Here is a 57,671-nt window from a genome sequence, read left to right as displayed (position 1 = left end):
GCGCAGCCAGACCGAGATACCACCGACCACAGCCTGCACCGGAATACCCCAGAGCAGCAGCAGGGTGAGGTTAAAGAGATCGGAGTAACGAGACCGAGGGGCTACGAGACAGCGGGCTTCGAACCAGGCGCCCAGGCCGCCAGCTTTGTAGGCCTCTGGGCGGGCACCAACGAGAAGTCCCCACAGGAAAGAGATGGGGGAAAGGCGCTTAGGGAATACCACTCCCAGCACCGCCAGGAAGGCGATGACGGTAACGGCGACCAGCACGAAGGTTAGTAGGCGGTTGCCGAATTCGACCATGCCGTGGATGCCCATTTCGGGGGTGGTGGTCCAGGAGCCGTCTGAGGTGCAGCGGGGCCAGGCATCGCAGCCCAGGCCGGAGCCGGTCAGGCGGACGACACCGCCGGAGATAATGAGCACGATGTTGGCGATGGCTACGGCCCAGGCGGTCTGTCTGATCCAGCGGGTGTAGCTGCGGGGGATAAGTTTTTCACCCAGGCTGGCTTGCTGGTTGGCGCCGGGGGTGGGTGTGTGCGTGGTCGGCATGGAGCTTTCCTTCACGAGGGTTGCGGACGGTGTGGGTCAGGTCAGGCTGACCATTTGAAGAATCGGGTGGCCAGGGTAGCAAACACGACGGTTGCTATTACCAGGATGAGGTGGGGGAGCAGCAAGAAGCTGTGGTAGATGTAGTCCCCGCGCAGGGCGTTGCCTAAGGCGGCTGAGGGCAGCAGGTCGATGATGGAGCCCAGCCAGCTGGGGTAGCGGTCGGTGGGAATCAGGATTCCCCCGGCTGCGGCCAGCAGCACCCAGGCCATGTTGACGATAGCCAGGGTTGCTTCGGCACGCACGGTCCCGGCGATGAGTAGCCCCAGGGAGGTGAAGCAGGCTGCCCCCAGTAAGAGGGTCGGCAGGGACATGAGGACGCCGGGCACGGTGGCCGTCCAGCCCAGTAGCTGGCCGAGTGCCCCCACCAGCAGGTACTGAATTAGGAGGACCGCGAGCACCGCCAGCACCTTGCCCGCGATCAGGCCGCCCTTGCCGAGCGGGGTGGTGGAGATAAAGCGCAGCACCCCGTAGCGGCGGTCGAAGCCGGTGGCAATACCCTGACCTGAGAGCGCGGTGGAGAGCACGCACAGGGCTAGCACGCCGGGCACAGCAATGTCGACGCGGCTTACCCCGTAGCGGTTCGCCCAGGGGTCGAGAAAGCCGGTGTAGGCAAGTGCCAGTAGGCCCATGATGGGGAAGGCGATGTTCAGCATGAGCTGCTCACCGTTTTTGAGCATGGCGATGGTTTCGAACTTGCCCTGGGCTAGCACACGGGTGAGGGCTGGTGCTGCTGTTGAGGTGGTGCTCATCGGATATCACTGCCTGATAGTTCGAGGAAGACGTCTTCTAGTGTTCGGCTGGCCAGGGAGAATTCGCCGGGCATGTAGCCCTGGGCTGCCCAGTAGGCGGTGAGGTCGGCTAGGTACTGGGCCGTGAGCGGGCCGGTGAGCTGGTAGTGACCCTGGGGTTCTTCGACCAGGTGCAGGGGGGAGTCACCTGCGGGCCAGATGGCTGAAAGGGTGATGCCGGGCGGGGCGGTGAAGGTGAGGCAGCGGGCGTCGTCCTGCCCGCTGGCTAGCACCTGGGCCATGGTTCCGGCCAGTACGACCCTGCCGTGCTCAATCATGTAGACGTAGTCGGCGATGCGCTGGGCGTCATCGAGCAGGTGGGTGGTGAGTACAACGGCTACGCCTGCGTCGCGCTGTTCGCGGATGATGTTGAAAACGACGCTGCGCGATTGGGGGTCGAGGCCGGCGGTGGGCTCGTCGAGAAAGAGAATGTCGGGCCGACCGATAATGGCAGCTGCCAGGGCGACCCGCTGCTTTTGCCCGCCTGAGAGTCTGCGGATGGTGGTGCCGTTAAAGGCATCGATACCGAGCCGGGCTGCTAGGGCATCAACGTCGAGGGGGTTGGTGTACATGCGGGCGATGTGCCGCAGCAGGGGAAGCGGACGGACGGACGGGGGTAGGCCGCCGTCCTGCAGCATGATGCCCACGCGGGCACGCAATTCAGGGGAGGCTCCCCAGGGGGTGTGACCGAGCAGGGAGATGCTACCGCCGGTGGGTTTGAGCAGGCCCTGGGCACAGGATAGGGTGGTGGTTTTCCCGGCCCCGTTAGCTCCCAGCAGAACCGTTACCTGGCCCGGTTCAATGGTGAGGGAGAGACGGTCTACCGCTCGTTTGAGCCCCTCGCTGGTGAGGGCGTCGGGGTGCTTGCGCGCGAAGTCCTTGGAGGGGGTGAAGTCCTTGACTAGGTTGTCAATGATGAGAGCGGCGGACGCGGGTGCGTCAGATGCGCTCTCACGTGGGCTAAGGCTGGGGGGCAGGTGGTGTGTCGTCACCCGTCTATTCTAGCCCTTTCGTTTCGGCTCTGGGCGGACGCCTGCCGCCGTACTGCCTTAAATAGGTAGTCCTTACTAGCTTAAAGGGACCCAATTACGACATACTTTACTTGTGTATTCCGCAGAGAAAGGCAGAACTGTGTCCACTAAACCTGCCCGCCCTGCAGAAACAGAGGAACGCACGCGCGACCGCGTGCTCCAGGGAGTTCTCACTCACGGCCCTGTTTCTGCGGCCAAACTGGGTGAACTGCTCAGCCTCACCCCGGCAGCCGTCCGCCGCCACCTCGACGCGCTTGAGAAGAACGGCCTTATCGAGGTTGCCTCCCACCGCCAGCACGGTGCCGGAGCAGGCCGTCCCGCCCGCCGCTACGTCATCGCCCCGCAGGGGCACAGCGAACTGGGCAACGACTACCTCGACATCGCCCGCGACGCCCTCACCATGCTGAAGGACGCCGTCGGTGAAGACGCTCTGCGCCAGTTCGCCTCAGCCCGCGCCCACGACATGGCAGAGCGCTACCGCCCCATCGTCGAAGCGGCAGGCGATGACGTCTCAGCCCGCGCCGAAGCGCTCGCAGAGGCAATGACCCACGACGGCTTCGTCGCTACCGCCAACGAAATGGCCCCGGCTGTTGGCATGCGGTCTAAGCTGCCCGATAACCTGCTGGCCTCCATCCAGCTCTGCCAGGGCCACTGTCCCGTGCGAGACCTCGCCGAAGACTTCTCCGTCTTTTGTGACCAGGAAACCGAGATTATCTCCGAACTTCTCGGGGTCGATGTGCGCAGGCTCTCCACCATGGCAGGTGGCGCCCACGTCTGCACCACCCACATCCCGCTCGGCCGCCCACCGGCGTCCGCCCCACCAAACCCCGAAGAAACCCAAGGCGACACCGCCCCCTAAAACTTTCCACCGGCAGGGCATGCCCAGCAGGCCCTGCCACTGAGAAGAAGATTTCACCGACTTACCTCGGTGAAAACCAACCCACCAAGAAAGGCCGTAATGACTGAACAGGTTGAGCGCACCGCCAACAACACCGTCATTTCAGAAATTCTGGAGGCAAACCCCGAACTCGAAGGTATCGGTACCTACGAGTACGGCTGGGCTGACTCCGATGAAGCAGGCCAGGCTGCAAAGCGTGGTCTTGACGAAGATGTCGTGCGCGACATTTCAGCCAAGAAGAACGAACCCGAATGGATGCTGGACCTTCGCCTGAAGGCCCTCAAGTTCTTCGACCGCAAGCCCATGCCCACCTGGGGTGCAGACCTCTCGGACATCGACTTCGACAACATCAAGTACTTCGTCCGCTCCACCGAGCGCCAGGCTGAAACCTGGGAAGAACTGCCCGAAGACATCCGCAACACCTACGAAAAGCTCGGCATCCCCGAAGCAGAACGTAACCGCCTGGTCGCCGGCGTAGCCGCCCAGTACGAATCAGAGGTTGTCTACCACCAGATCCGCGAGGACCTCGAAGCCCAGGGTGTTATCTTCCTGGACACCGACACCGCCCTCAAGGAACACCCCGAGTTCTTCGAAGAATACTTCGGCTCTGTCATCCCCGCCGGTGACAACAAGTTCGCAGCCCTGAACACCGCCGTATGGTCAGGTGGCTCCTTCGTCTACGTGCCCCCGGGAGTTCACGTAGAGATCCCCCTGCAGGCCTACTTCCGCATTAACACCGAGAACATGGGCCAGTTCGAGCGTACCCTCATCATCGCTGACGAGGGCTCCTACGTTCACTACATCGAAGGCTGCACCGCCCCCATCTACAAGACCGACTCACTGCACTCAGCGGTCGTTGAGATCATCGTGAAGAAGAACGCCCGCGTTCGCTACACCACCATTCAGAACTGGTCGAACAACGTCTACAACCTGGTGACCAAGCGCGCCATCGCCCACGAGGGTGCCACCATGGAATGGATCGATGGCAACATCGGCTCCAAGGTCACCCAGAAGTACCCCGCTGTCTACATGGTCGGTGAGCACGCCAAGGGCGAGACCCTCTCCATCGCTTTCGCAGGCGAGGGCCAGCACCAGGACACCGGTTCCAAGATGGTCCACATCGCCCCCAACACCTCATCCACCATCGTGTCCAAGTCTGTGGCTCGTAACGGTGGTCGTGCCGCCTACCGCGGCCTGGTACAGGTGCGCGAAGGTGCCTCCCACGCTAAGAGCTCGGTAGTCTGTGACGCCCTGCTGGTCGACACCATCTCCCGCTCAGATACCTACCCCTACGTAGATATCCGCGAGGACGACGTCACTATGGGGCACGAGGCAACCGTCTCCCGCGTCTCAGAAGAACAGCTCTTCTACCTGCAGCAGCGCGGCCTGCCCGAAGACGAAGCCATGGCCATGATCGTGCGCGGCTTCGTGGAGCCCATCGCCCGCGAGCTGCCCATGGAATACGCGCTTGAACTCAACCGCCTGATCGAACTCCAGATGGAAGGATCCGTAGGCTAAATTATGGCTAACGCAGAAAACCAGGGTCACAACAACCCCGCGATTCCCGGTATGGACCAGGAAGGTGAAAAGCTCGCTACCGAGCTAGCCACCGACGATACCATCCGCGTCTCCAAGCACAACACCGACAAGGTCGAGATTGACGGCTCCCGCGCCGAGCGCAAGACCTCCTGCAAGGTTGAAGACTTCGCAGCCCTCACCGGCCGCGAAGAAGACTGGCGTTTCACCCCGCTCAAGCGTCTGGGCGGCCTGCACACCGATGAACTCACCGGTGCTGCCCCCGCCGTAGAGGTCAACGCCCCCGCCGGCGTCCAGGTCGAGACTATCGCCCGCGACGACGCCCGCATCGGCTCAGCCGGTATTCCCGAGGACCGCGTAGCGGCCAACGCCTGGAGCACCTTCTCCGAGGCAACCGCCATTACCGTTCCCGCAGAGGCTGAACTGGAAGGCCAGATCGAGGTCGCTATCAACGGCATCCACAAGGACGCCGCAGCCCAGCACCTCTTCATCGAGACCAAGCCTTTCTCCAAGGCAGTTGTCGTGCTGCGCCACACCGGCTCAGCCGTGCTCTCCCAGAACGTTGAATTCAAGGTGGGCGACTCGTCCTCACTGACCGTCATCACCGTTCAGCAGTGGGAGGACGACGCGATTCACGCCTCAGCCCAGTACGCTGCTCTGGGTCGTGACGCCAAGTTCAAGCACGTCAACATCTCCCTCGGTGGCGACCTGGTGCGCGTCACCCCCTCCACCAAGTTCACCGCCCCCGGTGCTGAAACCGAGATGTACGGCCTCTACTTCGTCGATGCCGGCCAGCACATTGAGAACCGTCTCTTCGTGGCCCACACCGAGCCCAACTGCAAGTCCCGCGTCACCTACAAGGGTGCCCTGCAGGGCAAGGGTGCGCACTCGGTATGGGTAGGCGATGTGCTCATCGGTAAGGACGCAGAAGGCACCGACACCTACGAGCTCAACCGCAACCTGATTCTCGAAGACGGCCCCCGCGCTGACTCCGTACCCAACCTGGAAATCGAAACCGGCCTCATCGAAGGCGCCGGCCACGCATCCACCACCGGTCAGCTCGACGAGCAGCACCTCTGGTACCTGCAGGCCCGCGGTATTCCCGAGGCTGAAGCCCGCCGCCTGGTCGTCCGCGGCTTCCTCAACGAGATTATTCAGCAGATCCGCATCCCCGAGCTCGAAGAACAGCTCACCGATGCCCTCGAAGCTGAACTCGCGATTTCCAACAACTAAAGCTTTACCTTTTTACAGGAGAAACAAACTATGGCAACCCTTGAAATCAAGGACCTCCACGTCTCCGTTATTCTGGACGACGAAAACACCAAGCCCATCCTCAAGGGCGTCAACCTCACCATCAACTCCGGTGAAATCCACGCCATCATGGGCCCCAACGGCTCCGGTAAGTCAACCCTGGCTTCTACCATCGCTGGCCACCCCAAGTACCAGATCGATTCCGGCGAGATCCTTCTCGACGGCGAAGACGTCACCGAAATGTCCGTTGACGAGCGCGCCCGCGCCGGTCTCTTCCTGGCCATGCAGTACCCCGTTGAAATCCCCGGCGTCACCATGAGCAACTTCCTGCGCTCAGCCAAGACCGCTGTTGACGGTGAAGCACCCGCCCTGCGCACCTGGACCAAGGACGTCAAGGCAGCCATGGAGAACCTCTCCATCGACCCCGCCTTCATCTCACGTAACGTCAACGAAGGCTTCTCCGGCGGCGAGAAGAAGCGCCACGAGATCCTGCAGCTGGAACTGCTCAAGCCCAAGTTCGGTATTCTTGACGAGACCGACTCCGGTCTTGACGTTGATGCCCTCAAGGTTGTGTCTGAAGGCGTCAACCGCGCCCACCAGGCAAACGACATGGGCGTTATGCTGATTACCCACTACACCCGCATCCTGCGCTACATCAAGCCCCAGTTCGTTCACGTCTTCGTGGACGGCAAGATGGTAGACCAGGGCGGCCCCGAGCTCGCTGACCGTCTTGAAGAAGAAGGCTACGAGCGTTACCTGGCAGCCAAGTAAGGCTAGCTGTCTCAACCGAGAGGACGGACACGACCATGGCAGAAGCACCCGCTGGTGCCCCCAGCCAAGAGGCCATCGAAGAGGCCCTCATGAACGTGATTGACCCCGAACTGGGCGTCAATATCGTTGACCTGGGCCTGCTCTACGGTATGCGCTGGAACGACGAAGGCGCTCTCGTGCTCGACATGACCCTGACCACCGCCGCCTGCCCCCTGCAGGACGTCATCGAGGAACAGGTTCAGCAGAACCTGGAAAACATGATTGATGAGTGGCACGTGAACTGGGTTTGGATGCCCCCGTGGGGTCCCGAGCGCATTACCGAGGACGGCCGCGACCAGATGCGAGCCCTGGGCTTCAACATCTAAGGTAATTTAGACATAAATTATCAGGACGCCACCCCGCACCCTCCCTGCTAGTAGGCAGGGGAGTGTGGGGCGGCGTCCTTTGCTTTATTTGTGAGCGCTTGCTAAATGGTATGCATGCTTGCTAAGGTGAATATTGTTTCAGGTGAAACTAATGGAAGGTATATCAATGAAGAATAATTTCCGAATCATTTCAGCAGCTGCAAGTGCCGCACTTTTGGTGTCAATGCTCGCCCCAGCTCCCCAGGCAGTAGCTGCGTCTTCCGCTACCGGTGTTAACAGCCTCGCTGCGCCAACACTGATGACCGCTGCATCGGGTCGTGGTCATGGTCTGAGCACCGCAACCCGTTCAGCTCTAACTCGTCTTGAACAGTCCCTAACGTGGAAACAGAGTGCTGGGGCTACCTACAAGGCTGTTGTTCCCCGCGCTGAACAAGCGCTGAAAGCATTAGACCGGCAGATCCGTTTGGCGCCGGAGTCTGTGCCCAATCACGCTACCTACCGGGACGCTCTCAGCCGTCTAGTCATAGAATCCACCTACCTGGCAGAGCGTACCGGCGATGAGAATTTTGAATACGGTGTCTTGGACTCAGAAATGTTCCTCAAGGGAGCTGTTGCTGAGTGGCAGCACACGATTAGTAGGATGAACCTAGGTCTCAACGACCCTGCGCCAGTACCCGGTACCTATGTTGGTACGCTAGCTTCGGTCTCGCAGCAGACTGCTCCCGGCACTGTTTTTGCTGACCGGGTCGATGGGCCGGGTATGGTGGTGATTCCTGCAGGAAGTTACCTGGCAGGGTCAACAGACGCTGAGCACGAGGAATGGGATGTGCCCGAAGCCCGCCGTGATTTTGAGCTGCCTCAGCGCGAGGTGACCATCGACTACCGTTTCGCGATTTCTCAGACTGAGGTCACGGTTGATCAGTTCCAGGCTTTTGTTGAAGATACTGGCTACCGCGTTCGCGGCGGTGCACGCTGGTGGAACCCGGATAACCCCGAAGCTATGGTATTCAATTCCGAGCTGGATTATCTTAACCCCGGTTTCAAACAGACCGGTGACTCACCCGTGGTAGCAATTACCCGCGAAGATGCCCAAGCATATGTTGAATGGCTGAGTGAAACGACCGGTGAAAAATACAGGCTTCCCACTGAAGACGAATGGGAGTGGGCTGCAAGCGGTGGAGCAGATACTACCTTTTTCTGGGGAAATGAGTTGGAGCAGGTGAACCTCTATGCCAACTCCTACGATTTCACGTCGGCTGCTGCTAACGGTTTTGACTGGGATAACACCGGTGTAACTGACGGCTACGCCCATACTGCGCCGGTCGGTTCATTTGAGCCCAATGCCTTTGGCGTGTACGACGTTACGGGTAATGCTCGTGAATTTACAGCCGATAACTGGGTGCGTGACCTTTCAGGTGAGGCGGGTGATGGCTCTGCTGCCCACGAGGGCTCCGTTCCTTTCCCTGTCTTGAGAGGTGGTGCCTGGAACTACCAGCCGCAGAACCTGCGGATTGACTACCGTAGCGCTTACTTCTCATCAGAAACCGCCACCAATATGTTTGGTTTCCGCGTCGTTCGTGACCTGGGGTAGGTATAGAAAATTTTTGACTTATGAGGACGCCACCTCGCTCCCTCCCTCATAGAGAGGGGAGTGCGGGGTGGCGTCCTTTTATGTTCTGGGGTGAGCTCTTAACTACTTTTGACAGCGTGTTGTGATGGTAAAAATATTCAGAATGGCAGGTGACTTGCTGAGGCATAGAGAATAGTATGTACGGAACCATCTAGCTGTGATGAAAAGGATAGAACACATAGCTTGATAACCTGGCTCAGGAACAGTAGTATGGTTCGAGAAAACTCACAGCATCTTTAAGGAAATACTATGACTACCTCGATTTCACGCCGCACCCTGGTGCGCGGCGCCGCCTGGAGTGCGCCTGTTGTCGCCGCATCAGCTACTATTCCTGCTTTTGCCGCCTCCAACGACCTATGCCAATTAAGTGGAAGTCTTACGGCAACTAATGACTTCTACTATGGCAATGCAAAGCTCGATTCAGCTACCGGGCAGTGGGTATACTCCAACACCAACGCAAATGGTGATTAAGTTGAACCTTACATGCGCTGGTCACTGAGCAATCTGAACGTAACTGTTAACGGTCTGGCCGACGGTGAAACCATTACAAGTACTCAGGTTGTTCAATATATTCAGACTCTTACTTCCAATGATGATCTGACCCAGAATCCAGCCGGTTTCTACCCTTATGGTGAGGCCCAGTCTGAAACCGGAGGCACCACTAACGCCGGGTGGAATTTTTATGGTGGGTCATCGGCTGCTCCGGTAACTCTAACTTCGCAGGGGACTACCGTATCTGCTGATATGTGGTCAGTAGAGTACATGAACCGCACTGGATCAGGTACTTTGTCGGCAACTTCTGATGGTTGCTTTAGCCATGTAGGCAGTGTTCTTAGCCAACCGCTGGTTGTATCCTATGGGGCAAATGTGACTCCTCTGCAGTTTGATGCCGCTAACCGGTACTTCATTCCTAACTGGGGTGTCCGCGTACTGGTAGGCACTTCAGCTGGGCGACAGCTTGAAATTGTGGCTTTTATGTGGAACAACGGTGCACTCATCAAGAACGGTTCTACTGTTCTCTAAATCGTAGTTCTATACTTAGAGGCCGCCCCGTACTTTTCTTGCCTTTGGGCAGGGGAGTGCGGGGCGGCGCCCTTGTTTAACCGGGTATATTGAGCAGGTGTGGCTGGTTCCACAGCTTGGACTTTTTCGCACTGAAAACACCCCGTTGGAGACGCTTAGGTGTTCACTTGGGCGGATATTCCGACTGGTTTTTGTTTGTGGGCCGGTTGGTGGCGCTTAGCCCCAGCAACGACTACACCCCATAGCAGGCAGAGCAAGCCCAGCAAACCCTAAGCTATATATACGCACATTGATCCGCCAACTAACCGGCGGGCTACTCGCACACTAGGGAACACATGGAACACAAAGACACTTCGGCGCGCCCGTCGAAGCGCGCAACAGCGCGCGATTTTTGGGTAGCTACTCGCACCCAGTTTAAAGCCCCCTTTTCACTCAAAAAACCCAACCTGGCCACCAAAGCCGGGGTGGGCGTCCTCGCTCTTGCCACCGCAGTAACCGTGCTGCCGGGCGCAACTGCATCTGACACCTACACCCCCGACGGCAAAACCAGTGAAACCGCTGCGGCCAGCTGCTGGGAAGCTAAGCAGACCGACCCCGCTGCAACCAGCGGCACCTACTGGCTCTGGACCCCGGAGATGGCAGCCCCCGAACAGTTCTTCTGCGACCAGGAAACTGACGGTGGCGGCTGGGTCATGATCGGCCGCGGCCGCGACGGCTGGGAAGAAAACTACAACGGCAAGGGCAAAGCCTCAGAGCTTTACACCAACCCCGACGGCACCGACGCATTCACCCCCGTGCAGCTGCCCTCCACCATGGTCGATGCCCTGATCGGCAATAGCAAGGTGTCTGACCTCAAAGAAGGCTTCCGCATCCGCCGCGCTGCCAACGCCGAAGGCACCAAATGGCAGAATGTTACCGCCACCCGCGCCAACGCCACCGACTGGACCTGGGCCCTCTCAGGCACCCAGACCTGGCGTGACATCAAATTCCGCGGCGATTCACCGACCGTCACCAGCTCCAACCGAAACTTCTCATCGCTGACCGGCCAGATGATGAAGCCGGTACTCTCCATGTACCAGGTCAACTTCCTGGGCACCAGCGCACAGGGCTGGCGTATGGGCTTTGCCTACGGCCCAGTTGCTCGCGGCTCCGATAACGCCACCACCCACCTCTGGTCCAAGACCGGCGCCAGCCCCCTGCCCTTCTCCCAGGTCTTCCTTCGGCCCAAGCTGACCCAGGCAGACCTGAACCTGAGCGACTACGCTGACGCGGGCGCGTCCGCCTCCACCCGCCGTGCCCTGCCCAACTCCTACTCCGCTAAGGTCACCTGGCGCACCAGCGACACCACCGGCACAGGAACCCTGGGCGAGCTCAACACCTACGTGCAGGCCATCACCCAGGTGGGTAACACCGTCTTCACCGGCGGCGACTTCGCCTGGGTAGAAAACGCTGCCACCGGCGAAAAGGTACAGCAGAAGTTCCTGGCAGGCTACGACGTAACCACCGGTGAACTCGTGCGCACCTTCATGCCCACCTTCAACGGTCAGATTAAGGCCCTTGAAGCCCTGCCCAACGGCACTCTGGCTGTAGGCGGCGAGTTCACCGAGGTCAACGGCGAAAAGGTCGCCGGCCTGGTCATTCTTAACCCCGTCACCGGTGAAATCGACCGCACCTATAACTTCGGTATTGAAAACCGCGGTGCAGGCTCCATCACCAGCGCCCGCACCCTGGATGTGCAGGGCGACTACCTCTACGTGGGCGGTGCCTTCTCCCACGTGGTCAATACCGAAACCGGCGCTACCGGCTACTCCCGCAACGCCGGTCGCTTTAGCTTCAGCCAGAACGGGCCGGACGCCAGCTGGCGCCCCTACCTCAACGGCACCGTCAACGGTCTCTCAGCAGCAGATGACGGGGCAACCGTCGCCGCCGCAGGCTACTTCTCAGAGGTCAACGGCACCAAGACCTGGAAGCTAGCCCAGCTCAACACCACCGACGGCAACATTGCCAAGGCATGGACCTGGGAGCCGTCCTTCCCCACCATCCAGCGCCAGGGCTACCAGAACGACGTTGAGGACGCCGGCGCCACCGTCTGGGCTGCCGGTTCAGAGCACATCATCCACCAGTACGCCAAGAACACCATGAGCCGCCTCTACTCGGCTATCACCATCGAGGGCGGCGACTTCCAGGACCTCTACGAAGACCAGAACAACAAGGTCATCTACGGTGCCTGCCACTGCGGCAACTACATCTATGAGGGCTCTGGCACCTGGATGCAGCCTTGGACCAACAAGGGCTTCTTCAACCTGCAGTCCATCCGCCTGTCTGCCGCCTTTGACGCTGAAACCGGCCGTGTGATCGGCGAGTTCGCCCCCAACCTGCGCGGCCCTCGCGGCGACGGTGTCTGGGAGCAGTTCGTTGACTCCACGGGTACCCTCTGGCTGGGCGGCGACATTAACCGCTCCCAGGGCGCTAACGGCATGCAGCAGACCGTGGGCTTTGCTCGCTTCGCTCCGCGCGATGTGACCGCCCCCGCCGCCCCGCGTTCACTGGCTGTGAGCACCGACGGTGCCACCGACGTCCTGACCTGGCCCTCAGCCGGTCGCAACGTCACCTATCAGGTGCTGCGCGATAACCGCGTTATCGCAACCACCACCGACACCACCTACTCGGTAGCCCACACCGATGACGCCCGCTACTTCGTGCGATCGGCGGACGCCGCAGGCAACTTCTCTGCCTCAACCCCCGTTGCTGTGGCCCAGAAGACCGAGCAGCCTGTAGCTCCGGTGGAGCCCACCGCCGAACCCACTGTTCAGCCCACTGCTGAGCCTACCGCTGAGGTGCCTGCCGAGCCTACTCCGACCGCCGAAGCAACCACTGAGGCCCCTGCCCCGGTAGAGCCCCCGGTTGTGGAAGAGCCCGCTCCCGCTGAGCCCAAGCGCCTTGCTGAGGCTCCTGCCAACGGTACTGTCATCAACAACCCTGCTCCTATTGAGCCGTTTGCGGTTCCGGCAGAAAACTCTGAGCCGGTCCTGGCATCTGGCGATGAGTGGAAGATTGCCTTTGGCCTGAACGCCTGGCAGGGGCTGGACTCCACCTGGCGCGCCACCGACTACAAGTACGACACCGCCAAGTGGTACACCACCTACTCATCGGTTGGCTGGGGCGAACCGCGCGTAGCTACCATGTACCAGTTCTCATCCAGCGCCCAGCCGGTATCGATGATGCTGCGCAAGGAACTCAACCTGAACCTGGCTGCTGGTCAGAAACTCATTCTGACTACTTACGTGGATGACGGCATGATGATCTGGGTCAACGGTAAGGAATACACCCGCCAGAACCTCATCTGGGGCGCCCTGCCCACCTACACCGCCACCCGCGCTGTAGACTTTGGGGCCGCCCGCACCACCCCGCTGGTCATCGAGATTCCCGCTTCTGACCTCAAGCAGGGCAAGAACTCCATTGCGGTGATGGTCAACTCCAACACCAAGGGTGCAGCCACCACCTTCGACATGATTGGCGAGGTGCGATAGGCCTGGTTCTAAAACTGAGCTAGCCCCCAAAAACTCCCCGCTCCTAGACGTATAGCGTTGAGGGGCGGGGAGTTTTTTCTGCGCGAAAAAGCTGGGCAGGTGCCCGGGGCGGACGCCTGCCGGGAGTAAAGTAGGCAGGGTAAACCCCTAAGAAACACAGAGGAGTCATGATGGAACAACTCACCGTCGATGTACTGGTGATTGGTTTTGGCAAGGCCGGAAAGACCATTGCGATGAAGCGGGCTGCTGCCGGCGACAGGGTAGCGCTGGTGGAGCAAAACCCGGCCATGTATGGCGGTACCTGCATCAACATTGGTTGCGTGCCGACCAAGTTCTTACTGGAACAGGCCCACTCCCACCGGGAATTCACCCGGGCCCGCGACGCCCGCAATACTTTCATCGACCGCCTGAACGCCGCTAACCAGAAGATGGTGGAAGGCAAAGGCGTGCTGCTTCTAGACGGCGCTGCCCGGTTCCTTGATTCTTCTACTGTTCAGGTGGGGGAGCAGGTGCAGGTGAGCGCCTCGACCATCATTATTAACACCGGGGCCAGCTCGGGCGTGGAGGTGGGCGGACGCGTGCACGACTCCACCAGTATCCAGCAGCTAGAGCACACCCCGGCGTCACTGGCCATTATTGGCGGCGGGCCGATTGGCCTAGAGTTCGCTACCATGTTCTCGGGCTTCGGTAGCCGGGTGACCATTTACAAGGGCGAGGGGGACTTCCTGCCCGCCCTCGACCGGCACATTGCCCAGGCTGTGCGCGAGCACCTAGAAGCCCAGGGCGTAACTCTTGTTGATGAGCGCGTCTCGGTAGACCAGGCCACAGACCAGCTCGATGATGAGGTGATACTGGTAGCGACAGGACGCTGCCCGGCGGTTGCGGGGCTTGACCTTGAGGCTGCCGGGGTCAAGTACACCGAGAAGGGAATTGAGGTCGATGAACACTGCCGCACCAGCGTTGAGGGTATCTACGCGGTCGGGGACGTAACCGGCGCACCCCAGTTCACCTATGCGTCCTATGATGACCACCGCATTGTGCTCTCAGACCGCTGGGGCGATGGTTCCCGTACCCGCACCGGTCGTCTGCTGCCCACGACCACCTTTATTGACCCGCCGCTCTCAACTGTAGGGCTCACCGCTGAGGCTGCTGGGCGTGACTACAAGGTTGAGGTGCGCGAGTCAAAAATCGCTGACCTGGCGATTGTGCCCCGCCCCAAGATCATGGGTCAGCCAGAGGGTATTGCCCAGTTCGTTCTCGACCAGGAAACCAACCAGATCCTGGGTGCCACCCTCTGGTGCATTGACTCCCAGGAGCTCATCAACACGGTAGCCCTAGCCATGACCCAGAAGATCCCGGCCGGTGCGGTCGGTGAGGGCATCTACACCCACCCCTCGACCTCTGAGGTGTTCAACGCGCTGCTGGCTTAGGTGAGCGAGCGTGCACCAAATCGCTGAGCGTGCGCATGGCCAGTGCACGCTCAGCGATATGACGCACGCTCGGTTAGAGCGCAGCGGAGCCTACCGCCGCCACAGCCGCCCCCACCCGCGCGAGCGGGCTTCAGCGTCCTGAATCTGCCGAGTCAACAAAGCAACCCGCTCAGCCTCTAACTCCAACCTCAGCTCGGCCTTCTCCCGCTCAGACCTCTCCCGCTGCGCTTCGAGTAGGGCGAGGGTGTGCTCGCTCTTGGTCACCACATTGAGCGGGCTGCGCTCGCGGTAGCCGGCTAGCAGGGGCTCGCCCAGATAGGCGTCGGTGCGCTCGATGTTCAGCGTGATGGCCTTAGGGGTTGCTTCTAAAACGCAGTCGGCGGGCAGAATAGAGCGAAATTCAATCATCTCTTCTTTCTGGGTCTTGTTGAAGGTGCCGGTTGCCTCCCAGGCAGAGCGCAGGACGGACGCCACCTCGGGACTGTGCGCGCTGAAGGCTAGGGCGTCCTTGGCGTGGGCCTGGTGGATGGTGTCGGTGATGATGCCGCGGGCGATTTCGTCGCGGTAGCTGTAGGGGGTGAACATTTTGGCGGGAAAGGCCGTTTCTAGCCCAAAGCGGGCCAGGGTTTCTTGCAGAATCTCGGCGGTGAGCCAGACCCAGTTGCGTGAAAAACGCTGAATCTCGTGGGCGGTCAGGTGGTCGAGCCGCTGGCTGAGGGTGTAGACCACGTGGCGGTAGAGGTTGTTGTTGACCGACCCCGCCAGGGAGGTGAAGTTATAGACCTGCTGGTCAGTGGGCTTGTAGTCGCTGGTAATAGAGATGTACCAGACGCGTTTTTTGATGGCTTCTTGCAGCACAGCCCCGTCGGCGTTTGAGGTCAGAATGATGGTTCCCTGCGGGCCCTCAAACCCGTTGGAGCGCAGGTTGGCCCAGTGCTTGATTTTGCCCTGCACCGTTGCCCCGTTCAGGAACTGGGTGCCCACCTCGTCAATGATGAGGGGTGAGACTTCGCCCGATTCCATATAGCTGTTCATATAGTTGATGGACCCGGTTTTAGAGCCGTAGGTGGTTTTGAGCAGTTCTTCAGCCAGTAGGGGAGAATAGTCACCGATGAAGGGCTTGAGGTAGTCGTCAACCATGGTGGTTTTACCCGATGACCCAGACCCCAAGATAGCCAGGAGAACGGGGATTTTGTCGGGATTTTCGCCGGTTTCCATAACCAGGTGGCGGATGCGCCAGAGCACCGGGGCCGTCATGGCAAAGAGGAAGGCGCTCAGGGCCTGGTGGGATTCATCGCGCATCTTGTTGTCCCGGTAGGAGAGTACGATATCGACGAAGGTTGAGGCGTCGCGGGCTGTTACCTCTGCATCGGTGAGCGGGGTAAGTTCCTTCCCCTCGTGGTTGATGAGCAGGGTACCGTCGTCGGTGGCAACCCAGCGGGGTTGCGCACCCGTGATGGGGCTGGCGTCCGCCGGGGCGACCTGCCTTTGTCTGAGGTGCACGGTCTGCAGGGCCTTGGTCGCGGCGGCAGGGGTGCGCGTTTTACCGGCGGGGGTGTAAGTGGCTTTGAGAGTGTGCAGGACGACGGGGTCACCCAGCTGGTAAGTTGTGGTCACACTTTCGGGGGTGGCTGTGTCAGATTTTTCCTCGCGCAGGAGCTGGCCGATGGTTTCGCGGTGTTCGGTGGGTAGGAGTTTGGCGTCCTTGATGATGCGGGTATCGATGATGCTGGTGCGCTGCTCGGCGGTGCTGGCCTGACGGAATTCTTGCACGGTGCTGCGGTCGAGATAGTCGGTGGCTTCGACCTCGAAGTTTTGGGTGAAGAGTTCGGTGTATTCGCGCAGATAGGCGGCGTCGTCGGGGCTGTCGAAGCGACCCCGGTAGAGGGTGTTGTGCTCGTGATTCTGGGTCATGGCTGCCCGGGTGAGGTTCATGGACCCGGTGAGAATCGCAAACTCGTCGGCCGATGTGAGGATGAAGTACTTGGAGTGAAAGAGCTTATCGGCGTTGTATTTGAGGTGCACGCGGCCGCTTTCGAGGGCGTAGAGCAGGGGCTCGCTGGCGGTTTCTAGTTCGCGGACGCGCCGGGTTGGGTCGAAGATTTGCCGCAGCAGGCTGCCGGTTTTGGCTTCTTCAAGACCCAGAATCAGCTTGACCTGCTCGAACCTCTGGCTGAGCTGTTCAATCGTAGCGAAGGAGGAGACGAAGCTGACCCCGTGAAACTCTGTGTAACCTGCCGTGAGCTCCCAGAAGTCCGGCCCGTAAAGCATGGTGCGGGTGTTGAGGTCGAAGACGGTGAGCATGAGTATGCCTTTCAGCTAGTGGGTGGGGTGTGTGGTTTACCCAGTAGCATGACAGGCTATTGTGAACAGGGTGCAAATGGCGGCAAGATGGCGAGAAGATGTCTGGTAAATGAATAATGAAAACTTTTAGTCGCCGGTTTTCCGCACAATGCGGCGAAATCAAGCGAGCGTGCGTCATATCGCTGAGTGTGCGCATAGTCGGTGCACACTCAGCGATATGACGCACGCTCGGTTAGGGGCGCAGCGGAGCCAAAAATTTAGTGTTAGAGAAAAACGGTTTAATTAAACTGCGTTATACCCACCGTCTACTAGATAGTAGGAACCGGTGACAAAGCTGGCAGCATCTGAGAGCAAGAAAGCCACGACATTGGCTACTTCCTCAGGAGTGCCAAGCCGTCCCATGGGGTGTTTAGCAGTAATTGCTTTAAGGGCATCATCACTGACGTTCTTCAGCAGTGGAGTATTCACGTAACCAGGACCAACAGTATTTACCCGTAGACCCAACGGTGCATATTCTACAGCCGCAGCCTTAGTAATTCCGTCCACTGCATGCTTAGTTGCTGTATAAGCAGGGGATCCAATTGAGGACGTGCGGGAATGGATAGAACCAACATTTACAATTGCGGAATTCTCAGGATGCTTGAGCATTTCTTGAGCCTGGGCCTTGATGCCGTAGAAAACGCCATTGAGGTTGATATCGATAGCCTTGTCCCAATCAGCAATATCGATATCTTCAATCTTGCCAGTAGGGCCGGTAATGCCCGCGTTATTGACAGCTAAGTGCAGGGCTCCATACTCTTTGACGGCTGTATCAACTACCTTGACGTGATCATCGTAGATAGATGTGTCAGCCTGAAGGGCTGATGCTGTGCCACCGGCTTGAATAATGATTTCAGCAGTTTCTTGTGCAGCATCAAGATTGATATCAGTAACTAATACGCTCGCTCCTAACTCGGCAAGTTTGAGCGATATTGCGCGTCCTAGCCCGGAACCGGCCCCTGAGACTGTGGCTATCTTTCCAGTGAAATCTATCATGGTATTTCCCTTCAAGTGGTGTCATCTTTGACGATACCGGTCGATGTCGTGCTACATCGTCTGGTACTTGAAGCCTACACCCATTTAGTTCATTAGTAAACTAAAATTTATAGTTAAGACTTTGTAGACACTCTAAATGAGGCTAGCTTATCGCTTCTATAGTCACCCTAAACTGTGCAGATGAGCTGCGTCGTCCTCACCCTGCTGGGCCAATTTCAGGCTTCGGCATCCGGCTGCTGCCCATCATGGGGCTGCCAGGCACAGTCTGTTAGCTCGAAATTCGTGAAGACAGCGGTAAACGATGAGTCTTCGGGGGAGCAGGCGTAGACCCCAAAACTGATCTCTTCACCCGCTTCAGCCAGGTGGCAGATGCGCATCTGGTGCCAGGTGGTGCCATCGAGAGAGTTCTCAATGCGGAAGTCCTGGCCCCTGCGGCTGAGCCGGTACCACATGTAACCGGTTGATGCCGGTATCTCTGTGGTAGCCCAGTCGGAGTAGCCGCCGTTGGTGACGACCGAACCCAGGTGCTGGAAGTCCTCATTCTCGTATTCGATGGAACCTTTGATCCAGTTTTCACTGTCCAGGTAGACAGCTACGCCGCACTGGTCAAAACGATGCTGGGCGGTATCGAAACTGGCCTTGACGATAAAGGAAAAGTACCGTTCTCGGGTTCTGGTTTGCAGGACCGGTGCGTTGTCGTTGCGGAAACGGTAGTAGGTGCGTTGCCAGAGGTCAGTGCCGGGTTCGGTGGTGATTTCTACCCGGTCTCGGGTGACGGTGTAGTGGCGGGGTGGGCGCGTCCAGGTGAAGGTGGTGAGGTCCATGTCTAGTCTCCTTGTTCTCCGTCGATATTTTCTCGGAGCAGGTCAGCGTGGCCCAGGTGCCTGCCCCACTCTTCAATCAGGTGCAGGGCAACCCAACGGTAGCTGAAGCGGGTGCCGTCCTTGAGGGTACCTTCGCTGAGATCATCCCAGTTGCGCTCAGCCAGCAGCTGGCGGGTAGCTTCCATACTGGCCTGAAGGTTCTCTAGAACCTGGGGAAGGGGGAGGGATAGGTGCCAGTCGGCGTCCGCATCCTGCTGCCAGTCGAAGGACGCCCACGGCTCAGGTAGGGTGCGGCCGAGCAGGATTTCCTCCCGCCAGTAGTCCTCCACGAACCAGAGGTGCCCGGCCATACCGGCTAGGGTCATGCTGCTGGGGTGCAGGGGAGTTGCAAGGACGGCTTCGTCCAGCCATCTGCCATCCGCGCCCTGGAGTTTGCGCAGGAAAATCTCCTGCTGAAAACGGATATAGCCAAGCACCAGCTCCTTTTCGGAGCCGGTCAGGGGCGGGTCAGTGAAAGGGGTTTTCATAGTCTCAGTTTACCGGCGGTACAACGAGCGTGCGCCATTTCGCTGAACGTGCGCATGGCCGGTGCACGCTCAGCGAAATGACGCACGTTCGGTTAGGGAAGAGGGGATTGTTAGTCCCAGCTGGGGTTGGCCAGGTCCACTCCGGCACGTTCAGCCTCTGCCTCGATAGCGTCGGCCAGCCACTGGGCTAGGCCGGACTGCTGGGACTCGTAGTAGCTGGTGAACCGCTCATCGGTAATATAACCGCGTGAGATCAGGTAATGCTTGGCGGGGGTGACGGGGAAGAACTCGCTCAGCAGCTGACGGTGGGCGTGGACGAGCTCGCCCGCCTCGGTGCCGTCCGTCGGCAGGTTGCGGCGCACGGCATCCGCTAGTTTTCCGTCCAGCTCAGCGGCGCGATTCTTGTAACCGGCCCAGTCGGCCTGGCTCCAGCTAGCGGTGCGCTGCTGGCTGATAGTCCAGTCGTCCGTACCGGCGTAGCGTTCCTCAGCTTCGGCCTGGTAGCTGGCAAAGTTGGCATCGCCGAGAACTTCGCCGATTTCGGTGAGGGTGAGTTTCTTGTTCGTCATTTCGTTCTCCATGAGGGTGTCGATAGCAGCAACCATAGCGGAAAGCTGTTGTTGCTGGTCCATGAGGGCCTGGCGTTGCCTGCGGAGGTGCTCCAGGCTGGTTGAGCTACTGGCCAGGGCTTCTTTAATGTCGGTGAGTTTCATGCCGGTTGCCCGGTAGATAAGGATCCGTTGCAGGGTCGCAATATCGTCGGGAGTGTACAGCCGATAATTCGACCAGGTACGTTCAGCAGGGGCAATGAGTCCGAGGGATTCCCAATGGTGCAGGGTGCGCACCGTGACACCGAGAGCCTGCGCTACTTCCCCTACTGTGTAGAGGGTATCTTGATCCTTCATGCTTCCATTGTGGGGCCTAACGTGGCGTGAGGGTCAAGCTCGGACTAAGTTAGATATTGACCGTAGCGAAATTCCTGATATTGGTGGCGGAGACGTTGAGTTCCAGATTGCATAGCAGTTACCCTGAGCGTGTTGCCCTCGCCCGTAAACGGCGGGGGCATACCCGTGTGTCTTTGGCACAGGAGTTAGGGGTGACAGACCGTACTACCCAGAAGTATGAAAAAGAGGGCGCCCCTGATTCTGTGGTCAGCCGGTTGGCTCATGTTCTTGGGTACCCGGTTGAGTATTTTTCACGTCAGCCACAGGTGGCGGTTGAGGTTGATGCTGTTAATTTTAGGGCTGGTCGTGCGGCTACTCGCAGTGCGCGTGATTCTGCCCTTGCAGCAGGCGTTACCGGTATTGAGATAATGCAGTGGGTGGAGGATAAGTTCACCCTACCTTCAATTGTCGTGCCTTCATTTGAGGGAATAGCCCCGAGGGTAGCTGCTCAGTTGCTTCGTGAGGAGTGGGGTCTAGGTACTAGGCCCTTACCGAATTTGGTGCAGTTGTGCGAGTCGCGGGGTATTAGTGTGATGGTGCTTCCAGACGCTGCCATGCAGGTTGATGGCTTCTCACTCTGGTATGAGGGTAAGCCCTATATTTTTGTTGCTCAGCAGAAGACTCCCGAGCGAGCTAGGTTTGATATTGCTCATGAGCTGGCCCATCTTGTGCTGCACCGGTTTGCTCCTGTTGATAATTCTTCGGCGGTGCAGGAACGCGAGGCGGACGAGTTTGCGTCTGCCCTGTTAATGCCTGAGTCGCTGTTGGCTGAGTATCTCCCTCAGAATGCTTCGGTGGACGATCTTGTAGAAGCTAAGTACATTTTTCAGGTGTCTGCCTTTGCCTTGGCAACCTCTTTGCATAAGAGTGGGCGGATGACTGATTGGATTTACCGCAAGGTGTGTATTGAGCTAACACGCCGGGGGTATAGGGACGGCGAGCCTGAGGGCATGGGAGCATTTGAACAGTCCAGGCTTTTCCCGCAGGTGTTTGCTGCTGATAAGGGCGGTGCTGTGACGGCTGAGCGTATTGCTGTTGATCTTGCGGTGCCGGTTGACGATGTGCTGACCTTGACGTTTAGTACTCGTCTGCGACTGGTGCAGGGGGAGGGCAAGGTCGAAAAGCACGGTGAGAGCGGACGCCCGGCCCTGCGCGTGGTGCGTTAAGTTGAACCCGATTTGTTAAAAGTTACGGTGTGTGTGCAATTTCGGTTGTTGTCTTGCCGGGGTAACTGACGGCGCTATTTCTGCCGAAGGTCCTTGTCCGGCAGGGCGGGTACTAGCTCGAAGAAACGCTCAGTCATGGCGAGCATTTTGCCTGTTTTAACGAAGCCAGCGATGGTGCCTTCACTGAACCGCTCGCCGCGTCCTGCCATGAAGAAATAGAGGGTGAGGTCAGCCAGGCCGCATTCCTCAATGGGGGCGGGGTCCTGGTGGTTCTTCAGCCAATTGCTGTAGGGCTCGGAGCCAACACCCATGACGTCGGACAGGAAGGTCATGGCGTCAAAGATTCCGTTCCACAGCCACGGGGGAACTTCCGAATATCCCCGGCAGGCGGGGGAGTCCTCAGCGGGGCTTGTTTCTGCACCATCTTTTAAGTTGTGGTGCATGAGGGAAATACCGTCGAAAAGCTGTTCAGCAGTTTTGTTGTCTCTTAATCCCATATACCTATTAAGCCAGATTAGAACAGAAAATCGAAGGGATATCAGCGGTTCGATGTTCAGTAGATATCTTCGATATTGCCGGGAAGTCCACGGTGCGGTTTGGGTGCAGGGTATTGCCCGATTTCACGGATGATTTCGGTATACCAGCCTCCAGTACTGCCGGTCATAAGTACAACACCTAAGAACCTCTTGTTTTCAGAACTATTTCTGAATAAGCTGTTTGTATGTCTACTCTTACCTACGCTCGAACCTTCAATTCCTCAGAGCTGAGCCGCAACCCTAAACCAGTTTTTGAAGCGGTTGAGTCTCAGCCTGTTCTTGTGACCCGTCGTGATGGTGAAAACCTGGTGCTAATGACTGAGCACGAGGCAGACGAGCGTCGCGACATGTTTGCAATTGCAGCTCAGATTATTGCTGCAACAACACTTGAGGGTGGTTCACTGGCTGAACGTATGGCCACTGTTTTCCCCTGGATGTTAGCGCTCGATACTGGGGACCGTGAGCTTTGCGCCCGTGAACTGATCGACACTGCCCGAGCTGCTTTTGCTACCAACCAGCCAAAGACTTTGCTGGTAGGGGTAACGAGCTGGTTTGAGGCCGCAACTGCCCTTGCTGCTGGGCTGGATGAAGTGGAACCTGAATGGTTGCCTGAGCCTGTGAACTTAGAGGTTCCTTGAAAAACTTATTGCGTTAGCTGTCACTAGCGGAAGAATAAGCCTGTCTAATATTGCTATGATAATCGAAGATGTATTCGAGAGGTGGTGCATGATGGCAGGCCATCAGAATCTTGCTTCAGGAACGAAGTTCCACAGCCGGTGTGACGAGTGTGTAGAGACCTTGAGGCTTATTCAAAAGTCCCACCCGCAGCCAAAAACACCAACCCCCGCACCACCGCAAACACCCGCCCATACAACCCCAACGGCCGCCTAAACCCCGTATGAAGAATCCGCCAAGTCTTGATGTGAGCGATAACCCGCTCCACCACCGACCGCAGCCGATTCAGCACCCGATTATTCCGCCTCTGCTCCCGACTCAGCCGCTGACCCGGCTTACGCCTGGCCGGGGTAGCCAACCCCAGCCCCACATAGCCCTTATCAGCCAGAGTCGAAGAATCCAGCAGCTGATCTAGCCCGTGAACCTTGAAGGCATATGCATCATGCCTAGCCCCAGGCAACGGGTCAGTGATGGCTAGGAGTCTGCCATCGAGGGTGCAGATGACTTGGTGGTTGAATCCGGCTCGTTTGTGCTTTCCAGAGAAATTTGTTTTACCAAGTGAACGCCAATTCCACGTGGGTATCAGAGTCCCGTCAACTACTAAGGACCCGGGTGCTTTGAGGCTTTCTTTCAAAGGCTGAGTCAGCGGAGTGAGAATCTTCTCCAGGGCCTTTTCGATGGTGTTGATAGCTCGTGAGACTGTCGATTGAGAGACAGCAAAAAGTTCTGCGAGGAGTTCTTCGGTGAGGTTGTGGCGGTGGTAGAGCAGGGTGATTTTGAGGGCTTGGGTGAGGGTTAGCGCTGGTGGTCTTCCGCCTGGTTTTGACCAGGTGAGGTGATGGGTGAGGGCTGTGTGTAGTGTGGCGAATTGCGTGGCTGTGAGGCCGGTTGTACGCTGGTGTGGCAACGGTCTTGTCCGGTATGGCTTGAGGTTATTTGTAGAGATTTAACGCTCATATTTTTGCCGCGGGTGGGGCCGTTGTCTAGTTGGTGGGTGTGGGGTGCGTGTCTACTTTTGAATAAGCCTCCTTGCCAGCGATCAGGTTTCACCTGGACGAGGAACGGCAACTGGAAGCAATCGACAGGCATATTACTTGTTCTTCGTTTTCCAGGAATAATCCTTTAGTTGTGCAATTCAGTGTTGGATTAATGGCCTACCATTCACCTTCAAAAGATGTGGTTGATGTGATTCGAGCATGCTCAGCTCACGAGAACTTCCACTACCATGTTGGTGATTATCTGAGGCCCAAAAAGAAGCTACCTGCTCGGGGCATTCGAGTATTAAATAGTGCTGAGGATAGCCACGAAGCGTATGATGAAGCTTGTAGCTACGTTATTGGTGAAGCGTTTGAAAGGTGGCGAGAATGGCATCCGAGAAAATAATTATGAAGAGAGCTCAACTGGCGGCGTCATTTAGCCGGGCCGCCAGAACAACCGTCGAAGGTAAGGCATTTGTTGAGGCGGTCATGGAAAGCTCTCCTGAACAAGCGGAGCTAACGGTGGTTCCTGCTGCTGCTGAAGAGTCCGCAGTTCTAACTTTTCACCGGATCGAACGGCTAAACGTTCCTGTTGTCGTGTTGGTAACCAATGATGGGAATGAAATTGTTGCGCGTAACCTGTTATGGAACAGTCAAGAAGTTAAGACTAGCTCCTACACCGATATCTCTACAGAAATCACAACCTTGGACTGGATGAAGTCTATGGATGAAACTCCAGGTCAGAACTTTGCTGTTACTGGTTCTGAGTTTGCAACTAGAATCAATTCTTTAGCCACTTTGACTGTGGCTTGAAACCACTTATTCGCTTTACCAAAGAAAGACTACTGTACTGTGCCTAACGCTTCTGTAGATTTTGTTGCCGTTGATTTTGAGACTGCAAATGCGAGCCGGGCTTCGGCTTGTGCAGTTGGTTTGACGGTGGTGAGGGGCGGCCAAGTTGTAGAGACTGTGTCGTGGTTAGTGAAGCCTCATGAGTCTGTTGCTGATTTTCATCCCTTAAACGTGAGTATCCACGGTATTACTCCTGCAATGGTTGAGGCTGATGGTGTGGGATGGGTTGAAACTCGCCAGAGAATGTAAGAAATTATCGATGATCTGCCTGTGATTGCTCATAATTCGGGCTTTGATCGGTCAGTGTGGAATCATGCCAATAAGGTTGCTGGTATTGATGAGTTAGCTCCTGATTTTTATTGCACATTGAGCTTGTCTCGTAGGTTGAGTAAGACTGGTGTGATTGAAGGACTGGACCAACACCGTCTTGATGTTCTGGCTGAGTTCTTTGGGCTGGAGCAGCTTCATCATCATGAGGCTGGCGAGGATTCCTTGATGGCAGCTTTGGTTGCTTTACGTTTGGTTGATCTTGTGGGGGCGTCTTCGGTTGAGGACGCTTGGGGCGGGCCAACTAGTTCAGGCATGATTCGTGCTGACCGTGTTCCGGTGCCTCGTAAGGTTCGACGAAATAATGTTCCGTCTGTTGTTCCGGTGGCTCCTGCGCCGGAGGGAATAGCGGGGGAGACTTTTACCTTGACGGGTGGGCTTGACGCTATGACTCGTGAGGAGTGTTGGGGTGCTATTGAGGCTGCTGGTGGCTTTATTGCAAAGTCGGTGACGAAGAAAACCACTGTCTTGGTGATTGGCGCCGGAGCTGAGGAAAGCATGCCGCCTTTGCTGGGTGAGAACCGTAAGGAGCTTAAGGCTATTTCTTTGATTGAGGCGGGGCAACGAATTGCGGTGATTGGGGAACCTGATTTGCTTGAGCTGCTAAATGAAAACTTAACCTAGTTTTGATGAAATATATCATCACAGCATAGGTCAGAAATAATTGGCAAATGCTACATTTGATTTAGTTATTGCATTAAAAATTTTGCTTTCACTATTTCTGCTTAATCTTGCCATGTGCATTTGATTATGGTGAAAAATCGATTGAGTCACATGAGTTTGGGTAGATTGAAAAAGATTCATCGATGGTGCTGTGTTTGATGTAACCAGGGTCATTTAAATATATTGCTTTAAGTGAATCTTTTGAAAAATCAAGTGGAATGATATCTGCAATAGGTTTTGATCCTTCATCTGATGTTTGAATTAAGCAGCTCTGTCCTAAGATGGCGGAATCAGAAACGATAACTGGAGAGAGGAAAGTTAATATTATAGAAACTATCACTGGAAGCTTTTTAGATATTGATTTTGTGTATTGTTGCAGCTCGCCTTTTGAGGGAATTCCTGCAAAAATTATTATAAGAGAAATGATGAGATACGCAAATGATGTAATGAGTCCGGGAACAATAAAACTTTTAAATCCGAGAATGTAATTAATGTATGCAGAGGTGGATAGAATAAAGAAAGAGGCTAGAACTTGGGCAGTTATTGTCTCTGTGTACGGTGGAATTTTAGTGATAGAAAAGGTTTCTTTGAAGTAGAAAATTGCGCGACTTGAAATTCCTTGGCTAGGGTAGTAGAAAAGCGGTGAAGCGCAAAAAAATATAGCTAATACTATTGTAGATAGATTGGATATCCACCATGAATTCAAGTCAATGCTTTTTATAGCTTCGCTAGCAAGATAGTAGTCTCCACCTGTAAGCTTTAATGCTGATGAGAATATTATGATATTTGCAATAATTACTAAAAGGGGGAGCGCTTTTAGGGCGCCGAATAGATTTTCCTGATTAATAAATTTCAATAAATTTTTATTTTGCGAATCTCGTGATTCTTTTTGAGTGTTATCCATGCTTTATATTTTTCGGTCAAATATTTTTGAAAACTTCATTTTGTTTGTTAAATTTTTTTATGAAATTGCTCTGAGGGATTGGTATGGTTAAACTTGATAACTGTGTTTTATTGATTGAGGCAATTCCTGTGGTTTGTTTAGCACTTCTTAGGAAGTGTTTACGAGCTCGAGGGTCAGATAAATAACCCTCTACGAACTCAGGGGTAAGCCCTGAGTCTGTGTGTAAACGTACGCGAAAAATATGGTTTTGGTGGATTACTTCTGGCAGCTCATCATTCCAAACAGTACCACGCCCCAGTTTGTCAGGGTCCCCACCCTCGGTAAGAATGATATCCCCTTTTTGTAGACGGTATTTTTCAATTTCAGCTTCTGTAGCTTCAATTGTTTTCACGTTATCCAGTTTGAGAAAGCCTGATTGAACATTTGCCACCGCCAGATAGGGGACTTCCCGGGTAGCTTGATTGGTTTTACGTCCCTTGGTGATACCCGCAGTAATATCAGCTACCTCGCCTAGCTTAACCACGTTCTCGTTGTAGGCACCGAATAAGTCATGGAAAACTGCTGATTTAAGTTCTTCGAAAAGCTCCTGCTGGCGCTCACGCTTTTGTGAAATTAATCTTGTTAGAGTGAATTCAGCTGCAATTCTCTTTTGTTCTTCGAGTGGGGGGAGCGGAATAAGAGAATCTTTCACTACTCTATCGCTGATAGCCGGGTAGCTAGCGCCAGTAGCTAGGTTTGCCATGCTATTTACAAATGTAGGAGAGCACACCCAAGAGAAAAGATAAACAGGGTCCAGTTCATCGGTAGGACGAAGGACCGAAAATCCTGTTGAGCCGATGCATCCATCAAGCTCATCTGGAACAACAGCTACAGCATTTAAATTGGGGCGTACCGTGGATACGAGAATATCTCCCTTTTTGAGTAACTGTTTAGCGCGACTTGGAGCTTCTGTTGTTAATATCTTGCTGGCCCTAGTTATGATTTTCTTCTTGTTGTCGATTGAACTTAAATCTACGTACTGAAATGATTCATCCGAGAAGTTTTTTGAAGTAATCTTTTCAATTTTATGGCAGTAATCACCGAGCCTCACCGTCCTTGTCTCGCTCACAGCCCCATCACCTTCTTCAGCTGCTCAATGTGCTCGCCAATTTCGCGCTGGGTCTGCTCCAGCTCCGCAATAATCTCCTCAGGGGAACGGTAGGCTACCTCTTCAAAAACCAGCTCCTTATACCGGTTAATAGAGAGGTCATAGCCCTGCTCCACAATCTCACTCTTAGGAACAGTAAAAGACTTCTCCGTGCGGGCCCGCTCACGTTCAGCCCCATCACGCTCAGCCCAGCGCTTCAAAACCTCCGGCAGGTCATTAGCCTCAACCGGGTTCCGCTTATCATCCAGACTGAACCCATCAGCCTCAACATCAAAGAACCACACCTCGTCAGTGCCACCCGAATTCGTCTTTGTAAAGAACAAAATCGCGGTCGAAACACCCGCATAGGGCTTAAAGACACCCGAAGGTAACTTAACCACAGCGTCCAGCTTCTGGTCCTCAACCAAGGCGCGGCGAACGTCCTTATGAGCCTTCGACGACCCAAATAAAACACCATCAGGCACAATCACAGCAGCCCGACCACCGGGCTTCAACAACTTCAAAAACAGAGCCAAAAACAGCAGCTCAGTCTTCTTGGTCTTAGCGACCTTCAACAAATCCTGGCTCGTGGCCTCATAATCCAAGCTTCCCGCAAACGGCGGATTCGCCAGAATCAAAGAATACTTCTCGGCGTCCTCACTGGCACCCTCACTCAAAGAATCCCGGTAGCGAATATCAGGGTTATTCACCCCGTGCAACATCATATTCATCGACCCAATACGCAACATAGTCGAATCAAAGTCATACCCGTGGAACATACCCCCATGGAAATGCTCCCGGTGCTTCGCGTTCGTAAACGGGTCACGATTCTCACGCACCCACTCAGCAGCCGCCACCAAAAAACCAGCCGTACCGCAGGCAGGGTCCACAATGACGTCCTCAACATCAGGCGCCATCATCGCCACCATCAACTCAATAATGTGACGCGGAGTGCGGAACTGGCCATTACGACCCGCAACCGACAAATGCGACAGCAGGTACTCATACAAGTCACCGCTTGTATCAAGATCATCAAGCGTAATAGCATCAAGCTGGTCAACAACCTTAGCCAACAGGGCAGGGGTAGGAACCTTAAAAGTAGCGTCCTTCATATGCTGGGTGTAGGTAGACTCCTCACCACCCAGCTGAGCCCCCAGATTACGCAAAAACGGAAACACACCCGAGGCCATCACATCGAACATGACCTGCGGGTCCTGATTCTTAAAATTCTGCCACCGCAACAGCTCCTGACCCTCACCGAAGACCGGGTTCTCCACCGGGCGGCCAGTCAACCGAGCTTGCTTCTCAGCACGAGTTTGCGCATCATCCAAACGACGAATAAACAGCAGATACGTCAGCTGCTCAATAACCTCTAGCGGGTTAGAAATACCGCCCGAATAGAAGTCATTCCAAATACGATCAATACGCGATTTAGTCTCGCCCGAGATTGCAATAGCCATAGCTCTAAGTATATGGGGTCACAAGCCCCTACACCCTGCTAAGCTACCTCGGCCGTAGCCCTGATTCGGTTGAGAATCGAGACAATCTCAAAGGCGTCATCGTCCCCAAACATCTCAAGCGGGTCACCCAAGCTCACATAGGGGTCCTCGTAGAGACGCGACGGGTCAACCGTGCCATTCTCACTCAGCTCATCCACAATGCGCTGCACAAACCGAATCTGTGTTGCCGAATACCGCGACTCATCCAAAAAGACCGCAAAAGCAGCCCGGGCCTCGTCCTGGCTCAAACCCACCAGCGAGCGCACAAACACACCCAGACCCCCGGACTCACGCGCCACCTGCACATTTGCCGGCCCGCCGATACCCGAAGCGTCGATCAAATCAGCCAGAGCCGCAAAATCCTCGTCCGTCAGCTGCTTGCCGCGAAGAGCCTTCTGCACGGCAACCGCATCCAGGTGTTCGCGCAGGTACTCCTGCATTTTCTGCTCAAACCGCTCCTGGTTCATGCCTACCTGGGTGCGAACTACCTCGACCTCTACCGGGTCGATAAGCTCGTCCTGAAAATTGGTGTAGACAATCTTCTTCTGGCCCTTATCAAGCAGGTGGGTGACACCGCGCAGCTTCTTGCGCATGAACTCCAGCAGGGCAGGGGAGACATCCACCCACCAGTCATCTGCGGCCAGCTGTTCCAGGTGGGGCAGGACGGCCGCGATGGCAGGAACCGCTGCCTTAGTCAGCAGGTCTTCGGCGAGGGTCTGGGCCACCTCTTTGGTGCGGGCCAGTGCGGCAGAATCATCGGTGAGGGCAGAGAGCTGGGCCCCGAGCATGAGCAGGTCAAACTGCTTGGCCTCCAAGGTTCCTTCAACCGGCACAGTTGAGGCAACAGCCCCCAAACTCAGCGCCAACTCGGCATCCGCCTCAGAAAGCTGCGCCCAGGCGTCCGCGGATGCAAAGCGCTCCACCGCAGCCCGGTGGGGGCGCACCAGCACATTGCCCATATCCAACCTGCCCACAAAGGCAGCCAGGTCAGAGCGCACAGCCACCGCGTAATCGTCCCCAGCACTCACGGTGCCAGAGCCCACCAGAGCCCGGGCCAGCCTCACCCGGGTTTCAAACACCCGCTGAGAGACAGGCTTAGACAGCTGGCCTTCAGAGCCGGGCAGATCCTGGCTGAAATACTCCAGGTTCTGGCAGAAATCGAAGACCAAGAAGTCCGTCTTATCGGCCCCGGGGCCAAAAATATCGGGAGCCAGGCGGGTGCCGCGCCCCAACATCTGCCAGAACTTAGTCTTGGCTCGTACCAGCTTGAAAAAGACCAGGTTCAGAATCTCAGGCACATCAATGCCGGTATCGAGCATATCCACACTAATGGCAATGCGGGGCAGAGACTCCGGCTGCGAGAACTTCTCAATCGCCGACTCCGCCGCATACGTGCGGTTAGTAATCACCTGGGCATAGGAGCCGCCGTAGCCGGGGAAGAGCACGTTAAACCGCTCATAGATAAAATCAGCGTGGGCCTGGTTCTTAGCAAAAATAATGGTCTTACCTAGCAACTCACCGTCAGCAACCCGGTAGCCGTGCTCCATGAGCGTGGTCAGCACCTTATCGACCGTATCGGCGTTAAAGAGAAAACGATTCAGGGCTTCGCTGGTAATTTCTTCGGGCACAGTATCACCCCAGTCGGCAGACTCCCACTGTTCTTGCTCCGCCTCACTCAGCTGATTGTAACGGATACCCTCACGCAAGAAACGGGTTCCCACGCTAAAGCCCCGCGCCGGCACTAGATAACCGTCGCTTACCGCCTGATCGAGGGTGTAGGCGTCGGTCGGCACGCCGGCCTCCAGGTCAAAGAGAGCATAGGTATTAAAATCAACCTCGTCCTTAGGGGTAGCGGTAAGCCCCACCAGCAGGGCGTCAAAGTAGTCAAAAATCGCCTTGTATTTGGCATAGACCGACCGGTGAGCCTCATCGACCACAATCAGGTCAAAATAGCCGGGGCCGAATTCGCGCAGGGTAGCTTCACCCTCAGCCCGGGTGCGGTTAATGATGTTTAGCATAGTAGGGTAGGTGCTGGCATAAACCCGGCCATTGGCCTGCTTATCTTCAACCAGATTCACCGTAGCCAGGTTGGGAAGGTGAGCCTTGAAGGCCTTGACCGCCTGGTTGACCAGGGCAGTGCGGTCAGCAAGGAACAACACGCGCTTGACCCACCCGGCGCGTGAGAGCAGGTCCACCAGGGCGATGGTTGTGCGGGTCTTACCAGAACCGGTCGCCATCACCAGCAGGGCCTTACGACGCCGGGCATCAAAAGCCTCAGCCACCGAAGCAACAGCCCGCAGCTGATAGTCGCGCCCAGCAATCTCAGTATTAACCTGTTGCCCGCTCAACTGCTGGCGGCTGGTCCTGCGCTCAATCAAGAGGGCCAGCTCATCTTCGGTGAGGAAACCCTGCACCTCACGCGGAGGGTAACCTGCAGCGTCATCCCACAGGTAGTGGGTATAGCCGTTGGTGTAGAAAATAACCGGGCGGACGCCGGTCGCCGCCTGGAGCGCGTCCGCATATGCTTTGGCCTGGTCGCGACCAATATCTACTGACTCCCGGGCCCGCTTGGCTTCGACCACGCCGAGGGGGCGGCCGTCCCTGCCCCACAGCACATAATCAACCCGGCCCGACCCGCTGGGAGTGGGCAGGCCCGTCACCGGGTACTCACGGTCCCGCTTATGAGCAAGGGGCCAGCCAGCCTCACCCAGGAGCAGGTCGATGAAGTAGTCGCGGGTTTCAGCCTCGTTATAGTCGTGGGTATCGGGCAGGGGTCTAGCCGCCTGGGCTTCAGCTAGCTGGGCGCGAAGACGCTCTAGCTCGGCGTCCATAGCATCCACCCGCGCCTGGTGCTTAGCAGCCAGTCTCTCCAGCTCAGCCGTGCGTTCGGCCTCAGCCTCAGCCATGCGCTGCTGGGTCAGAGCTCGCTGCTCTGCCTGGCGGCGCAGCGTGGGAATTAGCTGGCGGTCAAAAGACCTGCCCACAGGAGCTAAAGCCGGGGTTGCCGAATGGTTGTACACACCCCAGACCATCAGATGATACAGGTCGGTTACCGCCCGTTCGGCGTCCCGTTCAGAAAGGACCCTCCGGGAGTTATGGGCCGCATCGTTTCCCAGGTGGCGGATAGTCTTGAACTTCAGGCGCTTGTCATTATCGAGAAATACAGAGAAAGCCTCATTGCTGGTCAAGGTCGCCAGCGTGGCCTGCTCTGGGCGATAAATACCCCGCACCCGGTAGATATACTCAACCAAACCCTCAATAGCCCGCCGGGCGTAGAAACAGGCGGTGGGCGCGTCCGTCACCAAATAACCCTCAGCCTTGGCGCAATCCTGGTAGAGCTCCGGTAAGGCCTGGTGAACAAAAGCAAAGTTAGACATAGCGCCTCATGACTGTGCGAGAAGGTGTAGGTGCAATCACACATATTTTAGCCTGGTCAGCGCTTGGAAGGGGACCTCAAAACCTCAAAGGGACCGCATAATATGCGGTCCCTTTTTGGAAATCAGGTCCCCTTGGGGGCGGGGGTGGGGCTTACTCGTCCGCCCCCGCGAACTGCGAGTTGTAGAGCTCGGCGTAGAAGCCGCCTCGCTCCAGCAGCTCAGCGTGGGAGCCGGATTCGACAATGTCGCCGTCGCGCATAGCGAAAATGACGTCGGCATCCCGGATGGTCGAGAGACGGTGGGCAATCACGAAGGAGGTCTTGCCCACGGCCAGCTGGCCCAAGGCCCGGGCAATCAGCAGCTCGGTGCGGGTATCGACCGACGAGGTTGCTTCATCCAGAATCAGCAGGGGTTTCTGGGCCACCATGGCACGGGCAATCGTGACCAGCTGCTTCTGCCCGGCAGAAAGCTGGGTCTGGTCGGTCAGTACCGTGTCGTACCCGTCGTGCAGCTGCGATACCAGCTCGTCCAGGCCCACCGAGGCCATCACCTCATCAAGCTGCTCCTGGCTGACCTCCCCAGCCCCGTAGACCACGTTCTCCCGCAGGGTACCCTCAAAGAGCCAGGTATCCTGTAGCACCATGGCAAAGAGGGAGTCCACCTGTTCGCGGGTCAGGTCGGTGGTAGGTACCCCGTCAATACGAATCTGGCCCGAGTCCAGTTCGTAGAAACGCATGAGCAGGTTGACCAGGGTGGTTTTGCCAGCACCGGTCGGGCCCACAATCGCGACCTTCTGGCCCGGTTCTACCGAGGCGGTAAAGCCGTGGATAATTTCCTTGCCCGGCTCGTAGCTGAACCGCACGTCCTCAAAGTCCACCGCCCCGCGCACCGGCCGGTCCAGAGCCCCGGTCTTGGCGGACTCGTCCTCCAGCTCCTCGGCCTCCAAGAACTCAAAGACGCGAGCGCCCGCAGCCGCCGCCGATTGCAGGGAGGTAGCCGACTGGGCGAGCTGGCCCAGGGGGTTGGTGAAGAGACGGACGTAGACGATGAAGGCGACGATGACGCCGAAGGTGATGCTGTTGTTGAGAACCAGGGCGGCACCAACCACGCAGACCACCACATAGCCCAGGTTGCCGATGAAGCCCATGAGGGGGAACATGAGGCCCGAGAAGAACATGGACTTCCAGGCCACCCGATAGAGGTCGGTGTTGCGGTCGGCGAATTCGGCGCGGGCGGCGGTTTCGCCGTTGTAGGCGCGAATCATGGAGTGGCCGCTGAGGGTTTCTTCAATGTGGCCATTGAGCTTACCGAGGAGCTGCTGCTGGGCCACGAAGTACTTCTGGCTGCGGGCCAGTACGAAGCCGGAGGCCACAATGCCGAGTAGGGAGGCGGCAATAGCGGCGAGGGCCATGCGCCAGTCGGTCACAAACATCATGACGGCTGAGCCCACCAGGGTGACCACACCGGTGATGGTGGTAGCCAGGGAGTTGTTGAGGGTCTGCTGCAGGGTGTCGACGTCGTTGGTCACGCGCGAGAGGGTGTCGCCGGTAGAACCCTTGTCCATGTAGGCCAGGGGAAGGCGGTCGATTTTGCGGTCTAGGTCGTGGCGCATGGAGCGCGATACCCAGACGGTTGAGCGGGCCATGATCTGCCCCTCCACCAGACTCAGGATCAGGGAGGCCACCAGCATGCCGATGGAGATCCACATGAGGCGGTAGATTTCGCCCATATCAAGCTGGCCGGTGAAGCCCTTTTGAATTTCGTCGGTAATAGCCGAAAGGAACTGCGGGGCAACAATGGTGAGAATCACCCCGATGACGGCAGCGACAATAGCGACCACCATGCCCGGCAGCACCGGGCGCAGGTAGGCCAGGAGCTTGCCCATAGTCTGCTTAAAGGGGGCGGACGCCTGTCCCGGCATGGGTGTGCGCGGTGGGCCGCCGGGCCCGCCGTGACCTCCGTGACGCCCTCCCTTCTCGCTTTTCAGCTGGCTATCGCGCAGCTGGCCTGCAGACTCAAGACCCCTGCGGGCTGACTCTAGCCCTTCGGGGGTAAAAACTGGTGACTGGCTCATGAGCGAAGTTCCTCCTCAGAGAGCTGGGACAGGGCAATATCCTGGTAGACCTCGTTGGTAGCCAGAAGCTCTTCGTGGGTGCCGGATCCCACCAGGCGGCCCTTATCGAGCACCAGAATCTTGTCGGCCTCCCGTACCGTACCGATACGCTGGGCCACCACTACAATGGTCGCCCCCTTGGCGGAACTCTTGAGCTGACTGCGGATATCCCGCTCGGTCTTATAGTCCAGGGCTGAGAAGGAGTCATCGAAAATCATGATCTCCCCGCCGCGGGCAAAGGCCCGGGCCATCGACAGGCGCTGCCGCTGGCCGCCCGAGAAGTTCTTGCCGTTCTGGGCAACAGCCGAGGCGTAGCCGTCCTCTTTCTTCCCCACGAATTCAGCCGCCGCAGCAGCGTGAGCCGCCGCCACCACGTCCTCGGGTGTTACCGGGTGCAGGCCCTCGCCCAGGGCCAGGTTCGAGGCCACCGAGCCAGAGAAGAGCACACTCTTTTGGGGCACATAGGCCAGGCGGTCGCGCAGGTCCTTCTGGTTCCAGTCGCGCACATCAACGCCGTCCACCAGTACCGACCCCTCGCGCACATCGGCAAAACGCGGAATCAGATTTACCAGGGTCGACTTGCCCGAGCCGGTTGAGCCGATAATCGCCACGGTCTCGCCCGGGGCAGCCGTAAAGGAAATCGAATGCAGGGCGTCCCCGTCAGCCTCGGGGTAGCGGAAGGACACGTCCCTAAACTCCAGGGAACCTGCCGGGGCAGCCCCAGCGCTCGCCCCGCCGTCCACAATCGCGGGCTCGGTGGAGAGCACCTCGCGGATACGACGCCAGGCAACCAGGGCTCGCGGGCCCATCACGAAAATAACGGTCATCATCATGAAGCTGGTCACCACCTGCAGGGCGTAAGTGGAGAAGACCACCATCTGCCCAAAGAGGGTGACGCGCTCGGTCAGGTCGGCGGTGCCGTCAATCAGCACAGCACCCAGCACATAGATGGAGAGGGACAGGCCCGTCATGATGGCGGTCAGCAGGGGCATGATGAAGGCCATGGTGGAGTTGACGAAGAGGGTGGTGTTGCGCAGGTCGGTGTTGACCTCTTCAAAGCGCTCTTTGTGGAAGTCACCGGTGGTGTAGGCCCGAATGACGCGCAGACCGGTCAGGTGCTCGCGGGTCACCCGGTTGAGGCGGTCGGTGATTTTCTGCATGCGCATCATGCGGGGGATGGCCAGGCCCATGGCGACGCCCAACACCAGCAGGGTGGCAAGGACGGCGATCCCGGTAGGGATGGTCCAGGTCAGCGACTGGGTAGCGATTTTGGAGCTAGCCCAGACCGCCATGATGGGGGCCTTAATGCTCATCTGCAGGCCCATGACCACAAACATCTGCACCTGGGTGACATCGTTGGTGGAGCGGGTGATGAGGCTGTCGGTGCCAATGTGGTTCACCTCGGCACTGGAGAGGTCAAAGGTCTTGTTGTAGACCCCGGCCCGCATACGCCGGGCTAGGGTGGTACCGAAAATTGCGGTGCAGAAGCCGGTGATAATGGCACAGACCATAGAGGCCAGGGCGGCTGCCAGCATGAGAGTGCCGTCTGAGGTGACGTCCCTCAGTTCGGACCCGGGGGTTGAGATGGTGAGGGTGATGTTCTCCATGTACTCGGGAACCTTGAGGTCAAGGTAGACCTGAGCCACGATGGACAGCATCGCCACCAGGACGAGTAACCATTCTCGCCGGTGAATAAATTGGGTGATTTTCATGGAATCCTAGGGCGTTTTCGTCAAAGAAAAAAGGTGCATCTCTGCACCTTCGTCCTTTCTATTATGCCCTAGGTAGAGCGGCTAGATGTTGGTGAAACCGGTAACGTTGAGATGAGAAAGCTGGCCTCTTCTAAACTTTTTACCCAATTTCCTATGGCCTCAGAACGATACGAAATAAGGTTCAGCATGACGGCTAAATCTTCAGTCAGGTCTCGGGTGAAAACAGGTTCGTAGTGTGCGATCCGGTTTCGAAGTGTTCGTATTCTTTCGAGCGTAAAAGTTGCTGCCAGAACTCAAGCTTGAGCTCGTCAATCACTTTGCCTGTTGTTGTATTACTTGACCTAGTACGTATTAGATCTTGGCTTTGTCTGTGCGGAGGCTTATTCATTAGGGTAGGTGGAGCAGGCTCGCAGCGAAGCTGCTGGCTCGATGGAGTGAGCGGGTGCGTAGCACACAAGAGCGAACGCAATCCGCCGCTAGGCGGGGCGTGAATCGCTGGTGATGAGCACCGAGATTCCGAGCGCGCGAGGAAAATAAATCTCGGTGCGAATCTGGCGAGCTTGCGAGCCAGCTAGCGAACCAGGCGAGAGGGTCGGCAGCGAGCGCGAGCCTGTGGAACCCCTTATGAATAAGCCTCGCGGTAGCGACTTCACAAAACCTTGTATATAGTTGGTCTCACGAAGCTAGAGGATTTAGCTGGAAGCAGTTTAGCTTTCTCCCCCTTTAGCACAAGATAATTATGAAGAGGAGCCAGGTCTGGCTCCTCTTCTTTTTATACACAGTAAATCATCTTTACCGGTCAAGGCCCCGGGCGGCCAGGGCATCGCCGGTTTCGTGGGCGTAGGCCACCGTGGCAATCACCAGGGGGATAAAAAGTCGGAACTGGGCGACCTTGATCCCGCGGGCGGCCACCGCCGCCTGAATTAGCTGCCAGCTATCCATAATCACCGGGATAGAGCGCACCATCAGGGCCAGAGCCAGCCCCACCCGCTCAGGGGAGCCGCCCACCCACTTCAGGGGGGTGCACAGCCAGATAAACCCGTCAATCAAGACCGGCATAGGGGTTGACCACAGCAGCACCTTTGAAGCTGCAATCATGGTGAGCAGGGTCAGCAGGACGTCCGCCCCCGACTCTAGCTTGCCGCTCACCAGGTAGTAGACCAACAGAATCGCCAGCAACCAGGAAAGGGAAGCCAGGGACTGCACCCAGGTACGCCAGGGAATTTTTGCCAGAGCCCCAAGAGCCAGCACCAGCGCGAGGGCCGCAAGGCCAAACCCCCAGTGGCTGGTAGCTGCCAGGGAGATGCCCAGCAGAAGAATAAAGACGCCTTTAGCCCACAGGGGTGCCCGGTGCACCGGGGTGCTAAGGGGCTGGTAGATGCCAAAGAGCTGGTTGGCAATGTTCACACCTGCCCCCCGGGACGTTGGGGGTCAGCAGGTTCAGGTGGGGCTGGGAAGTCCGTGGCACACCAGTGCTGGTAATCTGCCAGGACGTCTGCCGCTGGCCCCTGCGCCAGCAGGCGACCCTCGTGGATGACGATTGCCTCATCGCAGGTTGCTGCCAGGTCAAGGTCGTGGGTGGAGATGACCTGCTGCTGGGGAAGAGAGTCAAGCAGGTCAAATAGTCTTAACCTATTCTTGAGGTCTAAAAGCGTTGTGGGTTCATCTAAAAGTAGAACCTTAGGGTTTACTGCAAGTACAGCAGCTAGGGCGGTCAACTGCTTTTCACCGCCTGAGAGGTTATAGACAGAGTCAAAAGCGCGGTGCTCAACCCCGCGCTCAGCAAGGGCCTCCAGGGCGGCGGCGCGGCGGGCGTCCTTGCCCTTGATGTGCTGAAGGGAGAGCTCGACATCCTCAACCCCCGTAGGCATCACCAGCTGGGCGCCGGGATCTGAAAAGAGCATACCTACCCGCGAGCGCACCGCGGGTAGATGCTCACTCACGCTCACCCCGTGGACGGTGACCTCGCCCGAGGTGAGCTGGGAGAGCCCGTTGAAGAGTCGTAGGAAGGTTGACTTGCCCGAGCCATTGAGGCCGAGCACTGCGGTACGCGGGGTAGAGAGCTCCACGGTGATGTTGTGTAAGAGAGTGCGGTCGCTGGTGCCGGTGTCAACGGTTACGGTGGCTGAGCGGGTGGCAAGCAGCCCGTCGTCCGAAAATTGGGTCGACGGGCTTGCAGCGCTTGCGCGTGAAGAGCGAGAAAAAAACACGGGCTCTATCGTACCTAGCGGCGGGCCAGGGTGGGGAAGGCTCGGTGTACAGCCAGGGCAACCAGAACGGCCACCAGGCACTTAATGAGATCGCCGGGGACGTAAATTAGAGCAGCGGCAACAGCAGCACCCAGTTCAAGGTCGGCATTAATCATCATGCCGGCAACACCAAAGACCTGGATGATGGCAAAACCTGCCAGTACAGCCACCACAAAGGCGCCAAACAGCCCGGCCCCGCTCATGCGGCGGCGCAGGGCTGCGTAGGCAAGCCCACCGGTGACCAGGGCACCGGGAATGAAGCCCAGCAAGTAGCCAAAGGAGGGGGAGACAATGGTGCCGAAGCCGCCCTTACCCCCAGAGAAAACCGGAAGGCCAATCAGGCCAGCGACGACATACAGGGTGACGGCAAGGGCAGCGCGGGTGCCGCCCAGGGTCAGGGCTGCGATGTAAATCGCCAGGGTCTGGAGGGTAATCGGAACAGCGGCCGGACCCACCGGAATAGCGGGCAGCAGGGCGCATACGGTAATAAAAGCGGCAAAAACAGCGATAAGAGCCAGATCGCGACCGGGATTGGCAGCGGCGCGCGCCGGGCGCGCGGAAGTCTGTGATGATGTCATGCCCACTACTATAAACAGGTTTTGAACACCGTTCAAAAACTCGGCCTTTCTTTCCACTTCTGTGACGCCAGCCCGAACCAACGCCCCGGTGGCCCTTCCAACATTGACCCGGTACGCACCGGGCGGTAAGATAGAAAGCTGGCCATCCACCCCTTACCTTAGGAGCAGTAGACCCGTGCTGTCAGTCAACAACCTCGAACTGCGAGCTGGCGCTCGCCTGCTCATGGAGGACGTCACCTTCCGCATCGATAAGGGCGATAAGGTCGGCCTCGTGGGCCGAAACGGCGCCGGTAAAACCACCATGACCAAGGTGCTGGCCGGGCTGACCCTGCCCGCAGACGGTACCGTTACCCGCGGCGGCACCATCGGCTACCTACCCCAGGACCTCAAGGTCGATGACATGACCCAGCTCGCCAAGGACCGCATCTTCTCGGCCCGCGGCCTGGACGGGGTTGCCCGCAAAATGCGCCAGGCCCAGGAAATGATGGCCAGCGAAGACCCCGCAGAGCACGCCAAGGGCATGCGCCGATACGACCGACTCGAAGCCGAGTTCATTGCCGGTGGCGGCTATGCGGCCGAGTCTGAGGCAGCTACGATCACCGCCAATCTTGACCTGCCCGAACGCGTCCTCAACCAGCCCCTGTCCACCCTCTCCGGTGGTCAGCGCCGCCGCGTCGAACTGGCCCGCATTCTCTTTGCCAACGCAGACACCATGCTGCTCGATGAACCCACCAACCACCTGGACGCCGACTCGGTAGTCTGGCTGCGCGAGTTTTTGAAAAACTACCAGGGCGGCATCCTGGTCATCTCCCACGACGTGGAACTGATGGAACTGGTCGTCAACAAGGTCTTCTACCTGGACGCCAACCGCTGCGTCATCGATATCTACAACATGGGCTGGAAGAACTACCTGCTGCAGCGCGAGCAGGACGAGGCCCGCCGCAAGCGCGAGCGCGCCAACGCCCAGAAAAAGGCCTCGGCCCTGATGGAGCAGGCCAACAAGATGCGCGCCAAGGCAACCAAGGCGGTTGCGGCCCAGCAGATGATCAAGCGCGCCGAAAAGCTCATGCGCGGGCTGGAAGAAGAGCGCCAGGTCGATAAGGTGGCCGCGATTCGCTTCCCTGACCCTGCCCCCTGCGGCAAGACACCCCTGTCGGCGACGGGTCTGTCTAAGAGCTACGGCTCCCTCGAAATTTTCACCGATGTCGACTTGGCGATTGACCGCGGCTCGCGCGTGGTGGTGCTGGGCTTTAACGGCGCCGGTAAGACCACCCTGCTGCGCATGCTAGCTAAGAGCACCCAGCCCGATACCGGCGAGGTCATCTACGGCCACGGGGCCAAGGTGGGTTATTTCGCCCAGGAACACGAGATTCTGGACCACGACCGCACCGTCTTTGAGAACATGAAGTCAGCGGCCCCCGACCTCGATGACACCCGCGTCCGCACCATTCTCGGCTCCTTCCTCTTCTCGGGGGATGATGTCGATAAGCCCGCTGGCGTGCTCTCCGGTGGTGAGAAAACCCGCCTGTCGCTGGCAACCCTGGTGGCCTCGTCCGCCAATGTTCTGCTGCTCGATGAGCCCACCAATAACCTCGACCCGGCCTCGCGCGAAGAGATTTTGAACGCCCTGAAAAACTATCGGGGGGCCATTGTAATGGTCTCTCACGATGAGGGGGCAGTTGAGGCCCTTGACCCCGAGCGCGTGCTACTGCTGCCCGATGCGGTAGAAGATTTGTGGAGCAAGGAATACCAGGACCTCATCTCCCTGGCTTAGGCAGGAATGAGCGGACGCCCGCCCCGCCCGGTAGCTGACCGGGCGGGGCGGTCTTGTATCGACACCCCTTCTTTGGTCCGTACAAATAGGCTTGTGTGTCTGTTTCTTACGCAAGCCCACTGTTGGGGCCACCACACTCTACGAAAAAGGCCTGTGTGTTTCGTGGGTTTTTTGTTCCCAAACAAAGGTCACGAAATGATAACGGTCCTATTTTGCTAGTGCAGGGTGGGCCAGTCGGCGTAGAGTAAATACCAGCTTCGGAAGCCAATCTTCCCCAGCTACACCTCAAGAACACCGCCTCACCGATGAGGCGGCACACAAATCCAACACCGACGTTGGGCCGAACCTTGAAAGGATGATTCTATGCTGGAATCACACGACGTACGTTACCCCGAAATCGCTGAAGAGGGCGTAGAGGTCGACGTTTTCTGGATCGAAGACTAAACATCGTTCGCCTCAGCGGCACGGATATATTTTTGTTTTCCTTCCCACCCCACTTCAATGAGTGACTACATAGAAGTGATACACGGGTGAAAGACAGGGGCCCGGCACCATACGGTGCCGGGCCCCTGTCTTTGCCTGAAGTCTTAGGCTCCTGTGAAGAAGCCGCTGATCAGCTGGGTAGGGTAGCTGGTGAGGAAACCGAAAAAGGCCAGGATGTAGGCCCCGATATAGACGGTCAGGGCGGCGGTGAGGAAGTTCTCGCGGGCTGAGCCAGCATCGCCCAGGATGGGTAGGGCCATGTAGCCGCTCTTGCGCCAGAGCTTGCTGGGCACAACGGGCTTGATGGTGACGGGCCAGAAGGGGTTGACTCCTCTGGTAGTCAGGGCATCGCCCAGAATGTGGGCGGTTGCCCCGGTGAGAACCGCCCAGGGCATGAGGGCCAATGAATCGGTGTAGATGGTTCCGGCAATGACTGCAAGCGCCCCCAGCCAGCCCCCCGGTGCCTTGAAGGTGCGCAGGGCCAGGCCACCAGCAAAGCCGGCTAGAGCCAGGGCTAGGACGGGGATACCCGCGTAGGTCAGGCGGTCGGCAAAAAAGGCTAGGGCCCAAAAGGCTGCTAGGCCAATCAAAGAATGGGTTCCCTTGCGGTGGCCGCCTGAAAGTCGCCCCACCAACAGGGCAACCCAGCGACTGACCGGCGGAATCGAGTGGGCGATGGTGCCGTTATGGTGATCAATATCGGGGAGCATGCCCGCACCGGCAGCCGCTAGGGTAGTGACGGCCAGAGTGGTGGGGTCATCAATGCCCAGGACTCCCGCCTCGTTGAGGGCTAGCCAGGCTGCTGCTGCGCTAATGGAGTGGGAATAACCCATCATGATGGTGCGATCCTTATGAATAATCCTCTGGAAGTGAAAGCACCACTTTAACACAGTTTCGAATATTTGTTCTAAAAGGACGCTGGTAGTTGCAGAGTAAGCGTAGCCGGGGGAGTGTTCGCCCAGAGCGAGCAAGAAGCGTAGACTAAAACTAGGACCACCCCGCCCCGGCAGCCCTGCCGCGGGCAAGCGTCCTTACACCCACTACAACTACATACCGAAAGTCCTTCGTTGAACCAACATACCCAAGGGTCAGAACCCCAGACCCCTGCTGAAACTTCAACCGACATGCTCTACCAGATCGACGACACCCCACCCCTTGGCGTCTCTATCCTGCTAGCGCTCCAACACATCTTGGCAGCCTTCGCCGGAATCATCGCAGTACCCCTGGTCGTCTGCACCGCCCTCGGCTTTAACGTCGCCCAAACCTCACTGATGGTCAGCGCCTCCATCTTCGTCGCGGGCCTCACCACCTTCATCCAGTCCCGCGGTATCGGCCCCGTGGGCGCTCGCGTGCCCGGCATGATGGGCACCGACTTCACCTTCGTCAACCCCACCATCGCGGTTGGTTCCCAGTTCGGCATGGCCGGAATCGTCGCCGCCACCATCAGCGCCTCACTGGTTGAGATTGTGCTCTCCCGCTTCATTAAGCCTCTGATGCGCTTCTTCCCGCCGCTGATTACCGGTACCGTGGTGGCCCTCATCGGCATCACCCTGCTACCGGTTTCCATGGACTGGGCAGCAGGTGGCGCGGGCTCCGAAGACTACGGCTCCCTGCAGAACCTCACCATCGCCTTCGGTGTCATGGTCCTCACCCTCGCAATCGCCCACTTTGGCCGCGGTATTCTGCGCGCTGCTGCCGTCTTTATCGGCATGGTCGTCGGCTACCTGGTCTGCATTCCCCTGGGCCTAGTTGACCTTTCTGTCGTCTCAGACGCCGCCTGGTTCGCCCTGCCCAACATCTTCGCCTACGGCCTGCACTTTGACCTGGCCTCCACCCTGGCCTTTGTCCCCGCCTACATCGTCTCCACCATCGGAACGGTCGGCATCATGATGGCTATCGGTCAGGCCTCCGGCGCCACACTTAACAGCAAGCGCGTCTCTAACGGTGTACTTGCGGACGGCGTTGGCTCAGCTCTAGCAGGCGCTTTCGGCGCGGGCCCCAACACCGCCTTCTCCCAGAACGTCGGCCTGATTACCCTCACCAAGGTAGCCTCCCGCCGCGTCATGATTACCGCAGGCATCATCCTGGCTATCCTCGGCGTCTTTCCCAAGCTCTCAGCCCTGATTTCCGTGATGCCCCAGCCCGTCCTCGGTGGTGCAGGCGTCATCATGTTCGGTCTGGTCGCAGCCCAGGGCATCAAAACCCTCACCACCATCGAACTGGGCGACCGCGAACTGCTCATCGTCTCGGTGGCCTTCGCCCTGGGTATTGGCGTGACAGTGCGCCCCGACATGCTCGCCAACCTGCCCACCGCCCTGCAGATGATTCTCTCCTCCGGCATCTCCACCGGAACCCTGGCAGCCCTGCTACTCAACATCATCCTGGTAGACCGAAAGAAGAAAACAGCATGAAACTCCTCGAAGACCGCATCCGCCGCGACGGCCGCATCCTGCCCGGCAACATCCTCAAAGTCGACCAGTTCGTCAACCACCAGGTCGACCCCCAGCTCATGATGGACATGGGCCGCGACTTCGCCGAGCACTTCAAGGACGCCGGTATCACCCGCGTCCTCACCCTCGAAGTCTCCGGCATCTCTATGGCTATGACCGCCGCCCTGCATCTGGGCGTGCCCATGGTCTTTGCCAAGAAGATTTCCTCCAAAACCCTCTCCACCGACACCTACCACTCCAAGGTCTTCTCGTACACCAAGAAAATCGAGTATGACATCCGCATCGACAAGCGTTTTGTCACCCCCGAAGACCGCATCCTGATCATCGATGACTTCCTCGCCAACGGCCAGGCCCTGCACGGCCTAACCCACCTCTGCGAACAGGGCGGGGCCCAGGTAGCCGGCATCGGTATCGCCATCGAAAAGGTCTTCCAGGGCGGCGGCAAAGAATTCCGCGACCGCGGCTACGACGTCTACTCCCTGGCCATGATCGACCACTTCACCGACGACGGAGTGGTCTTTACCCACGAGGTAGAAAAAACCCAGTAGCACATCACCCAGCTCAAGAAATGCTCCCCTCCACCTGAACCGGTGGAAGGGAGCATTTTCTTTTCTCAATTACCCACAAAGCCTAGCGGTAGAGCTGCTCATCGAGCAGGGCGTCCTCCACCTCTTCATCGGTAATCTTCTTACTGCGCTTAGGGGCCTTGGGACGCACAATGGACTTCATATGCGCGGGCATGTCATCCACAAACTCCATGCGGCGGCGTACCACCTCTTCGTCCTCATCGCCGATATAGGTGCCATCAGCATCGTAGAACTGACCAAAATAGGCCTCAAGCTCAGCGGCAACCTGCGCATCGAGCTCATCGTTGCGCACCTTCTGGCGGGCAGACCAGAAATAGGCAATATAGAACATGGCCGCAAAACAGTACCACTGCACCGAATACGACAGGTTCGGCCCGTAATCTTCCTCCGGCTTATCCTTAGCAATCGGGGCGCTCGCCGGGGCCGGGCTCTCAGAAGCCATCACACCGTAGTTGACCGTATCGAGATCAAGACCGGTCACCTCAGCAACCTCGGGAAGGTCAATACTGCTAATCTGCCCATCCACCGATGAAGCACCCGTATCAATCTCACCCTCCACCAGACGCACCGTAATCGTCACCTGCCCAGCCGGGGGAGCAGGCACCGGGGAAGCCGTCGAGCCGGCATCCCCAAACGCAGCCTCCATCCAGCCGCGGTTAACCACCACAATATGGCCCTGGTCGGTCTGGAAAGGCACCAGCACCTCATACCCGTTCAACCCGTTATAGGGCCGGTTGCGCACCAGCAACTGGTGCTCACTCAGGTACTGGCCGGTCATGGTCACCGGCTGCCAGCGCAGCTCAGAATGAGCGGACGCAAACAGGCTAGAATCGTCCGCAAAATCCAGGGGAGCGGCATCATAGTTCTGCGAAATACGCTCATTCGAAAAATCAAGCGCCTCCTTGCGGCTCATCTGCCAGCTCGCCAAATACAGGCACACCAGCGAGGCGACCACCGTCAGCACAAACAGGCCAACCCACTTACCAGAGAGCAAAAAACCGTATTTCTTCACAAGCAACCACCCTATCCCAGAGGGACAGTCTGCTTCCAAAAACTACGCGCCACCAAAAAATCCTGCAAATACTGCACGTGCTCCTCGCAGGCCGCCCAGCTCTTGAGCCGCCCCGGGGCATGCACCTTCGGGTTATTCCACAGCACCTCGAAACGAGCCTGCTCCTGGCAGCCCTTACGGCTACACTTCACAAACTCAGGCCCCTGGCTACTGCCATCAGCCTGACCCTGATTCAAAGAACCTAAAATATCCACCCGCTACTCCTTACCGTCCTCATCGAAAACTACTTCACCATCAATAATCACCGGCTCATCAGAACCATCAGCTCCGAAGTCTGCCGGGGCCGCGCTCGCCTGGGTACGGCCACCAGCTGGCCCACCGGCGTCCGCCCCCTCAGCCGCAGCGGCACGAGCCGCCCGATCAGCCTGCGCCGCCTCAATAGCAGCCTGCTGCTCCGGCGGCAGCATGGCAGAAAAACCACCACCACCCTGCTTAGCCTCACCGTTAGCCACCACCACAGCTGTCCAAGGAATAATCGCAGCCGCCGCCAGGCACACCCACTGCCACACACCGTCCACCATCACCGCAGCAATAATAAAAACAATGCGCAAAAACATCTTGAAGGCATACACCTTAGCCCGCGAACTAACCCCCACCGACTGCCGCTCAGCAGCGTCCGTAATCTCAAAAACCTCAGAATCGCCCGAAGAATACCCGGCAGCCTCTAAATCCTCAGCAGTCCAATACTTCTGCGCCACCGGCACCCTCCTCACACAGGCTCAAACTCACCCCACCAGTCTACCCCTCGCGCACACACCCCGCCCGACCCCCTAACCAAACCCGCCAGGCTAAATAACACGCGCCTACTTGAACAAACCACCACTTTTTTCTCAAGAGCGTAAGATAGGGGCAGAAACAAAACCCCACAACAAGGTGAAACAATGACCAACCCCACCGTACTCATCACCGGCGGCAACCGCGGCATCGGCCACGCCATCGCCACCGAATTCAAAAAAGCCGGCTACAACGTCGCCATCACCTACCGCAGCGGCGAACCCCCCGCCGACTTCTTCGCCGTCAAAGCAGACGTCACCGACTCAGCCTCCATCGACGCAGCCTTCACCGCCGTCGAAGCAGAATTCGGCCCCGTCGGCGTCGTCATCGCCAACGCAGGCATCACCAAAGACACCCTGCTCATGCGCATGAAAGAAGACGACTTCACCTCCGTCATCGACACCAACCTCACCGGCGCCTTCCGCGTCGCCCAACGCGCCACCAAGGGCCTACTCAAAAACAAGGGCGGCCGCATCATCTTCATCTCCTCCGTCGTCGGCCTCTACGGCAACCCCGGCCAGGTCAACTACTCAGCCTCCAAAGCCGGACTCGTCGGCATGGCCCGCTCCATCACCCGCGAACTCGGCGCCCGCAACATCACCGCCAACGTCATCGCCCCCGGTTTCATCAAAACCGACATGACCGACCAACTCTCCGACGACCTCAAAAAGCAATACACCGACTCCATCCCCGCCCGCCGCTTCGCCGAACCCAAAGAAATCGCCGACGTAGCCCTCTTCCTCGCCTCAGACGCCGCAGGATACATCTCAGGTGCCGTGATTCCCGTTGACGGTGGCCTGGGCATGGGGCACTAACGGGAATCACATTCCGTGCCCTCCTGAGTGCTCGCGCGCTCGCATCCGGGCACTCCATCCCGTAGACGGCGGCCTGGGCATGGGGCCACTAGAGCAGCCTGGCCGGTGTGTGCCCGTCCACGACCCTCTCACTCCTCGCCCGGGGGCTCGTCGCGATTCACGCCAGCCCCGAGCCAGCGGACGGGGCACACACCTTCCCAGGCTACTGTGTACGCCAGGGCGGGGAGCTACCGCCCTCTACCCCCCGCAATAATCATTTGTACAACACTTATTTAGGACTCAGAATGTCACTTCAGAACAAGACCATCATCATCACCGGCTCCTCCCGCGGCGTGGGCGCAGACACCGCCCAGATTCTTGCCGCCCAGGGAGCCAACATCATCGTCAACTACCGCTCCAAGGCCCCCCGTGCCACCAAGGTTGTTGCCGCCATTGAAGAAGCCGGTGGCAAGGCCGTTGCCGTACAGGGCGACGTGACCAAGGCCGAGGACGCCGCAGCCTTGGTAGAGGCTGCCATCGAGAACTTCGGCTCCCTGGACTACCTCATTCTCAACGCCTCTGGCGGCATGGAGGCCGGCATGCCCGATGACTACGCCATGGTGCTCAACCGCGACTCCCAGCTGCGCCTGGCCCGCCTGGCAGCCGAAAAGATGCCCGAGGGTGGCCGCATCGTCTTTGTGACCAGCCACCAGGCCCACTTCATCCGCGAAGTAGAGACCATGCCCGAGTACAAGCCGGTTGCTGAGTCCAAGCGCGCCGGCGAGGACGCCCTGCTAGCAGAAATCCCCGCCCTCACCGAAAAGGGTATCTCCCTGGTGGTTGTCTCCGCCGACATGATTGAAGGTACCGTCACCGCGGCCCTACTCAACCGCCTGCACCCCGGCGCCATTGAGGCCCGCCGCGAAGAAGCCGGCAAACTTTACACCGTCAACGAGTTTGCCCAGGAAGTTGCCAAGATGGTAACTGCCGATGTTGAAACCGGCCACATCGAGCTGGTCGGCGGCGCAGGCGGCTTCATCAAGTAGCCTTAGCATCACAAGGTTTCGCAGGCTCGCGCTCGCTGCCGACCCTCTCGCTGGTTCGCTTCGCTCACAAGCGATTCACGCCAGCCGCCGAGCCAGCAGCTTCGCTGCGAGCCTGCCAAACCTTACCCCTTCATACGTCAAAGGACGCTGGTAGCCACCTACCAGCGTCCTTTTTGTTTATCTAGCTAGATATAAGAAACAAGAGCGATTACTACAACCAGGCTGTTGAGCGTGATATGCATTGCCAATGGCGCCCATATGTTGCCGTGAAAATAGCGAAGCCATGTCAGACCAGCGCCTATCACGAGATAGTAAGGCGTAAGAAGAACCATCCCATGTACGAGGGCGAAGACAATACCAATAGCAAGGATGGTCAGAAAAACGTTTAACTTGGCGTTTAGCCAGCTGAACATGAAACCTCTGAAAAATAGTTCTTCCCATACTGGCGTCAGCACCGACATCGTTACCGCAAAAAGAACTACTAGTCCTAGATTTGGGGTAGACGCAAGCAAATCATTAAAAGAATTGGAAGAGTTACTTTTCGCTTGTCCTTTTGCGATAAGAAGCATTGTCAGTATCTGGAGCGACACAGCTGCTGCTAATATCACTGGGCCTTGCCATAGCAGGTGTAGAAATTTCATACTTGGCCTGATTAGCCCAAGTTCATTGGCAGGAATTTTCCATTTTCTATAGGAAGAAACCATTAGCACTACAAGTAAAGTACTAAGCAGTGCAAGTGTAGACGTGAGCAGCACCCACAATGAATCAGGTGTAACTTCAAGTAGTTTTCCGGCGATGAGTAGTGCTCCGAAGAGAACTACGACTAAGCCAACAATCCCTGTTGAAAGAATCAGTATTTGCCGTCCTGCAACTGGCTGCTGAATCATGATACCTTCATCCTGCCCCTGCTTTTAGAGCCCAGCGAAGTGGCGCACCGCGTCCAGACGCAGAGTATTAATTTGGGCGTCGGCAACCTCAAGCAGGGCAGTCTTGGCATTGAAAGCAACACCCAGCTCCGCCTCAAGGATCATGAGCACATCGTTGGCACCGTCGCCCACAGCAATGGTCTGGGAGGACTTAATATCGAACTCCTTAGCCCACTCCTTCAGCGACTCCTTCTTGACCTCACCGGTAATGACCTCGCCGGTGACCTTGCCGGTCAGCTTACCCTCGATGATGTCAAGGACGTTGGCGCGCGCCTTGGAAAGGTTCAGGTAGCCCGCCAGCGGGGAGAGAACCTGAACAAACCCGCCCGAGACCACGCAGACCTCGTGGCCGGCAGCCAGGAAAACCTCAACCAGCTTGGTAGCACCGGGGGAGTACAGCACCTTGGAAGCCACCTCATCAATCACCGACTCATCGAGACCGGCTAGGGTAGCAACCCGCTCACGCAAGGACGCCTCAAAATCGAGCTCACCGCGCATCGCCCGCTCGGTCACCTCAGCAACCTCAGCGCCGCGTCCTGCCGCAGCTGCCAGCTCATCAATGACCTCCTGGCGGATCAGGGTAGAGTCAACATCCATAATGAGCAGCTTCTTCTCATCGTTAGCCAACTCAGCAGGTACCACATTCAGGTCAAAGCCCAGCGAGCCCGCCCCATCGAGCAGCCCCAAGGCGCCGCGGGCGTCCTCAACACCACCGCGCTCCCACGAAGCCGCAGCAATATAAACCGAGTAGGCCGGGCCCTCAGCCTCGCGCTCCACGCGAGAGGCAGGAACCTCCATCAAAAGACCCGACTCAAGCTCCAGACCCTCAACCGCCTGCAGCGCAGCAACCAGCTGCTCCTCGGTAGCAATCAGGGGGGCGTCCGCACGAGAAATAGCAACAATATTCACAGAAGTACTCATAGGCACCATTATCTACTAAAGTTGTGAACCATGGCATCAGTTCTTGAACTTAATAAGGTTACTGTCTCACGAAGCGGTAAGAACCTCATCCACAACATCACCTGGTCTGTCGAAGAAGGCGAACGCTGGGTCGTCCTTGGCCCCAACGGCGCGGGCAAAACCACCCTGCTCTCCATTGCGGCAGCCCGCCTGCACCCCACCCATGGCGAAGTCGACATCCTCGACGAAATCCTCGGCGCCGTCGACGTTTTTGAACTACGCCCCCGCATCGGCCTCTCATCAGCCCCCATGGCAGCCCAAATCCCCGGCAACGAAACCGTGCTCGATGTCGTCATCACCGCAGCCTACGGCGTAGCAGGCCGCTGGAACGAAGAATACGACTCCTTCGACGACAACCAGGGCAAGGCCCTGCTCGACGACTGGGGGGTAGCCCACCTAGCTGACCGCCCCTTCGGCACCCTGTCTGAGGGCGAAAAAAAGCGCGTGCTCATCGCCCGCGCCCTCATGACCGACCCCGAAATGCTGATTCTCGATGAACCCGGCGCCGGCATGGACATCGCAGGCCGCGAAGACCTGGTCAAGCGCCTCACCCAACTGGCTCTTGACCCCTACGCCCCAGCCACCATCCTGGTCACCCACCACCTCGAAGAAATCCCCGCAGGCTTCACCCACGCCCTGCTCCTACGCGAAGGCGAAATCGTAGCAGCAGGCCCCATCGAAGAAACCCTCACCCAGGCCAACGTCTCAGCCACCTACGGCCTCGACCTCGACCTGACCATTCACGAGTCCGGCCGCTACTCAGCCTTCGCCCGCTAGCTCCCAAGCATGAAACCCAAACAACTCACCCCCGAGCAGCTGGCAGAACGCTCAGCCCGCGTCACCGCCCTACCCAACACGCGTCCGCTCAGCACAGCCCCGAGCGAGGCCACCCGCTTCTACACCCACCTTACCGACGTCAAACTGCGCTCCATCAAAGAACCCGAATGGGGAATCTACATCGCAGAGTCCTCCAAGGTAATCCGCCGGGCGCTCGCCGCCGGGCACCGTCCTCTCTCCTTTCTCATGAGCGAAAAATGGGCCGACGACCTCATTGACGTGCTGCAGGAGCACCCCGAGGTGCCCGCCTTGGTGGGAAGCGAGGACGAGCTGGAGCAGGTCACCGGCTTCGCCCTGCACCGCGGGGCCCTTGCCGCCATGGCCAGGCCCGAACCCACCCCCTTACAAACCCTGCTTGAGGGGGTGCGGCGCGTTGCGATTCTAGAAGATATCGTTGACCACACCAACGTGGGCGCCATCTTCCGCTCGGCAGCCGCCCTCGACATCGACCTAGTGCTGGTGACCCCGCGCTGCGCTGACCCGCTCTACCGGCGCTCAATCCGCGTCTCCATGGGAACAGTCTTCCAGGTGCCCTGGGCCCGCCTGGACTCCTGGCCCGGCGCCCTCGACACCCTACACACAGCGGGATTCACCACCGCCGCGCTCGCCTTAGAAGAAGATTCTTTGAGCCTGACCGAACTGGCAGATCGCAACGACGAAAAGCTAGCCCTGATTTTGGGCACCGAGGGGCACGGGCTGGCCACATCCACCCTGGCTACCACCCAGCACACCGTCATGATTCCCATGAGCCACGGGGTCGATTCCCTCAATGTAGCGGCCGCCTCAGCCGTTGCCTTCTGGGAAACCCGCCCAAAGATGGTAGAGTAGTTCCTCGGTTGTAAACCGCAACCACCGGTAGGCACCCGCCCCGGTAGCAACAAGATATGCACTGGCAAAATCCAGGGCACGAAGAAGGTAAATATCATGCAGGCTGGCATCCACCCTGAATACAACTACGTTCTCTTCCGCGACCTCGCATCAGGCGAGACCTTCCTGACCAAGTCAACCATGACTTCTCAGAAGACCGAAAAGTGGGAAGACGGCAACGAGTACCCCCTCGTAGAAGTTGAAATCTCATCAGCTTCACACCCCTTCTACACCGGCAAGCAGCGCATCATGGACGCCGCTGGTCGTGTTGAGCGCTTCAACGCTCGCTTCGCAAACTTCGGCAAGAAGGCCTAAGTTTACAGCCAGTCTATTCAGGCTTAATATCACACCCCGTGACCGTGATTTATCACGCGTTACGGGGTGTTTTTGTAGGTTCACTGCGTAGAATTGGGTTCGATTCACTCCGCGTATTACACCCTTGCCGGGTGGTTGCGCCCCTTTTGAGACAAGTTAGGGAGGTACCGTGTCCGTCGCGGCTCACGAAGAACCTACAAAGAAGAAAAGCAAAAAAGCCCTCTGGATTAGCCTGCTGATCCTGCTGCTCATCCCGGTGATTGCTGTGGGTGGTTACCTGTTCATGATCAACAAGGCCTGGAATAAGTCCGAGACCTTTGAGAGCGCCATGCCCAATGAGGACGGCACCGTCACCTCGCCGCACAGTGATGAGCTGCAAGCTTTAGTTGATTCAGCAATAATTGTTAATGAGTCAGGGAATGATAACATCACCGACGGTGATGCTAATGGTAACGGCATCCTTGATATCTATGAAGGGGGAGCAGTCACCGGCCGTCCGGTTAACACCGCTGCTACAGATATCTTGCTGTTGGGCTCTGATCAGCGTTCCGGTGTTGAAGCTCAGTACGTGACTGGTGCCCGAGCCGACACCATCATGGTGCTGCATATCCCCGAAGACGGCTCAGCAGCCTACCTGATTTCAGTTATGCGTGATACCTGGGTCAACATCCCCGGCTACGGCTCCCACAAGGTGAACGCTGGCCTGAACTACGGTGGAGTTGACCTACAGGTCGCTACCATCGAGCAGCTCCTCGGTATCCAGATGGACCACGTGGCCGAAATCGATTTCCAGGGTTTTAAGGCCCTGGTCGATACTCTGGGCGGGGTAACTGTTAATGTCCCTCTTAGTTTTTCAACCGGGAATAACACTTTTAATACGGGCCCTCAAACCCTGAACGGTAGTCAGGCTCTTGAATTTGTTCGTGAGCGTTACAGCTTCTCAGACGGTGACTACCAGCGCGTCCGTAACCAGCGTGCCTTCCTGCGCGGCGTCTATAACGAGCTAAAAGCCGATGGCGCCCTGTCTTCTGCTAGCAAGCTGCTGCAGGTCATCGAGTCTGTATCTCCCTACATGAGCGTAGATCAGGGTCTATCCCCTTCAGCCATCGTGGGTATTGCCCAGCCTGTTCTGGCTAACGGTAACACTCAGCTGGTTTCCATGACCCTGCCGAATGCCGGTACCGGCTGGTCCTGGGATGGTCAGTCGATCGTGGTGCTCGATGCCGCTGCAACCAGCGCTCTGTCGAACGCTCTGAAGACCGATACCATGCCTAGTTACATTGCTACCTACGGTTCTGACTAAATCCAGGTAGTCCCTCGCCAGAGGATATAAGGGGAGCCCCACCAGTTTGGTGGGGCTCCCTTTATATTTTCTTTTTACCTTGAGGCTAGTGTTCGAGCGGGTCGGCAGATACTTCTTCTTCGGTATAGCTGTTATCGCGACCGACGAAGAGAGCTAGGAAGGCTACGGAGGCGCCGAGCACTATACCTAAAATGCCGAGCAGGGGCTTGAAGAAGACAAGGACTAAACCTGTGACCAGGATGAGCCCGCCTACAAGGCCAAGGAGCGCAGAGATGCGCTGTAAACCCAGGGAGTTCGCTGTAGTGGGTTCTGCGGTTTCAGCTCCGTTGGCTTCAACGGTAGTGTGCTCAGTTGCGGCCGGACGGCTGGGCATGAGTGAGCGCTTTTTCTTGGAGGCATTACTGCGGGTCGCTTCACCCTCGGTCGGTACGTAGGCGGGGGGTACCTCGTAGGAGGGTGCGGCCGGTAGAAGCTCGGGTAGGTAATTGGGGAGCTCCTGGTACCACTCGGCAGGAATTTCAGAGGGGCGGACGGCCTGAACCGTCAGGGACAGCTCAAAGGAGTTGCCACGAATCGTGCCCCAGGCGCTGGTGAGCTTATCGTGCTCATAGGCGTAGCGGATGACGGGGGCTAGCTGCTCGGAGATCTGGGTGGAGAGGCGGCCTACCACCTTGCGGTCGTGCAGGACGTCGACCGAGTCAACCACACGCCCGTCCGCGTGCTTAATCTGGTTATTTTCCAGGGAGAGAATCACTCGGCCCTCACCGGAGGGAGGCAGGATGGAGTGTAGGTACTCGGAATGGTCCTTCTCATCGAGCACCTTCATAGAGGCCCCCTGGGGTAGCAGGGTTGCCTGGGTGGGGGCGTTGTTGAGGGGAAAAAGGGAGCCAGGGGCGCTCAGGGAGAGCTGGCCGCTGCTTTCGATGTGGGTTTCACCGGTGACCCCGCGCAGAACAGCAGAGAGCTGCATGCGGGTCACAGCGTCGTAGCCCGAGGCTACAACGCGGGTAATCGGGCCCCAGTAGGCAGCGGAGTCCTCGGGGGAAAGACGCCCCAGCTTGAGGTCGTCAGCATAGACCGCAATGGCCTGGGGCTGGTAGGGGTTATCGGGTTCTGGCACAAGGCGAACCTCACCGTTCCAGACCCGCTCGCGGTCAATCAAGAGTTCTTCAAAAACCTGAAGAATTTCTGCATCGTAGTAGTCATCGGTGATGACCTGAACGGTGCCGCGATCGCCCAGTACGTAGTCGGTCACAGTAGGCTCCTTATCCCAAAAAGTTACTCTCTATAGCTTCTCACGAAAAAGCCGGTTTTGGTTTGCAATGCTGCGCCCCAAAACCGGCTTTCTGCGTAGATTCCCAGGTAAAGACCTAGTTGCCTGCCCCCTCTTCGGTGGCAGATGCGTTATAGGCCTGGGCGTTGAGAATGCGGACGGCATCATCGAGCAGCTCCCGCACCAGTCGCACCAGGGCGGTGGGGGCGTCCGTATGCTCGGCTAGCCAGCGCTCGGTAGCGCGGACGACCGGGTGGGATTCCGCTGTGCCCTCTGTCAGCTCTACCGCCGGGTAGAGGCCACGAATAACGCGGGTAGCCATACCGCCGGTACGGGCAGCCCAGGTGGGGGCAAGAAGCTCAAAGAAAGCATCCCGGTAACCGGTGCGCAGCTCCTCCGGCCCGTGCTGGAAACCAGCAGCGGTCGCTGACAGCAACTCATTCGAAAGGCCCATATCTTCAGTCACCAGGTTCCAGGCAGCCTGCTTCGCAGCCGCCACCGGCAGAGCAGCTGTCGCAAAAGCATAGCCGCGCTCAGCCGTGGCAGAAGGACGGAAAGACCGCGCCTCATCCAGCTCCTGCCGGGTCACCGCGTCCTGAACCGCAAGCGCCCCCAGAGCCTTCCAACCCAGAGTCTGGTTATAGCTCATACCAGGAGCATCAGAAATAAAGCCCTCAACCTGCCCGCTTGCACCCCGCGCCAGATCCTGAGCGAACTCAAGACCCAACTGCGAATGCGCCGACACAGACAGCAGCGCCCGCACCAGAATCAACTGCTCATCGCTACCCTCCTTCGCGCCAGCAAGAGCCTCAGACAGCGCAGCATACAGGGCATCCCACAGCTCACCACGAGCACCCGCCGGGGTATACAAAGAAATCGCAGCCTGCGCCTGATCCACAATATTCGACAGTAGGGTAGCGGACGGCTCAGCAGCGGCAGCCTGCCCCACAGCCAGCACAAACCGGCGGCTAGCAAGCTTGCCATCACGCACCATATTCCACAAGCTACCCCACAGCAGACCCCGCGACAGGGCATCCTCCACCGACGACACCTGACTCAAAGCAAACTCAAGCCCATCAGCCTCAGCCAGGGCAACCTTCGCATAGGTCAAATCCTCAGCATTGAGCAAAACCACATCAGCAGCAGCCACAAGAGCCTGCTCCTGCTCAGTCAACCCAACCAGCATCTCATTCTGACCCACAGGAATATCAGCCGACACCACACCCGTGGGCACCAGACGCCCGCCCTCAGAGGCGAACAGGGCAATCTTCAACAGATGCGGACGCCCCAACTCAGCGGGAACACCCACAGGCAACTGCTGACGCACCACCAACTGCACAGAACCATTAGCACCGGTCACACGCTCACACGATAACTCAGACAAACCACTCGTCTGCAACCACGCCTCAGCCCAGGTACGAACATCACGGTCCGAGACCTCATCGAGCACACCCAAGAAATCATCAAGAGTCGTATTACCCCACTCAAACCGCTTAAAGTAAACCCGTGCAGCCTCAATAAACTGATCAAACCCAACATAAGCAACCAGCTGCTTCAGGGCGCTCGCACCCTTGGCGTAGGTAATACCGTCAAAGTTCTGACGGGCAGCTTCAAGGTGGGGGATATCCGCAACAATCGGGTGAGTAGTCGGCAGCTGATCCTGACGGTAAGCCCAAGCCTTACGCGAATTCGCAAAGGTGACCCAGGCGTCCTTATAGCCATTGGCCTCAGCAGCGCCCAGATGCCCCATGAAGTCTGCAAAAGACTCCTTGAGCCACAGGTCATTCCACCACTTCATGGTGACCAGGTCACCAAACCACATGTGGCTCATCTCGTGGCAAATCACATTAGCCCGGCCCTCAAGCTGGGACTCATCAGCACCGGAGACAAAAATGTACCCCTCGGTGAAGGTCACCAGGCCGGGGTTCTCCATCGCCCCCAGGTTGTATTCCGGCACAAAAGCCTGCTCGTACTTGGGGTAGGGGTAGGCATAGTCAAAGAGGTCTTGGAAGAAGTCCAGGCCCTGCTTGGTCACGGCAAAGATGTTCTGGTAGTCAAAATGCTCTTTGAGGGACTGGCGGCAGTAGGCAACCAGGGGGATAGGCCCAGAATTAACAGCGGACGCCGGGGTGTAGGTATCGAAAGCGGTAAAGTACTCGCCCGCCACAATAGCGGTGATATAGGTAGAAATACGGGCAGTCGGCTTGAAAACACGCTTAGAAATCGATGAATCTGACGGGTCATCAATTTCGCGGTCCAGCTCAGCATTCGAGCTCACCACCCAGCTCTTAGGGGCCGTAATACGGAAGTTGAACACAGCCTTCAAATCAGGCTGCTCAAAATTCGGGAAAACCCGACGACAATCCGCCGGCTCATACTGAGTGTAGAGATAAATCTTGCCATCGGCTGGGTCGATGTAGCGGTGCAGACCCTCACCCGAGCGGCTAAAGTATGATCGGCCCTTGATGGTGAGAGTATTTTCCGTCTGTAACTGGGGGAGGGTGATGCGGGAGCCTTCAACCACCTCATCAACAGGTAGCGATACCCCGTTGAGCTTCACCGACTCCACCGACTGATGAATGTAGTCAATAAAGGTGCTAGCACCCTCGGTCGCCGTAAACCGGACGGTGGTGGCTACCGGGTAGGTTTCAAAATCAGAGCTGGCATGGGTGAGATCAACATGCACATCGTAGGTATCAACGCTGATAGTACGGGCGCGCAGGGCGGCTTCTTCTTGAGTCAAATTTTCGTTATTCACATCACTATAGTAAGCCCCTGTATGTACAAGGTCGAGCTGGGGAGTGATGGTGGGGTGGTGGAAGGTGGATTTTGCACGTTCACTCAACATTGTGTATAGTAATAACTCGTTGCCAGCATGGCTTCAGCTGAAGTCTGTAAGACACCTTGCGCGGGTGGCGGAATAGGCAGACGCGCTAGCTTGAGGTGCTAGTCCTCGTATTAGA

The 57,671-nt window shown here is 57.6% G+C and carries 51 protein-coding genes (1 of these 51 running past the window's edge); 24 read left to right on the top strand and 27 right to left on the bottom strand.

The features are described 5' to 3' along the window. The 3 genes in view from ACED88_RS03900 to ACED88_RS03890 are tightly spaced (at most 41 nt apart) and all read right to left on the bottom strand, a layout consistent with a single transcriptional unit that may run on beyond the window. Positions 1–546 carry the 5' portion of a COX15/CtaA family protein gene (locus ACED88_RS03900; protein WP_449108782.1) on the bottom strand. Its footprint begins 618 nt before the window's first position, so 546 of the gene's 1,164 nt are visible here — the first part of the coding sequence; the start codon lies at positions 544–546; the stop codon falls past the left edge of the window. 41 nt (positions 547–587) lie between these two features. After that, positions 588–1,355, bottom strand: coding sequence for an ABC transporter permease (locus tag ACED88_RS03895; protein ID WP_237209357.1), 768 nt, complete (start codon positions 1,353–1,355; stop codon positions 588–590). Next, the gene (locus ACED88_RS03890) at positions 1,352–2,371 is read right to left on the bottom strand and encodes an ABC transporter ATP-binding protein (RefSeq protein WP_449108824.1); all 1,020 of its coding nucleotides are present in this window, start codon (positions 2,369–2,371) and stop codon (positions 1,352–1,354) included. The genes ACED88_RS03895 and ACED88_RS03890 overlap by 4 nt, the downstream gene beginning before the upstream one ends. Before the next feature lie 154 nt (positions 2,372–2,525). Here ACED88_RS03890 and ACED88_RS03885 point away from each other — a divergent pair, with 154 nt between their 5' ends. The 10 genes from ACED88_RS03885 to ACED88_RS03840 all read left to right on the top strand — a co-directional run bounded on the left by ACED88_RS03885 (position 2,526) and on the right by ACED88_RS03840 (position 14,859). Further along, positions 2,526–3,284, top strand: a complete 759-nt coding sequence (locus tag ACED88_RS03885) for a helix-turn-helix transcriptional regulator (RefSeq protein ID WP_449108781.1) — start codon at positions 2,526–2,528, stop codon at positions 3,282–3,284. Positions 3,285–3,383: 99 nt separating this feature from the next. Continuing rightward, positions 3,384–4,841, top strand: a complete 1,458-nt coding sequence (gene sufB / locus ACED88_RS03880; RefSeq protein ID WP_237206843.1) for a Fe-S cluster assembly protein SufB — start codon at positions 3,384–3,386, stop codon at positions 4,839–4,841. Between the two features lie 3 nt (positions 4,842–4,844). Further along, entirely contained in the window at positions 4,845–6,092 is a 1,248-nt protein-coding gene (gene sufD, locus ACED88_RS03875) for a Fe-S cluster assembly protein SufD (RefSeq protein ID WP_449108780.1), read from the top strand. A gap of 30 nt (positions 6,093–6,122) precedes the next feature. After that, positions 6,123–6,881, top strand: coding sequence for a Fe-S cluster assembly ATPase SufC (sufC, locus tag ACED88_RS03870; protein WP_185172967.1), 759 nt, complete (start codon positions 6,123–6,125; stop codon positions 6,879–6,881). A gap of 35 nt (positions 6,882–6,916) precedes the next feature. Further along, complete coding sequence (locus ACED88_RS03865) at positions 6,917–7,246, top strand: metal-sulfur cluster assembly factor (protein ID WP_083092831.1); 330 nt, start codon at positions 6,917–6,919, stop codon at positions 7,244–7,246. 166 nt (positions 7,247–7,412) lie between these two features. Further along, positions 7,413–8,837, top strand: a complete 1,425-nt coding sequence (locus ACED88_RS03860) for a formylglycine-generating enzyme family protein (protein WP_449108779.1) — start codon at positions 7,413–7,415, stop codon at positions 8,835–8,837. 288 nt (positions 8,838–9,125) lie between these two features. Continuing rightward, positions 9,126–9,347, top strand: a complete 222-nt coding sequence (locus ACED88_RS03855) for a hypothetical protein (RefSeq protein WP_449108778.1) — start codon at positions 9,126–9,128, stop codon at positions 9,345–9,347. Between the two features lie 12 nt (positions 9,348–9,359). Then, positions 9,360–9,899, top strand: a complete 540-nt coding sequence (locus ACED88_RS03850; protein WP_449108777.1) for a hypothetical protein — start codon at positions 9,360–9,362, stop codon at positions 9,897–9,899. Positions 9,900–10,234: 335 nt separating this feature from the next. Further along, positions 10,235–13,429, top strand: coding sequence for a fibrinogen-like YCDxxxxGGGW domain-containing protein (locus ACED88_RS03845; RefSeq protein WP_449108776.1), 3,195 nt, complete (start codon positions 10,235–10,237; stop codon positions 13,427–13,429). 167 nt (positions 13,430–13,596) lie between these two features. Next, on the top strand, positions 13,597–14,859 hold the full coding sequence (locus ACED88_RS03840; RefSeq protein WP_449108775.1) for an FAD-dependent oxidoreductase: 1,263 nt from the start codon (positions 13,597–13,599) through the stop codon (positions 14,857–14,859). Between the two features lie 90 nt (positions 14,860–14,949). Here ACED88_RS03840 and ACED88_RS03835 read toward each other — a convergent pair whose 3' ends face one another. The 5 genes from ACED88_RS03835 to ACED88_RS03815 form a co-directional block, all read right to left on the bottom strand. Further along, a complete protein-coding gene (locus ACED88_RS03835; protein WP_449108774.1) occupies positions 14,950–17,163 on the bottom strand; it encodes a phospholipase D-like domain-containing protein in 2,214 nt (737 codons plus the stop codon). A gap of 282 nt (positions 17,164–17,445) precedes the next feature. Then, positions 17,446–18,198, bottom strand: coding sequence for an SDR family NAD(P)-dependent oxidoreductase (locus tag ACED88_RS03830; RefSeq protein ID WP_449108773.1), 753 nt, complete (start codon positions 18,196–18,198; stop codon positions 17,446–17,448). 215 nt (positions 18,199–18,413) lie between these two features. Continuing rightward, the gene (locus tag ACED88_RS03825; protein WP_449108772.1) at positions 18,414–19,022 is read right to left on the bottom strand and encodes a DUF1349 domain-containing protein; all 609 of its coding nucleotides are present in this window, start codon (positions 19,020–19,022) and stop codon (positions 18,414–18,416) included. 2 nt (positions 19,023–19,024) lie between these two features. After that, complete coding sequence (locus ACED88_RS03820; RefSeq protein ID WP_449108771.1) at positions 19,025–19,549, bottom strand: mycothiol transferase; 525 nt, start codon at positions 19,547–19,549, stop codon at positions 19,025–19,027. Between the two features lie 110 nt (positions 19,550–19,659). Continuing rightward, positions 19,660–20,454, bottom strand: coding sequence for a MerR family transcriptional regulator (locus tag ACED88_RS03815; RefSeq protein ID WP_449108770.1), 795 nt, complete (start codon positions 20,452–20,454; stop codon positions 19,660–19,662). 167 nt (positions 20,455–20,621) lie between these two features. Between ACED88_RS03815 and ACED88_RS03810 the strand changes: the two genes are divergently transcribed. Next, positions 20,622–21,659 carry an ImmA/IrrE family metallo-endopeptidase gene (locus tag ACED88_RS03810; RefSeq protein WP_449108769.1) on the top strand — a complete coding sequence of 346 codons (1,038 nt, stop codon included), beginning with the start codon at positions 20,622–20,624 and terminating at the stop codon, positions 21,657–21,659. A 74-nt stretch (positions 21,660–21,733) separates the two neighbouring features. On the opposite strand, the gene ACED88_RS03805 is transcribed toward ACED88_RS03810, so the two are convergent. Then, on the bottom strand, positions 21,734–21,991 hold the full coding sequence (locus tag ACED88_RS03805) for a hypothetical protein (protein WP_449108768.1): 258 nt from the start codon (positions 21,989–21,991) through the stop codon (positions 21,734–21,736). Between the two features lie 389 nt (positions 21,992–22,380). Here ACED88_RS03805 and ACED88_RS03800 point away from each other — a divergent pair, with 389 nt between their 5' ends. Further along, complete coding sequence (locus tag ACED88_RS03800; RefSeq protein ID WP_449108767.1) at positions 22,381–22,833, top strand: prevent-host-death protein; 453 nt, start codon at positions 22,381–22,383, stop codon at positions 22,831–22,833. A gap of 167 nt (positions 22,834–23,000) precedes the next feature. On the opposite strand, the gene ACED88_RS03795 is transcribed toward ACED88_RS03800, so the two are convergent. Beyond that, positions 23,001–23,777, bottom strand: a complete 777-nt coding sequence (locus ACED88_RS03795) for a transposase family protein (protein WP_449108766.1) — start codon at positions 23,775–23,777, stop codon at positions 23,001–23,003. 457 nt (positions 23,778–24,234) lie between these two features. Here ACED88_RS03795 and ACED88_RS03790 point away from each other — a divergent pair, with 457 nt between their 5' ends. From ACED88_RS03790 to ACED88_RS03780, 3 genes are read left to right on the top strand one after another with little or no spacing between them, the layout of a single operon-like run. Continuing rightward, positions 24,235–24,660 carry a hypothetical protein gene (locus ACED88_RS03790; RefSeq protein ID WP_237185629.1) on the top strand — a complete coding sequence of 142 codons (426 nt, stop codon included), beginning with the start codon at positions 24,235–24,237 and terminating at the stop codon, positions 24,658–24,660. Positions 24,661–24,699: 39 nt separating this feature from the next. Next, the gene (locus ACED88_RS03785) at positions 24,700–24,948 is read left to right on the top strand and encodes a hypothetical protein (RefSeq protein WP_449108765.1); all 249 of its coding nucleotides are present in this window, start codon (positions 24,700–24,702) and stop codon (positions 24,946–24,948) included. 21 nt (positions 24,949–24,969) lie between these two features. After that, the gene (locus ACED88_RS03780) at positions 24,970–25,650 is read left to right on the top strand and encodes a hypothetical protein (protein ID WP_449108764.1); all 681 of its coding nucleotides are present in this window, start codon (positions 24,970–24,972) and stop codon (positions 25,648–25,650) included. Between the two features lie 124 nt (positions 25,651–25,774). Here the strand turns inward: ACED88_RS03780 and ACED88_RS03775 are convergent, their stop codons facing one another. The 9 genes from ACED88_RS03775 to ACED88_RS03735 form a co-directional block, all read right to left on the bottom strand. Beyond that, positions 25,775–26,593, bottom strand: coding sequence for a hypothetical protein (locus tag ACED88_RS03775; protein WP_449108763.1), 819 nt, complete (start codon positions 26,591–26,593; stop codon positions 25,775–25,777). 16 nt (positions 26,594–26,609) lie between these two features. Continuing rightward, a complete protein-coding gene (locus ACED88_RS03770; protein ID WP_449108762.1) occupies positions 26,610–27,701 on the bottom strand; it encodes a restriction endonuclease subunit S in 1,092 nt (363 codons plus the stop codon). Further along, positions 27,698–29,179, bottom strand: coding sequence for a type I restriction-modification system subunit M (locus ACED88_RS03765; RefSeq protein WP_449108761.1), 1,482 nt, complete (start codon positions 29,177–29,179; stop codon positions 27,698–27,700). The genes ACED88_RS03770 and ACED88_RS03765 overlap by 4 nt, the downstream gene beginning before the upstream one ends. A gap of 38 nt (positions 29,180–29,217) precedes the next feature. Continuing rightward, entirely contained in the window at positions 29,218–32,595 is a 3,378-nt protein-coding gene (locus tag ACED88_RS03760) for a DEAD/DEAH box helicase family protein (RefSeq protein ID WP_449108760.1), read from the bottom strand. A gap of 151 nt (positions 32,596–32,746) precedes the next feature. Then, positions 32,747–34,669 (bottom strand): ABC transporter ATP-binding protein, encoded by a 1,923-nt coding sequence (locus tag ACED88_RS03755; protein ID WP_449108759.1) that lies wholly within the window; start codon positions 34,667–34,669, stop codon positions 32,747–32,749. Beyond that, a complete protein-coding gene (locus tag ACED88_RS03750; protein WP_449108758.1) occupies positions 34,666–36,420 on the bottom strand; it encodes an ABC transporter ATP-binding protein in 1,755 nt (584 codons plus the stop codon). The genes ACED88_RS03755 and ACED88_RS03750 overlap by 4 nt, the downstream gene beginning before the upstream one ends. 792 nt (positions 36,421–37,212) lie before the next feature. Continuing rightward, the gene (locus ACED88_RS03745) at positions 37,213–37,827 is read right to left on the bottom strand and encodes an energy-coupling factor transporter transmembrane component T family protein (RefSeq protein WP_449108757.1); all 615 of its coding nucleotides are present in this window, start codon (positions 37,825–37,827) and stop codon (positions 37,213–37,215) included. Next, positions 37,824–38,630, bottom strand: coding sequence for an energy-coupling factor ABC transporter ATP-binding protein (locus ACED88_RS03740; protein WP_237199044.1), 807 nt, complete (start codon positions 38,628–38,630; stop codon positions 37,824–37,826). Before ACED88_RS03740 ends, ACED88_RS03745 begins: the two co-directional genes overlap by 4 nt. Before the next feature lie 14 nt (positions 38,631–38,644). Beyond that, on the bottom strand, positions 38,645–39,247 hold the full coding sequence (locus ACED88_RS03735; protein WP_449108756.1) for a biotin transporter BioY: 603 nt from the start codon (positions 39,245–39,247) through the stop codon (positions 38,645–38,647). 175 nt (positions 39,248–39,422) lie between these two features. Here ACED88_RS03735 and abc-f point away from each other — a divergent pair, with 175 nt between their 5' ends. Further along, the gene (gene abc-f / locus ACED88_RS03730; RefSeq protein ID WP_449108755.1) at positions 39,423–41,021 is read left to right on the top strand and encodes a ribosomal protection-like ABC-F family protein; all 1,599 of its coding nucleotides are present in this window, start codon (positions 39,423–39,425) and stop codon (positions 41,019–41,021) included. A 587-nt stretch (positions 41,022–41,608) separates the two neighbouring features. On the opposite strand, the gene ACED88_RS03725 is transcribed toward abc-f, so the two are convergent. After that, positions 41,609–42,340 carry a metal-dependent hydrolase gene (locus ACED88_RS03725; protein ID WP_449108754.1) on the bottom strand — a complete coding sequence of 244 codons (732 nt, stop codon included), beginning with the start codon at positions 42,338–42,340 and terminating at the stop codon, positions 41,609–41,611. A 231-nt stretch (positions 42,341–42,571) separates the two neighbouring features. Between ACED88_RS03725 and ACED88_RS03720 the strand changes: the two genes are divergently transcribed. Continuing rightward, positions 42,572–43,915 (top strand): nucleobase:cation symporter-2 family protein, encoded by a 1,344-nt coding sequence (locus ACED88_RS03720; RefSeq protein WP_449108753.1) that lies wholly within the window; start codon positions 42,572–42,574, stop codon positions 43,913–43,915. After that, a complete protein-coding gene (locus ACED88_RS03715; RefSeq protein ID WP_237185644.1) occupies positions 43,912–44,502 on the top strand; it encodes a xanthine phosphoribosyltransferase in 591 nt (196 codons plus the stop codon). The genes ACED88_RS03720 and ACED88_RS03715 overlap by 4 nt, the downstream gene beginning before the upstream one ends. An 82-nt stretch (positions 44,503–44,584) precedes the next feature. On the opposite strand, the gene ACED88_RS03710 is transcribed toward ACED88_RS03715, so the two are convergent. From ACED88_RS03710 to ACED88_RS03700, 3 genes are read right to left on the bottom strand one after another with little or no spacing between them, the layout of a single operon-like run. Beyond that, positions 44,585–45,553 carry an SURF1 family cytochrome oxidase biogenesis protein gene (locus ACED88_RS03710; protein WP_449108752.1) on the bottom strand — a complete coding sequence of 323 codons (969 nt, stop codon included), beginning with the start codon at positions 45,551–45,553 and terminating at the stop codon, positions 44,585–44,587. A gap of 11 nt (positions 45,554–45,564) precedes the next feature. Next, on the bottom strand, positions 45,565–45,807 hold the full coding sequence (locus tag ACED88_RS03705) for an acetone carboxylase (RefSeq protein ID WP_449108751.1): 243 nt from the start codon (positions 45,805–45,807) through the stop codon (positions 45,565–45,567). A gap of 3 nt (positions 45,808–45,810) precedes the next feature. Then, positions 45,811–46,311, bottom strand: a complete 501-nt coding sequence (locus tag ACED88_RS03700) for a DUF3099 domain-containing protein (RefSeq protein ID WP_449108750.1) — start codon at positions 46,309–46,311, stop codon at positions 45,811–45,813. 183 nt (positions 46,312–46,494) lie between these two features. Here ACED88_RS03700 and ACED88_RS03695 point away from each other — a divergent pair, with 183 nt between their 5' ends. Both ACED88_RS03695 and ACED88_RS03690 read left to right on the top strand, forming a co-directional pair. Further along, entirely contained in the window at positions 46,495–47,202 is a 708-nt protein-coding gene (locus ACED88_RS03695) for a beta-ketoacyl-ACP reductase (protein ID WP_237185648.1), read from the top strand. Positions 47,203–47,486: 284 nt separating this feature from the next. Then, on the top strand, positions 47,487–48,227 hold the full coding sequence (locus ACED88_RS03690; protein WP_185172947.1) for an SDR family oxidoreductase: 741 nt from the start codon (positions 47,487–47,489) through the stop codon (positions 48,225–48,227). Positions 48,228–48,412: 185 nt separating this feature from the next. Here ACED88_RS03690 and ACED88_RS03685 read toward each other — a convergent pair whose 3' ends face one another. Together ACED88_RS03685 and serB are read right to left on the bottom strand one after the other, a co-directional pair. After that, complete coding sequence (locus ACED88_RS03685) at positions 48,413–49,114, bottom strand: CPBP family intramembrane glutamic endopeptidase (RefSeq protein WP_449108749.1); 702 nt, start codon at positions 49,112–49,114, stop codon at positions 48,413–48,415. A 24-nt stretch (positions 49,115–49,138) separates the two neighbouring features. After that, positions 49,139–50,074: a phosphoserine phosphatase SerB gene (serB, locus tag ACED88_RS03680; protein ID WP_449106896.1), complete on the bottom strand. Its 936-nt coding sequence runs from the start codon at positions 50,072–50,074 to the stop codon at positions 49,139–49,141. A gap of 30 nt (positions 50,075–50,104) precedes the next feature. On the opposite strand from serB, the gene ACED88_RS03675 reads away from it, so the two are divergent. The 4 genes from ACED88_RS03675 to ACED88_RS03660 all read left to right on the top strand — a co-directional run bounded on the left by ACED88_RS03675 (position 50,105) and on the right by ACED88_RS03660 (position 53,435). Beyond that, complete coding sequence (locus tag ACED88_RS03675) at positions 50,105–50,890, top strand: ABC transporter ATP-binding protein (RefSeq protein WP_449108748.1); 786 nt, start codon at positions 50,105–50,107, stop codon at positions 50,888–50,890. Positions 50,891–50,899: 9 nt separating this feature from the next. Then, positions 50,900–51,778 (top strand): TrmH family RNA methyltransferase, encoded by an 879-nt coding sequence (locus ACED88_RS03670; RefSeq protein ID WP_449108747.1) that lies wholly within the window; start codon positions 50,900–50,902, stop codon positions 51,776–51,778. Positions 51,779–51,874: 96 nt separating this feature from the next. Then, entirely contained in the window at positions 51,875–52,132 is a 258-nt protein-coding gene (locus ACED88_RS03665; RefSeq protein ID WP_083091002.1) for a type B 50S ribosomal protein L31, read from the top strand. 169 nt (positions 52,133–52,301) lie between these two features. Continuing rightward, on the top strand, positions 52,302–53,435 hold the full coding sequence (locus ACED88_RS03660) for an LCP family protein (protein ID WP_449108746.1): 1,134 nt from the start codon (positions 52,302–52,304) through the stop codon (positions 53,433–53,435). Positions 53,436–53,520: 85 nt separating this feature from the next. Here ACED88_RS03660 and ACED88_RS03655 read toward each other — a convergent pair whose 3' ends face one another. Together ACED88_RS03655 and pepN are read right to left on the bottom strand one after the other, a co-directional pair. After that, entirely contained in the window at positions 53,521–54,690 is a 1,170-nt protein-coding gene (locus ACED88_RS03655; protein WP_449106893.1) for a hypothetical protein, read from the bottom strand. A gap of 115 nt (positions 54,691–54,805) precedes the next feature. Next, complete coding sequence (gene pepN / locus ACED88_RS03650; protein ID WP_449108745.1) at positions 54,806–57,466, bottom strand: aminopeptidase N; 2,661 nt, start codon at positions 57,464–57,466, stop codon at positions 54,806–54,808. Positions 57,467–57,671 lie beyond the last annotated feature (205 nt).

Source organism: Rothia sp. 11273D007AR, from assembly GCF_053547255.1.
Note: the sequence above shows the minus strand (reverse complement) of the source record. Positions and strands in the feature narration are given on the sequence as shown.

Excerpts from the sequence above, each read along its gene's own strand:
- ACED88_RS03895 (WP_237209357.1), bottom strand. The coding sequence starts at position 1,355 with ATGAGCACCACCTCAACAGCAGCACCAGCCCTCACCCGTGTGCTAGCC.
- sufB (WP_237206843.1), top strand. The coding sequence starts at position 3,384 with ATGACTGAACAGGTTGAGCGCACCGCCAACAACACCGTCATTTCAGAA.
- sufD (WP_449108780.1), top strand. The coding sequence starts at position 4,845 with ATGGCTAACGCAGAAAACCAGGGTCACAACAACCCCGCGATTCCCGGT.
- sufC (WP_185172967.1), top strand. The coding sequence starts at position 6,123 with ATGGCAACCCTTGAAATCAAGGACCTCCACGTCTCCGTTATTCTGGAC.
- ACED88_RS03865 (WP_083092831.1), top strand. The coding sequence starts at position 6,917 with ATGGCAGAAGCACCCGCTGGTGCCCCCAGCCAAGAGGCCATCGAAGAG.
- ACED88_RS03860 (WP_449108779.1), top strand. The coding sequence starts at position 7,413 with ATGAAGAATAATTTCCGAATCATTTCAGCAGCTGCAAGTGCCGCACTT.
- ACED88_RS03855 (WP_449108778.1), top strand. The coding sequence starts at position 9,126 with ATGACTACCTCGATTTCACGCCGCACCCTGGTGCGCGGCGCCGCCTGG.
- ACED88_RS03850 (WP_449108777.1), top strand. The coding sequence starts at position 9,360 with ATGCGCTGGTCACTGAGCAATCTGAACGTAACTGTTAACGGTCTGGCC.
- ACED88_RS03845 (WP_449108776.1), top strand. The coding sequence starts at position 10,235 with ATGGAACACAAAGACACTTCGGCGCGCCCGTCGAAGCGCGCAACAGCG.
- ACED88_RS03840 (WP_449108775.1), top strand. The coding sequence starts at position 13,597 with ATGATGGAACAACTCACCGTCGATGTACTGGTGATTGGTTTTGGCAAG.
- ACED88_RS03835 (WP_449108774.1), bottom strand. The coding sequence starts at position 17,163 with ATGCTCACCGTCTTCGACCTCAACACCCGCACCATGCTTTACGGGCCG.
- ACED88_RS03830 (WP_449108773.1), bottom strand. The coding sequence starts at position 18,198 with ATGATAGATTTCACTGGAAAGATAGCCACAGTCTCAGGGGCCGGTTCC.
- ACED88_RS03825 (WP_449108772.1), bottom strand. The coding sequence starts at position 19,022 with ATGGACCTCACCACCTTCACCTGGACGCGCCCACCCCGCCACTACACC.
- ACED88_RS03820 (WP_449108771.1), bottom strand. The coding sequence starts at position 19,549 with ATGAAAACCCCTTTCACTGACCCGCCCCTGACCGGCTCCGAAAAGGAG.
- ACED88_RS03815 (WP_449108770.1), bottom strand. The coding sequence starts at position 20,454 with ATGAAGGATCAAGATACCCTCTACACAGTAGGGGAAGTAGCGCAGGCT.
- ACED88_RS03805 (WP_449108768.1), bottom strand. The coding sequence starts at position 21,991 with ATGACCTTCCTGTCCGACGTCATGGGTGTTGGCTCCGAGCCCTACAGC.
- ACED88_RS03800 (WP_449108767.1), top strand. The coding sequence starts at position 22,381 with ATGTCTACTCTTACCTACGCTCGAACCTTCAATTCCTCAGAGCTGAGC.
- ACED88_RS03790 (WP_237185629.1), top strand. The coding sequence starts at position 24,235 with ATGGCATCCGAGAAAATAATTATGAAGAGAGCTCAACTGGCGGCGTCA.
- ACED88_RS03775 (WP_449108763.1), bottom strand. The coding sequence starts at position 26,593 with ATGGATAACACTCAAAAAGAATCACGAGATTCGCAAAATAAAAATTTA.
- ACED88_RS03765 (WP_449108761.1), bottom strand. The coding sequence starts at position 29,179 with ATGGCTATTGCAATCTCGGGCGAGACTAAATCGCGTATTGATCGTATT.
- ACED88_RS03760 (WP_449108760.1), bottom strand. The coding sequence starts at position 32,595 with ATGTCTAACTTTGCTTTTGTTCACCAGGCCTTACCGGAGCTCTACCAG.
- ACED88_RS03755 (WP_449108759.1), bottom strand. The coding sequence starts at position 34,669 with ATGAGCCAGTCACCAGTTTTTACCCCCGAAGGGCTAGAGTCAGCCCGC.
- ACED88_RS03750 (WP_449108758.1), bottom strand. The coding sequence starts at position 36,420 with ATGAAAATCACCCAATTTATTCACCGGCGAGAATGGTTACTCGTCCTG.
- ACED88_RS03735 (WP_449108756.1), bottom strand. The coding sequence starts at position 39,247 with ATGACATCATCACAGACTTCCGCGCGCCCGGCGCGCGCCGCTGCCAAT.
- ACED88_RS03725 (WP_449108754.1), bottom strand. The coding sequence starts at position 42,340 with ATGATGGGTTATTCCCACTCCATTAGCGCAGCAGCAGCCTGGCTAGCC.
- ACED88_RS03715 (WP_237185644.1), top strand. The coding sequence starts at position 43,912 with ATGAAACTCCTCGAAGACCGCATCCGCCGCGACGGCCGCATCCTGCCC.
- ACED88_RS03695 (WP_237185648.1), top strand. The coding sequence starts at position 46,495 with ATGACCAACCCCACCGTACTCATCACCGGCGGCAACCGCGGCATCGGC.
- ACED88_RS03690 (WP_185172947.1), top strand. The coding sequence starts at position 47,487 with ATGTCACTTCAGAACAAGACCATCATCATCACCGGCTCCTCCCGCGGC.
- ACED88_RS03685 (WP_449108749.1), bottom strand. The coding sequence starts at position 49,114 with ATGATTCAGCAGCCAGTTGCAGGACGGCAAATACTGATTCTTTCAACA.
- serB (WP_449106896.1), bottom strand. The coding sequence starts at position 50,074 with ATGAGTACTTCTGTGAATATTGTTGCTATTTCTCGTGCGGACGCCCCC.
- ACED88_RS03675 (WP_449108748.1), top strand. The coding sequence starts at position 50,105 with ATGGCATCAGTTCTTGAACTTAATAAGGTTACTGTCTCACGAAGCGGT.
- ACED88_RS03670 (WP_449108747.1), top strand. The coding sequence starts at position 50,900 with ATGAAACCCAAACAACTCACCCCCGAGCAGCTGGCAGAACGCTCAGCC.
- ACED88_RS03665 (WP_083091002.1), top strand. The coding sequence starts at position 51,875 with ATGCAGGCTGGCATCCACCCTGAATACAACTACGTTCTCTTCCGCGAC.